General features: G+C 67.8%; 47 protein-coding genes (2 of these 47 running past the window's edge). 15 read left to right on the top strand and 32 right to left on the bottom strand.

Annotated features, from left to right (window positions below; genetic code table 11):
* The 4 genes from ACOGXQ_RS19895 to ACOGXQ_RS19880 form a co-directional block, all read right to left on the bottom strand.
* On the bottom strand, window positions 1–1,261 hold the 5' portion of the coding sequence (locus ACOGXQ_RS19895) for a protein adenylyltransferase SelO (RefSeq protein ID WP_419947433.1). 347 nt of this gene lie to the left of the window's left edge; only the first 1,261 of its 1,608 coding nucleotides appear in the window; it begins with the start codon at window positions 1,259–1,261; the stop codon falls past the left edge of the window.
* Between the two features lie 43 nt (window positions 1,262–1,304).
* Complete coding sequence (locus ACOGXQ_RS19890; RefSeq protein ID WP_419945339.1) at window positions 1,305–2,489, bottom strand: Mrp/NBP35 family ATP-binding protein; 1,185 nt, start codon at window positions 2,487–2,489, stop codon at window positions 1,305–1,307.
* 107 nt (window positions 2,490–2,596) lie between these two features.
* Window positions 2,597–3,799, bottom strand: a complete 1,203-nt coding sequence (locus ACOGXQ_RS19885; RefSeq protein ID WP_419945338.1) for a cytochrome c-type biogenesis protein CcmH — start codon at window positions 3,797–3,799, stop codon at window positions 2,597–2,599.
* Between the two features lie 7 nt (window positions 3,800–3,806).
* Complete coding sequence (locus ACOGXQ_RS19880) at window positions 3,807–4,568, bottom strand: TlpA family protein disulfide reductase (RefSeq protein WP_419945337.1); 762 nt, start codon at window positions 4,566–4,568, stop codon at window positions 3,807–3,809.
* Between the two features lie 219 nt (window positions 4,569–4,787).
* On the opposite strand from ACOGXQ_RS19880, the gene ACOGXQ_RS19875 reads away from it, so the two are divergent.
* Complete coding sequence (locus ACOGXQ_RS19875; protein ID WP_419947432.1) at window positions 4,788–5,012, top strand: hypothetical protein; 225 nt, start codon at window positions 4,788–4,790, stop codon at window positions 5,010–5,012.
* A 193-nt stretch (window positions 5,013–5,205) separates the two neighbouring features.
* On the opposite strand, the gene ACOGXQ_RS19870 is transcribed toward ACOGXQ_RS19875, so the two are convergent.
* The 7 genes from ACOGXQ_RS19870 to ACOGXQ_RS19840 form a co-directional block, all read right to left on the bottom strand.
* Window positions 5,206–7,179 carry a heme lyase CcmF/NrfE family subunit gene (locus ACOGXQ_RS19870; RefSeq protein ID WP_419945336.1) on the bottom strand — a complete coding sequence of 658 codons (1,974 nt, stop codon included), beginning with the start codon at window positions 7,177–7,179 and terminating at the stop codon, window positions 5,206–5,208.
* Window positions 7,176–7,739: a cytochrome c maturation protein CcmE gene (locus tag ACOGXQ_RS19865; protein ID WP_419945335.1), complete on the bottom strand. Its 564-nt coding sequence runs from the start codon at window positions 7,737–7,739 to the stop codon at window positions 7,176–7,178. Before ACOGXQ_RS19865 ends, ACOGXQ_RS19870 begins: the two co-directional genes overlap by 4 nt.
* Window positions 7,736–7,906 carry a hypothetical protein gene (locus ACOGXQ_RS19860; protein WP_419945334.1) on the bottom strand — a complete coding sequence of 57 codons (171 nt, stop codon included), beginning with the start codon at window positions 7,904–7,906 and terminating at the stop codon, window positions 7,736–7,738. Before ACOGXQ_RS19860 ends, ACOGXQ_RS19865 begins: the two co-directional genes overlap by 4 nt.
* A complete protein-coding gene (ccsA, locus tag ACOGXQ_RS19855; protein ID WP_419945333.1) occupies window positions 7,906–8,814 on the bottom strand; it encodes a cytochrome c biogenesis protein CcsA in 909 nt (302 codons plus the stop codon). The genes ACOGXQ_RS19860 and ccsA overlap by 1 nt, the downstream gene beginning before the upstream one ends.
* Before the next feature lie 121 nt (window positions 8,815–8,935).
* Complete coding sequence (locus ACOGXQ_RS19850; protein ID WP_419945332.1) at window positions 8,936–9,604, bottom strand: heme exporter protein CcmB; 669 nt, start codon at window positions 9,602–9,604, stop codon at window positions 8,936–8,938.
* Window positions 9,594–10,274, bottom strand: a complete 681-nt coding sequence (locus tag ACOGXQ_RS19845; RefSeq protein WP_419945331.1) for an ATP-binding cassette domain-containing protein — start codon at window positions 10,272–10,274, stop codon at window positions 9,594–9,596. The genes ACOGXQ_RS19850 and ACOGXQ_RS19845 overlap by 11 nt, the downstream gene beginning before the upstream one ends.
* 36 nt (window positions 10,275–10,310) lie before the next feature.
* A complete protein-coding gene (locus tag ACOGXQ_RS19840; RefSeq protein WP_419945330.1) occupies window positions 10,311–10,790 on the bottom strand; it encodes a hypothetical protein in 480 nt (159 codons plus the stop codon).
* Here ACOGXQ_RS19840 and ACOGXQ_RS19835 point away from each other — a divergent pair.
* From ACOGXQ_RS19835 to valS, 3 genes are all read left to right on the top strand, one after another.
* Window positions 10,780–11,673, top strand: a complete 894-nt coding sequence (locus tag ACOGXQ_RS19835; protein ID WP_419945329.1) for a DUF5317 family protein — start codon at window positions 10,780–10,782, stop codon at window positions 11,671–11,673. The genes ACOGXQ_RS19840 and ACOGXQ_RS19835 overlap by 11 nt on opposite strands.
* A gap of 29 nt (window positions 11,674–11,702) precedes the next feature.
* Complete coding sequence (locus tag ACOGXQ_RS19830) at window positions 11,703–12,026, top strand: hypothetical protein (RefSeq protein WP_419945328.1); 324 nt, start codon at window positions 11,703–11,705, stop codon at window positions 12,024–12,026.
* A gap of 98 nt (window positions 12,027–12,124) precedes the next feature.
* Window positions 12,125–14,818, top strand: coding sequence for a valine--tRNA ligase (gene valS, locus ACOGXQ_RS19825; protein WP_419945327.1), 2,694 nt, complete (start codon window positions 12,125–12,127; stop codon window positions 14,816–14,818).
* A 75-nt stretch (window positions 14,819–14,893) separates the two neighbouring features.
* Here valS and ACOGXQ_RS19820 read toward each other — a convergent pair whose 3' ends face one another.
* Window positions 14,894–16,060 (bottom strand): mechanosensitive ion channel family protein, encoded by a 1,167-nt coding sequence (locus ACOGXQ_RS19820; RefSeq protein ID WP_419945326.1) that lies wholly within the window; start codon window positions 16,058–16,060, stop codon window positions 14,894–14,896.
* Window positions 16,061–16,125: 65 nt separating this feature from the next.
* Between ACOGXQ_RS19820 and ACOGXQ_RS19815 the strand changes: the two genes are divergently transcribed.
* From ACOGXQ_RS19815 to ACOGXQ_RS19805, 3 genes are all read left to right on the top strand, one after another.
* Window positions 16,126–16,944, top strand: coding sequence for an enoyl-CoA hydratase/isomerase family protein (locus ACOGXQ_RS19815; protein WP_419945325.1), 819 nt, complete (start codon window positions 16,126–16,128; stop codon window positions 16,942–16,944).
* 109 nt (window positions 16,945–17,053) lie between these two features.
* The gene (locus tag ACOGXQ_RS19810) at window positions 17,054–17,839 is read left to right on the top strand and encodes an enoyl-CoA hydratase (protein ID WP_419945324.1); all 786 of its coding nucleotides are present in this window, start codon (window positions 17,054–17,056) and stop codon (window positions 17,837–17,839) included.
* Between the two features lie 204 nt (window positions 17,840–18,043).
* A complete protein-coding gene (locus tag ACOGXQ_RS19805; RefSeq protein ID WP_419945323.1) occupies window positions 18,044–21,346 on the top strand; it encodes a cell wall-binding repeat-containing protein in 3,303 nt (1,100 codons plus the stop codon).
* A gap of 165 nt (window positions 21,347–21,511) precedes the next feature.
* Here ACOGXQ_RS19805 and ACOGXQ_RS19800 read toward each other — a convergent pair whose 3' ends face one another.
* From ACOGXQ_RS19800 to ACOGXQ_RS19785, 4 genes are all read right to left on the bottom strand, one after another.
* Window positions 21,512–22,018 carry a YbaK/EbsC family protein gene (locus ACOGXQ_RS19800; protein ID WP_419945322.1) on the bottom strand — a complete coding sequence of 169 codons (507 nt, stop codon included), beginning with the start codon at window positions 22,016–22,018 and terminating at the stop codon, window positions 21,512–21,514.
* Window positions 22,019–22,105: 87 nt separating this feature from the next.
* Window positions 22,106–23,149 carry an LLM class F420-dependent oxidoreductase gene (locus ACOGXQ_RS19795; RefSeq protein WP_419945321.1) on the bottom strand — a complete coding sequence of 348 codons (1,044 nt, stop codon included), beginning with the start codon at window positions 23,147–23,149 and terminating at the stop codon, window positions 22,106–22,108.
* A gap of 86 nt (window positions 23,150–23,235) precedes the next feature.
* Entirely contained in the window at window positions 23,236–23,382 is a 147-nt protein-coding gene (locus ACOGXQ_RS19790) for a hypothetical protein (protein ID WP_419945320.1), read from the bottom strand.
* A 92-nt stretch (window positions 23,383–23,474) separates the two neighbouring features.
* On the bottom strand, window positions 23,475–23,861 hold the full coding sequence (locus ACOGXQ_RS19785) for a hypothetical protein (protein WP_419945319.1): 387 nt from the start codon (window positions 23,859–23,861) through the stop codon (window positions 23,475–23,477).
* A gap of 284 nt (window positions 23,862–24,145) precedes the next feature.
* On the opposite strand from ACOGXQ_RS19785, the gene ACOGXQ_RS19780 reads away from it, so the two are divergent.
* The 4 genes from ACOGXQ_RS19780 to ACOGXQ_RS19765 all read left to right on the top strand — a co-directional run bounded on the left by ACOGXQ_RS19780 (window position 24,146) and on the right by ACOGXQ_RS19765 (window position 30,077).
* The gene (locus ACOGXQ_RS19780; RefSeq protein ID WP_419945318.1) at window positions 24,146–25,333 is read left to right on the top strand and encodes an acyl-CoA dehydrogenase family protein; all 1,188 of its coding nucleotides are present in this window, start codon (window positions 24,146–24,148) and stop codon (window positions 25,331–25,333) included.
* 174 nt (window positions 25,334–25,507) lie between these two features.
* Window positions 25,508–27,109 carry an FAD-binding oxidoreductase gene (locus ACOGXQ_RS19775; protein WP_419945317.1) on the top strand — a complete coding sequence of 534 codons (1,602 nt, stop codon included), beginning with the start codon at window positions 25,508–25,510 and terminating at the stop codon, window positions 27,107–27,109.
* Window positions 27,110–27,128: 19 nt separating this feature from the next.
* Window positions 27,129–28,046 (top strand): LLM class F420-dependent oxidoreductase, encoded by a 918-nt coding sequence (locus ACOGXQ_RS19770; RefSeq protein ID WP_419945316.1) that lies wholly within the window; start codon window positions 27,129–27,131, stop codon window positions 28,044–28,046.
* A 48-nt stretch (window positions 28,047–28,094) separates the two neighbouring features.
* Complete coding sequence (locus ACOGXQ_RS19765) at window positions 28,095–30,077, top strand: ABC-F family ATP-binding cassette domain-containing protein (protein ID WP_419945315.1); 1,983 nt, start codon at window positions 28,095–28,097, stop codon at window positions 30,075–30,077.
* Window positions 30,078–30,100: 23 nt separating this feature from the next.
* Here the strand turns inward: ACOGXQ_RS19765 and ACOGXQ_RS19760 are convergent, their stop codons facing one another.
* Window positions 30,101–30,916, bottom strand: coding sequence for a metallophosphoesterase family protein (locus ACOGXQ_RS19760; protein ID WP_419945314.1), 816 nt, complete (start codon window positions 30,914–30,916; stop codon window positions 30,101–30,103).
* Between the two features lie 152 nt (window positions 30,917–31,068).
* Between ACOGXQ_RS19760 and surE the strand changes: the two genes are divergently transcribed.
* A complete protein-coding gene (gene surE / locus ACOGXQ_RS19755) occupies window positions 31,069–31,884 on the top strand; it encodes a 5'/3'-nucleotidase SurE (RefSeq protein ID WP_419945313.1) in 816 nt (271 codons plus the stop codon).
* Window positions 31,885–31,935: 51 nt separating this feature from the next.
* Here surE and ACOGXQ_RS19750 read toward each other — a convergent pair whose 3' ends face one another.
* Window positions 31,936–33,234, bottom strand: a complete 1,299-nt coding sequence (locus tag ACOGXQ_RS19750; RefSeq protein WP_419945312.1) for an MFS transporter — start codon at window positions 33,232–33,234, stop codon at window positions 31,936–31,938.
* A 102-nt stretch (window positions 33,235–33,336) separates the two neighbouring features.
* Here ACOGXQ_RS19750 and ACOGXQ_RS19745 point away from each other — a divergent pair, with 102 nt between their 5' ends.
* Window positions 33,337–34,062 carry an SDR family oxidoreductase gene (locus tag ACOGXQ_RS19745; protein WP_419945311.1) on the top strand — a complete coding sequence of 242 codons (726 nt, stop codon included), beginning with the start codon at window positions 33,337–33,339 and terminating at the stop codon, window positions 34,060–34,062.
* Window positions 34,063–34,143: 81 nt separating this feature from the next.
* The gene (locus tag ACOGXQ_RS19740; RefSeq protein ID WP_419945310.1) at window positions 34,144–34,818 is read left to right on the top strand and encodes a 5-formyltetrahydrofolate cyclo-ligase; all 675 of its coding nucleotides are present in this window, start codon (window positions 34,144–34,146) and stop codon (window positions 34,816–34,818) included.
* A 211-nt stretch (window positions 34,819–35,029) separates the two neighbouring features.
* Here the strand turns inward: ACOGXQ_RS19740 and ACOGXQ_RS19735 are convergent, their stop codons facing one another.
* The 4 genes from ACOGXQ_RS19735 to ACOGXQ_RS19720 all read right to left on the bottom strand — a co-directional run bounded on the left by ACOGXQ_RS19735 (window position 35,030) and on the right by ACOGXQ_RS19720 (window position 42,816).
* The gene (locus tag ACOGXQ_RS19735) at window positions 35,030–35,674 is read right to left on the bottom strand and encodes a DNA-3-methyladenine glycosylase I (RefSeq protein ID WP_419945309.1); all 645 of its coding nucleotides are present in this window, start codon (window positions 35,672–35,674) and stop codon (window positions 35,030–35,032) included.
* 151 nt (window positions 35,675–35,825) lie between these two features.
* The gene (locus tag ACOGXQ_RS19730) at window positions 35,826–38,441 is read right to left on the bottom strand and encodes a CaiB/BaiF CoA transferase family protein (RefSeq protein ID WP_419945308.1); all 2,616 of its coding nucleotides are present in this window, start codon (window positions 38,439–38,441) and stop codon (window positions 35,826–35,828) included.
* Window positions 38,442–38,708: 267 nt separating this feature from the next.
* Window positions 38,709–41,261, bottom strand: a complete 2,553-nt coding sequence (locus tag ACOGXQ_RS19725) for a CaiB/BaiF CoA transferase family protein (RefSeq protein WP_419945307.1) — start codon at window positions 41,259–41,261, stop codon at window positions 38,709–38,711.
* 199 nt (window positions 41,262–41,460) lie between these two features.
* Window positions 41,461–42,816: an LLM class flavin-dependent oxidoreductase gene (locus tag ACOGXQ_RS19720; RefSeq protein ID WP_419945306.1), complete on the bottom strand. Its 1,356-nt coding sequence runs from the start codon at window positions 42,814–42,816 to the stop codon at window positions 41,461–41,463.
* Window positions 42,817–42,883: 67 nt separating this feature from the next.
* Between ACOGXQ_RS19720 and ACOGXQ_RS19715 the strand changes: the two genes are divergently transcribed.
* Window positions 42,884–43,651 (top strand): NUDIX hydrolase, encoded by a 768-nt coding sequence (locus ACOGXQ_RS19715; RefSeq protein ID WP_419945305.1) that lies wholly within the window; start codon window positions 42,884–42,886, stop codon window positions 43,649–43,651.
* Window positions 43,652–44,015: 364 nt separating this feature from the next.
* Here ACOGXQ_RS19715 and ACOGXQ_RS19710 read toward each other — a convergent pair whose 3' ends face one another.
* The 10 genes from ACOGXQ_RS19710 to ACOGXQ_RS19665 form a co-directional block, all read right to left on the bottom strand.
* Window positions 44,016–45,326 carry an NAD(P)/FAD-dependent oxidoreductase gene (locus tag ACOGXQ_RS19710; RefSeq protein ID WP_419945304.1) on the bottom strand — a complete coding sequence of 437 codons (1,311 nt, stop codon included), beginning with the start codon at window positions 45,324–45,326 and terminating at the stop codon, window positions 44,016–44,018.
* 154 nt (window positions 45,327–45,480) lie between these two features.
* The gene (locus ACOGXQ_RS19705; RefSeq protein WP_419945303.1) at window positions 45,481–46,830 is read right to left on the bottom strand and encodes an aminopeptidase P N-terminal domain-containing protein; all 1,350 of its coding nucleotides are present in this window, start codon (window positions 46,828–46,830) and stop codon (window positions 45,481–45,483) included.
* Window positions 46,831–47,164: 334 nt separating this feature from the next.
* Window positions 47,165–48,394, bottom strand: a complete 1,230-nt coding sequence (locus tag ACOGXQ_RS19700; protein WP_419945302.1) for a hypothetical protein — start codon at window positions 48,392–48,394, stop codon at window positions 47,165–47,167.
* Between the two features lie 1,432 nt (window positions 48,395–49,826).
* Window positions 49,827–51,215, bottom strand: coding sequence for a carotenoid oxygenase family protein (locus ACOGXQ_RS19695; protein WP_419945301.1), 1,389 nt, complete (start codon window positions 51,213–51,215; stop codon window positions 49,827–49,829).
* 5 nt (window positions 51,216–51,220) lie between these two features.
* Window positions 51,221–52,669: a N,N-dimethylformamidase beta subunit family domain-containing protein gene (locus ACOGXQ_RS19690; protein ID WP_419945300.1), complete on the bottom strand. Its 1,449-nt coding sequence runs from the start codon at window positions 52,667–52,669 to the stop codon at window positions 51,221–51,223.
* A 62-nt stretch (window positions 52,670–52,731) separates the two neighbouring features.
* A complete protein-coding gene (locus ACOGXQ_RS19685) occupies window positions 52,732–53,148 on the bottom strand; it encodes a DUF1330 domain-containing protein (protein ID WP_419945299.1) in 417 nt (138 codons plus the stop codon).
* 42 nt (window positions 53,149–53,190) lie between these two features.
* A complete protein-coding gene (locus ACOGXQ_RS19680) occupies window positions 53,191–54,099 on the bottom strand; it encodes a haloalkane dehalogenase (protein ID WP_419945298.1) in 909 nt (302 codons plus the stop codon).
* Window positions 54,096–54,650: a hypothetical protein gene (locus ACOGXQ_RS19675; RefSeq protein WP_419945297.1), complete on the bottom strand. Its 555-nt coding sequence runs from the start codon at window positions 54,648–54,650 to the stop codon at window positions 54,096–54,098. The genes ACOGXQ_RS19680 and ACOGXQ_RS19675 overlap by 4 nt, the downstream gene beginning before the upstream one ends.
* Before the next feature lie 11 nt (window positions 54,651–54,661).
* The gene (locus ACOGXQ_RS19670) at window positions 54,662–56,944 is read right to left on the bottom strand and encodes an arylsulfatase (RefSeq protein ID WP_419945296.1); all 2,283 of its coding nucleotides are present in this window, start codon (window positions 56,942–56,944) and stop codon (window positions 54,662–54,664) included.
* A gap of 82 nt (window positions 56,945–57,026) precedes the next feature.
* Window positions 57,027–57,671, bottom strand: the 3' portion of a protein-coding gene (locus ACOGXQ_RS19665; RefSeq protein WP_419945295.1) for an MBL fold metallo-hydrolase. Its footprint extends 210 nt past the window's final position; only the last 645 of its 855 coding nucleotides appear in the window; its start codon lies beyond the right edge, outside the window — the gene reads right to left on this strand; the stop codon is at window positions 57,027–57,029.

Genomic DNA, 57,671 nt, shown 5'->3' with positions numbered 1-57,671 from the left:
GGGCGATGCGCTCGGCAGGATCGATGCTCTCAGCCGTGGGGACGGAGGCGAGGCGCCGCCAGAACACCGTCATGTCGGTCTCGACCAGTCGCAGCACGTTGAGCGCGGCAACGGTCAGCTCGCGGTCGCCTTGGCCGTCGATCCGCGGCAGGCCGAGCTTGGCCGCCATCATCGTCGACCACTCCTGCTCGTGGTGCGGCGCATAGACGTCGAGTGCTGCTTGCAAACCCTCCGTCTCGCCGACGAGCGGGTAGAGCGCATTCGCGAGCTGCATCAGGTTCCACTGGGCGACTGCCGGCTGGGCGCCGAAGCGATAGCGGCGGTGGGCGGCGTCGGTGGTGTTGGGAGTCCAATCAGGGTCGTAGTCGTCGAGCCAGCCGTAGGGGCCGTAGTCGATGGTGAGGCCCAGGATCGACATGTTGTCGGTGTTCATGACGCCGTGGACGAAGCCCACCCGCATCCATTCGCAGACCATCTCGACGGTCCGCCGCACTACCTCCTCGAAGAACTGCACGTACCGGCCGGGTGTCGCTTCGCGGACGAGGTGCGGGAAGCCAGTGTCGATGACGTAGTCGGCCAGGGTGCGCAGCGTCTCGACGTCGCCGCGTGAAGCGAAGATCTCGAAGTTGCCGAAGCGGACGAACGACGGCGCCACACGGCAGACCACCGCGCCGGGCTCGGGTGCCGGGTTGCCGTCGTAGAGCATGTCGCGGATGACCATGTCGCCGGTTCCGACCAAGCTGAGCGCCCGCGTCGTGGGCACACCCAGGTGTGCCATCGCCTCGCTGCAGAGGAACTCGCGCACCGAGCTGCGCAGCACTGCCAGTCCATCGGCCGTCCGGGAATACGGCGTCGGGCCGGCACCCTTCAGCTGCAGCGTCTGGTGCCGGCCGTCGCGATCCACCATCTCGCCGAGCGCTATAGCCCGGCCGTCACCGAGCTGGCCGGCCCAGTTGCCGAACTGGTGCCCGCCGTAGCAGTGGGCGTGGGGATCCATGCCGTCGAGCACGGCGCTCCCGCCGAAGACGGCAGCGAACTGCGGGTCGTCGACCACTTCGGGCGCCAGGCCGAGCTGTTCCAGCATCTCGACGCTGTGAGCGAGCAGTTGCGGCGCCGTGGTCGCGGTGGGCGCGACCCGCGAGTAGCAGGCGCCGCCGACTTGGCGGCGGAAGTTCTCGCGCTCGGGGTCGGCGGGAAGAACCGCTGTGAAGCGATTGTCGAAGCTGATCTCGCCGAGCGTCGCCCTCGGTGCCTGGTCCATCGCCGGCACCACTGGCGCACTCACCGGCTCCGCCCCGACGCACTCACAGCAGCTTCAGTCCCTCGTTGTAGCGGCGGGTCGGCAGGTGTTCCTCGCACAGCAGCTTCGCCATGTCCCGGAAGACACCGGCGGCCTCGCTGTCAGGATCGGCGGCCGTGATCGGCATGCCTTCGTCTCCCCCCGCTCGCAGCTGCGGCACCAGCGGCACCTGCCCGAGCAGCGGGACCTCCAGCTCGTCCGCAAGCGCCTGCCCGCCGCCCGCGCCGAACAATTCGTAGCGCCTGCCGTCGTCACCGGTGAACCAGCTCATGTTCTCGATCACCGCCCTCACCTGCAGGTTCACCCGTCCCGCCATCTGGGCAGCGCGTTGGGCCACCTTCTGCGCTGCGGGCTGCGGCGTGGTCACCACCAGCATCTCTGAGCGAGGCAGGAACTGCGCCAGCGACAGCGAGATGTCTCCGGTGCCGGGCGGGAGATCGACGAGGAGATGGTCGGGTTCGTCCCAGAAGACATCGGTGAGAAATTGCTCGAGTGCCTTGTGCAGCATCGGGCCGCGCCAGATCACCGGCTGGTCCTCGCGGGCGAAGAAGCCCATCGACATGCAGCGCACGCCGTGCGCCTCGGTGGGCACCACCATCTGGTCGATCACCGTCGGCGGGCGAGCGACACCGAGCATCCGGGGAATGGAGAAGCCCCAGACATCGGCGTCGATGACTGCAGTGCGTGTGCCGCGCTGGGCCAGCGCGATCGCCAGGTTGACGGTCACGCTGGATTTGCCGACGCCGCCCTTGCCGCTGGCCACCAGCAGCACGCGCGTCTTGTTCCCGGCTTGGGCGAAGGGGACGGCGCGTCCCTCAGCGTGGCCGTGTCCGTCGTGGGTGCCCGCCGTGGCAGCCGGGTCGCCGATGAGCTGCGCTCGCAGCGCGGACTGCTCGGCCTCGTCCATGACCGTGAACTCCACGACCACGTCGTCGATGCCGTCGATCGCGCACCCGGCCTCGCTGACAGCGTGTGAGACATGTCCGGCGGCCGGCCAGTCATTTGACGGCAGCGCGACCAGCACCTGGCCGGCGCGACCGGCAACCGCAGCCGCGCGCAGCATCCCCATCTGGCCGATAGGCCGGCGCAGCTCGGGATCGATCACGTCCGCCACCGCGGCGGCCAGTTGCTGATCGGTGACGCTGGCCGGTCCGCCGTTCTTGGCTGGCCTTCGGTTCTTGGACCTCATGGTCGCCCTCGATCAGTTGCGATGGGCTGCCGCAACGAAGCTGCCTCGGTGCCACAGCCTCACCAGCGGCGTGGCTCGAACGCTACTGGCGTCGCCACACCAGCCAGCTATTCGAGTTCTGCGTGCATCTCGGCAATTGCGTTCTCCAAAGCCGCAGCCATGGCGGGGGGCGGGCTGCGTCCCAGCGCGGCGCCGTAGTAGCCGATCGCGGCATTGAGGTCGCGCTCGATGAATCGCGCTGCGTAGCCGCGGAACACCCACGGGTCGAACTCCGCGGGCTCGAGCGCCACGGCCGCATCGAGCGAGGCGATGCCCGCAGCGACCAGCTCATCATCAGGTATGCGAACCAGCAGCCAGCCCCGCAGCGCCAGCGCCTCGGTGTCCCGGGGATCGTCGGCCAGCACCCGGTCCAGGTCCACGAGCGCAGCGGTCGGATCGCAGCCACCAGGGCCAGCGCTGTCGGCGCCTTGTGCGGCGGCTGTTTCGCACGCGCGCAGATGCAAGCGGGCCGACAGCACCAAAGCACCCCGCAGGTCACGGTCGAGCCGGAAGATCTCCTCCAGCGTGGCGCGAGCTTCGTCGAGCTGGTTCGCGGCGAACTGCCGCTGGGCGTCGACCAGCAACGAGCGAGCCGAGCGATCGATGTCTCCCGAGAGGGTCTCGCCCGACAGGCGCAGCCCTGCGGAACGGGCCACCAGCACGCCGGCCACAGCGCCGACGAGCACGAGCGCACCGACGGTGATGACGGTGGCGCTGCGCCAGCCGGTTCTGCGGGCACGCCGGCCCGGCGGAGCCGCGTTATCCCCAGTAGTGGACGCGGCGCCGTCAGACCGAACGCCGTCAGAGTCGAGGGCGCCGGCCCGCGCTCGCCAGCGTCGGGTCGCGGCCCAGAGGCCGGCCGCTGCCGCCGCGAACGCGGCTACCGGGAGCGCCCACACCAGCGTGCCCACGCCTTCGCCGGGCGGCAGCGCATTGACGTCATCGCCGTAGGCAGCGGCGAGGTCTGCGCGAATCTGCGTGTCGGTGCGACCCTCGTCGACCCACAGGTCGATCTGGCGGCGCATGGCCGCCGCCGCAGGTGCGTTCGATTCGAGCACGCTCTGGCCGTCGCAGACTGGGCAGAGGGTGGCCTGCTTCAGCTCATAGGCCCGCTCCGACTCGGTCGCCGGTGGGCGCGAAGCGGTCGCCGCAAGAACGGCGGCGATGATGGCCACCGCGGCGATGGCGAGCCAGCCGACGCGCCGCGCTCGGGAGCCTCCCCAGGCCTGAGCAGCCGGCTGAGCCGGCGAGGTCGTTCCCACGTCGCTCATGGCGGGCTCATGGGCCCGGCGCTGGCGCGGCGTCGCCGCTGGCAGCGCCCAGCAGCAGCGCTATGACATCGTCAGGATCGTCCGCGCTGATCTGGCCCTGCCAGCGTGCCGCCACGATGCCGTCGGGTGTGATCAGGAACGATTCGGGCGGACGCAGCACGCCGAACTCGACCGCCCAGCGGGAATCGAGATCGTCGACGACTGACCAGTCGCCGCCGAGGCGTTCGTAGAACGCGATCGCGTCGGACGTCCGGTCGCCGAACGGCACGGCCACCAGGACACCGTCGCGGGAGTGGCGAGCCGCCCACGTCGCGAGCGCCGGGTGCTCTCGCTCGCACGGCACGCACCACGAGGCGAAGAAGTTGACCAGCACCCAGCGCGGACTCGAAGACATCGGTCCCGCAGCATCGATGTCGAAACGCGCCACCTCATCGGGACCGATCCGCACCGCCGGCAAGGCCTGAGCGCCGCCGGCATCGAGGAACGACTCGGGCGGCCAGATGAGCTCACCGCGCAGTGGCGGAACCAATTCGCCGATGAGCGGGCTGGCCGCGCGGATGCTGCCGCCGTCGGAATCCCTCGTTGCGAGCAGCGCGACAAGGGAGGCCGCCATGAGGCCGACGAGCACCGCGCCGATGCGAACCCACGAGCGCGAGCATCCTTGAGTTTCAGGGTCGACATCGTGGCGAGATAGGCGGGCCTCATCCGCAAAGCCGTCAGCAGCCGACATCACGTCCTGCGTCTGGCAGTACCACGACTGCTTACGCATCTGGCCATCGCGTCCACCCGCTGCCAACCCCGGCCTTCGTCAAGCCCGTTCGGGCATCAAACCGTGGAGCCGACGGAGGCATGCAAGGGCCGGACGCAAAAGGACACGACCACGCGCATGATCTGCAACCTAGCAACGGAAGCAACAACCTCACAAGTCTTCACGCCTCGACAGCCGGGCCAAAGCAACGATGCCTGAGACGACTCCCAACGATGGCAAATTGGCCTGCTCGCAGCCGGCGACCCCCGCGGCGAGGCCCGCGACGCCTGGCACGCCAAGGAAACCCTGCGCGGCATCTACCGGATACCCGACCGCGACCTCGCTCTCGAAGCGCTCGACGAGCCCTCACGCGACCCGCGCGACGAGACGTTCAGCCCGGAGCTGAACAAACTCGGCCGCACCCTGCACGCCTGGCGCACCCAGATCGCCAACCGGCACCGCTAGCGGGTCACCAACGAACCGACCGAGGCAGCCAACAACCCCGCCAAGCTGATCAAACGCGTGCCATTCGAGACCCCCAACTTCGACCACTACAGAACCTGAGTCCTGCTCTATGCCGGCAAACCGAACTGGACCCTGCTCGACGACCTCACCCCACGCCAAAACGCGAAGAGCTCCTTAACCAGCCAAGCCAGCGTCACGGGCGACGCTCCACAGACGCTGCGACATCTCGCTCGTCAGCAGAGCTGCGGCGGCGGATCCGGTCGCGGGCCCCGATCCGGGTGGGGACCAAGGCCGCAGCCACACCGAGGGCCAGCACAGCGCCACCCAGCCACATCCATGCCACGAGCGGCTTGATCAGCACCCGCAGCGCCACCTCGCTGCTGCCCTCGTCGGGAATCGTCGCCAGCGACAGGTAGACGTCGTCGACGAGGCTCGTTGCCACCGACGGCGTCGAGATCGGCTGGCCGAACTCTGCGAAGCGCGTCACGGCGGGTTCGAACACGCCCCGGCCTTCCACCTCGACGCGCACCCGCACGACCCGGTTGCCGTTCTCGATGCCGTCGGTCAGCCCGAGATAGGTGACCTCGTGGCCGGCGACCTCGCCGCTCTCACCGGGTGCCAGCGTGAACTCCCCTTCCGACCCGTAGGCGCTCGATGCGATGAACCCGAAGGCGATCACGGCCACGCCGATGTGGGCGATCATCCCGCCGCCGGTACGCCCGAGCAGGCCGCGCCAGCCGTTGCGCCGAGCGCCCAGCCACAGCAGCCGCGCCGCAGAGCCGATGACGAACCCGCCCAGGCCTAGGGCCAGGACCTGCCACAGACCGTGCGCACCCGCCCAGACCGACAGCACCATCGTCACCGCCCCCGCAGCCGCAGGACCCAGCAGCCGTCGAGAGCGCACCTCCGCGGGGGTGCCGCGCCAGTTCAGTGCAGGCGACAGTGCCATCAGCCCCAGCAGGGCGATGCCGACCGGCGCCAGCATCCGGTCGAAATAGGGGCGGCCGACAGCCAGGCGCTCATTGGAGACCGCCTCAGCCAGGAGCGGGAACACCGTGCCTAACAGCACGATGAAGGCCGCCACGGCGAACAGCAGGTTGTTCCCCAGGAATGCACCCTCCCGGGACCAGACCGACCGCAGGCTGGCGGAGGTGCGCAGGGCTTCGCCTCGCCACGCCACCAGCGCCACGCCGATCGCCACGACCGCGCCGAAGAAGCCCAGCAGGATGGGTCCCAGCGACGACTCGCTGAACTCGTGCACTGACTCGAGCACACCTGAGCGGGTCAAGAACGTGCCGAAGATCGTCAGGGCAAACGTCACGATGAGCAGTGAGAGGTTCCACACCCGCAGCATCTGGCGCCGCTGCTGGGTGATGAGCGAGTGCACGAACGCGGTGGCGGTCAGCCACGGCAGCAGCGAGGCGTTCTCCACTGGATCCCACGCCCAGTACCCGCCCCAGCCCAAGACCTCATAGGACCACCATGCGCCGAGCATGATGCCGGTGCCCAGACAGCCCCAGGCCACGAGCGTCCAGCGGCGGGTGTCAGCCAGCCAGCGGGTGTCGAACTGGCCCGTGATGAGCGCGGCGACAGCGAACCCGAAGGGAACGGTGAAGCCCACGTAGCCCAGGTACAGCATCACCGGATGGATGGCCATGAGGGGATGGTTGCGCAGCAGCGGATTCAAGCCGCCGCCGTCAACCGGCGGGTCAGCGAGGGTGGCGAAGGGATTCGAAGGACCCGCGAGCAGCGCAAAGAAGAAGATGCACACGCCCAGCATGACCGCCAGCGCCCACGCCACGGTCGGCTCGTCGGTACGCGCTCGGAAGCGCCATGCGGCCGCCGCGACGTAGCCGCACAGCACCAGGACCCACAGCAGGATCGAGCCCTCCAGCGCCCCCCAGAGGGTCGCGATCTTGTAGATGAGCGGGGTCGCGATCGTGGAGTTTCGGGCCACATAGGCCAGCGAGAAGTTGTCGCTCAGCAGCGCAATCTCCATGGCAGCCACGGCCAGCACGCAGCCGACCGTCATCGTCGCGATCCACGCCAGCGCTTGGCGGCAGCGCGCCGGCTGCCGCAGGGCCCTCGCTGCGACGAGCGTTGCGGCCCCACCGAGCGCGCTGACGAGGCCGATGGCCACGCCGAGCGTGCCCAGCACCGCAATCACAGCCGGGGCACCTCGAAGGGGCAGTCGTCCAGGAAGCCTTCAGGAGGCTCGTTCGGGTTCCCCAGGCGGTCCTCGTTCGCCGCCACGTACTCGTTGGTGTGCTTCACCAGCATGTTGTCGCTTGAGAAGAAGTGGGTGTCCCGGCCCGCCACCGTCACGACATCGCCCGCCACCCAGCGGCCCTCGAGCACGACGGGGATCCAAGGCGACTCGAACAGGTCGGGCGGATCAACGCTGTGACGCACGGACACCGAAGCGCAGTTGTGGATCACCTCGAAGGCGGTCACTCCCCCGTCCACCGCCACCGACGCCGGCACCACCCGCCCCTGCAGACGGAACCGACGATCGCCCAGCTCGACCCGTTCGGCTATGGCCTCGTCCGCATTGCGGAAGAACAGCGTGGCGTTGCGCAGCCCTGCAACCGTGGCCGCGCCGCCTGCGATCACCAGCAGCACCACAAAGGCACCGATCATGGCCTTGCGGCGACGGCCCAGCACCTGGCGTGCTTCGGTCCGGCCCCCCTCGGCGGATAGGGGATGACGGGGGCTGAGGTCGGTCACTGGCTGGTTTCTGCAGGCCGCCGGCTCGGATCCGGGCTGGCTCCTGCGGGGCCGATGCCGAGGGCGCGGCCGAGGGCGCGACCGCGGCGCACTACCCACGTCGCGTAGGTGAGAACCGCCAGCGTGGTCAGCGCGTAGCCGGAGAACACGTTGGCTGCCCAGGTCATCAGTCCGCCACCGGTTCGTCGTGGCTCGGCTCGCTGCGACGCGCCGAGAGAAGTTCTTCGAGTGCGGCCTCTTCGGCGAGCTCTTCCAAGCGCAGCACCCGGTAGCGGTGGATTCCGATCCACAACGCGATGACGGTGAAGGTGGCCCAAGAGTACATGAGCGTCCAGTACATCTCGCCGCTGTAGTTGCGTTCGCCGCCGATCCCGATTTCCAGGCTGGCTTCCTGGTGCAGCGTGCGCCACCAATCCACCGAGTAGTGGACGATGGGCAGGTTGACCACCGCGATGAGGGCCATCACCGCAGAGCGTCGCGCGCGGGTCCGCGACTCGGTGGGGAGCCGGCGCAATGCCAAGTACCCGAGATAGGTCACAAACAGCAGCACGGTGGTGGTGAGGCGGGCGTCCCACTGCCAATATGTGCCCCAGGTCACCTTGCCCCACAACGACCCGGTCACCAGCGTGAGCGCCGTGAACAGCACCCCGAGTTCTGCGGCGGTGCCCGCCACTCGATCCCAATGGCGCGCCTGCCGGTCGGCGAGGAGTCCTTCCGAGTGGGCGTTGCCGCGCCGGTCGCGGTCTGCAAGCCAGGTGCGCGCCCATCCGACGCGGCCCACAAATCGAGCGGAAGCCCCGCTGCGGGTTCGCCACAGCACCCTGGCACTGGCGAACGCCGTCAGCACGAAGCCGCCGTACGCCACCCAGATGGAGGGCACGTGCACGTACATGAGGCGGACCGCGTCGCCCTGCACCTCGTCGGCAGGCGAGACCCACAACGCCAATACCGCCATCACTGCCACTGCGGCGAGCGCGGTGGCTCCGAGCACCCTCGTCGCGACGCTGCCCGTCATCGACACGGATCCAGCTTGCTGGGCCTGCCGGCGAAGGTCGGACTCCGCAGTCTCGGTCATCGTGAGCCCGAAGCCCCCAACAAGCGCCGTGTCGTCAGCCTCCTCATTGTGATGCCTCTTGTCTCCCGCTCTTGCTCGCTCCGCTCGGGCCACGGCTTCGCCTTCCGGCTCAGCCTCTGGCTCAAGCGTCCTCCAGCAGCGGGCCAGCCGCCACCCACCCCACCGCAACGTAGGTGATGAGCACTACCGCAAGCAGCGCTGTCCAGCTCCAACCTTGATCGGCGCTGGTCCCCAACGCTACGTCGAACGCCCGGGTTCCGGCCAAGAGCACCGGCGCTGCAACTGGTATCAGCAGCAGCGGGAGCAGGGTATCGGCGGACCGCAGCCCAACCGTCATCGCCCCGTACAGGCACCCGCAGATGGCGAACGCTGCCGTGCCGCACACGGCTGCGGTGATGAGCAGAAGCCAATCCTCCACGGTGGCCGAGAACAGCACCACGAGCCCCGCTGCAGTGAAGAGCGCGACCAGCACGAGCTGGACGGCCAGGGCGGCGGCCTTGCCCCACAGGATGGCCGCTGGGGAGAGTCCTCCGAGCCTGAGCGCGTCAAGGTTCCCCTCTTCGGCTTCGATGTCAAAGCTGCGCTTGGCGCCGAGCACTGCTCCAAAGAGAATCGCCACCCAGAACAGGCCGCCCGCGCCGGCACCCAGCAGCGACGGATTCGCATCGAACGCGAAGGCGAACACCACCAAGACGAGGAGCACTGTCGGGGCGATCTGGATGAGCGTGACACGGGCGCGTCGCTCGACCGTCAGGTCCTTGCGGCACACCAGCCAGATCTCACGCCACATCGGCTGAGCTGCCCGTTTCGGGTGCTGAAGCGCTCAGCGAGACTCGGCCGCCGACGAGCGTCACCTGCCGGGCGGCCGCGACCCGGGCGCGGCCCGTCTCGTGGGTCGCGAACATGACGGTGGCTCCGGCCTCGACCGCGTCGCCCAGCAGCATGTCCAGTGCATCCCTGCTGGCGTGATCGAGTCCGGCATGCGGTTCGTCCAAGAGCCACACCCGCGGGCGGGCGACGGTCAGGCAGGCCAGTGCCACGCGTCGTCGCTGGCCTTCCGAGAGCCGCCGAATCGGCACCTCCAGCAGCCGGCCTTCGAGGGAGAACCGATCAGCCGCCGCCGATGTCTCGACACCGGAGGCGTCGTGGAGCGCTGCGCAGTGGCGAAGCTGATCGCCGACCCGCAGGTCGCCGTACAGGGGCGTCCGATGTCCCAGCAACCCGACATGGCGGCGAACCGAGCGCCGATCTGCGATGAGGTCGAAGCCCAGCACCTCGGCCCGCGCGGCGCGCAGGGGCACGAGGCCCGCACAAGCCCGCAGCAGCGTGGTCTTGCCGGCGCCGTTCGGACCTCGCAAGCAGACCATCTCGCCGCTCTCCACGCTGAGATCCACACCCGCCAAGGCGGGAAAGCGGTCCAACAGGGCCACGACGCCCTCGAAGGCAACGGCAGCTCCCACGGAACGCCAAGGCTACGGGCGGCTTCGCTCGTGCCCCTACCCGAACAATCCGGGACTCTCGCTGTGGCGGTCAGTCTTGGGCGAGGATGCGTCGGGCCGCCGTACAGCAGTGTCGGTGCGGGCCTGGCCAGTGACGCGCGTCGGGTGGTGTGGGGCGCGGGACTGTTCGCTTTGGGGGGTTTCGCGGACCGTGCGGGGCTGGCCGCGGCGCTGCCGGCCGTGGTGGCCCCGACGGGTGAGCACGTTCTGGTGCCGGCCCGTGGCGTGGTGCATGACCGTGGCGTGGTGCCGGCCCGTGGGCTGTTGACGGCGGCTGAGGGAGGTGAGGCGTGCAAGGAGGGGGTGCACCGGTCCTCTGACCAGCGCGAACAGCGGGCGGCACCCCGCGAGCAGACCTCGGACATACCACTGGATCGTGGCACCCGCATCGGACAGCACACATCGGGACCCAGGCATCGAGACCATCCCCAAGCCCGCACCGACCGCTCGGTACTGTCGGTGCGCGGTGTTCTTCATCGCACTCTTGGCAAGCGCAGGTCTCGGCGTCGGCTTTTCCGTCTCCTTGCTGAAAGGCGTCGCTCCACGCGATGTCTTCGTGAGACTGCGGATGCTGCGCATCAACCACTGGCCGGTGCTCGTGCTCGGCGCAGTCCTGTCCTTCGCCGTCACGCTGGACACCAACATGCTCGCTGGGCGATTCGCGCTCGGTGTCTCGCTGGCCCTGCTGCTTGGGAGCTGCGTGCTCAATCAGCACGTCACCGGAGCGCTGATTGTCGCGGTGGGGATCTCCGCAAATCTCGCCGTCCTGCTTCTGAACGGCTACCTGCCGGTAAGCGAAGCCGCCGTCGTGGCCGCTGGCATCATCGACGTCGACGGGCTTGACCGGGTGCTGCTGGGCACTGCACGCGGCTGGGCAGACGACGCGACGATCGCTGCGTGGCTGGGAAGTGCAGTACCCCTCGCGCCGCTGCAGGACGTCATCACGCTCGGAGACTTGGTGACGGCCGTCGGCTTGGCCAACGTCGGATTCCGGCTCATCTGGCCCGCTGCCGGGGCGGCTCATCGGCTCGCGGCAGTCTCGCGAGGCGGTCACGACGACTTCGATGACAAAGCGGTCGTGCTCAGGCCGATCGCGCAGCCCACGACTTTGGAGCATCCCCCGCTGATCGGCGACGCCCTGCATGCCCAGCCCGCGATCCAGTCAGAGATCCATCCAGCGGCAGCCGCGCCGACAGCACCCGCTCCGATGCCCGCGCACAGCGAACCCGCTTGGGCGTCACGCGTCGAGCCGGTGCCGTGGCCGGCACCGGCACCGTGGCCCGACGAGGCGACCGATGCCGCAGGCGACCTGCCAAGCGAAGCCGCCGAGACGCTCGAGACGCACCTCTTCAAGGCCTGAACCTCACAGCCTGCCGAGATAATGGAGCGGTGGCCGGCGCCGGGAAGTCTCAGGAATCTCAAGGTGACCTGCCTGGCAGCAGTCGAGGCACTGCGCCGGCGGCAGATCAGCCCTTCGACGATGTTCTCGCCCGGCGGGCACGGCTGAAGCGGATCACCAGTCTCGGCCAGCGAACCGGTTACGGCCTGTATCTCCTGTCGCTCGTGCTGGGCGCCGTCGGCACTCGCTGGGGGTACACGCCTCTGCTGAGCACGCTGATCGCTGTGGCGCTCGTGGTGGGCTCGATGCTGCTGGCGCCCAGCATCGTCATGAGCCACGGCATCAAGGCCGCCGAGCGCGAGGAGCGCGAATGAGAGCGGGGCTTTCGGCAATGAGTGGAGCTGTGGAGGTGAAGATCTGGAAGACCTGACGGGCGCCCTCGAAGGCAGGCACGTCGGTAGCTTTGCCGCACATGACACAGGTGCCCGACAAGCCCACCGTCGACGGGCTCGAGGCGAAATGGTCACAGCGCTGGGAGGATGACGGCGTATATCGCTTCGACCGCACTGCGCCACGCGAGCGGGTGTTCAGCATCGACACGCCGCCGCCGACCGTCAGCGGCTCGCTGCACATGGGGCACGTCTTCAGCTACACCCACACCGACCACATCGCCCGCTACCGGCGCATGGCCGGCGATGAGGTCTTCTACCCGATGGGCTGGGATGACAACGGCCTGCCCACCGAGCGGCGCGTGCAGAACTATTTCGGGGTGCGCTGCGACCCTGCGCTCGGATACGACCCCGACTTCGTGCCGCCACCCGACGGCGGCGATCCCGAGGCGGTGGGTTCACGCGGTGAGATCGCCATCTCGCGGCGCAACTTCATCGAGCTGTGCCATGTGCTGACTGCCGAGGACGAGCTCGCGTTCGAAGCGCTCTGGCGGCAACTGGGGCTGAGTGTGGACTGGTCGATGACCTACGCCACGATCGACGAGCGCTGCCAGCGGGTCGCCCAGCGAGCCTTCCTCGAGAACCTGGCGCGCGGCGAGGCGTACCAGATCGAGGCACCGTCGCTGTGGGACGTCACCTTCGGCACCGCTGTCGCCCAAGCAGAGCTCGAAGACCGGGAACGGCCTGGCGCTTATCACCGCATTGCCTTCGGGCGCGTGGATTCGCAGGGCGCACAGAACGGCCCAAACCTAAGCAGCACAGTCGAGATCGAGACGACCCGGCCTGAGCTGTTGGCGGCCTGCGTGGCGCTGGTCGCACATCCCGGCGACGAGCGCTACCAGCCCCTCTTCGGCACGACGGTCACGACGCCGCTGTTCGGCGTGGAGGTGCCGGTCGTGGCCCACAAGCTCGCCGAACCCGACAAGGGCACCGGCATCGCCATGATCTGCACGTTCGGCGATACCGCTGACGTGACGTGGTGGCGCGAACTGAACCTCCCCGTTCGAGCGATAGTGGACCGGCGCGGTCGCATCGCTGCGGATCCGCCGCCGGGCATCGAGGGGGACGGCCCCCGAGAGGCGTACCGGTATCTCGCGGGTCGCACGGTCGGCGGCGCCCGGAACGCCACCGTGGAACTGCTGCGCGAATCGGGCGACCTCATCGGCGAGCCCCGGCCGATCACCCACGCAGTCAAGTTCTTCGAGAAGGGCGACCGGCCGCTCGAGATCGTCTCGAGCCGGCAGTGGTACATCCGCAACGGCGGGCGCGACCAGGATCTGCGAGACGCGTTGATCGCCCGCGGCTCGGAGATGACCTGGCATCCGCTCTACATGCAGGGCCGTTACACGAACTGGATCGAGGGTCTCACCGGCGACTGGCTGATCAGCCGGCAGCGCTACTTCGGCGTGCCGATCCCGCTGTGGTACCCGCTTGACGATGCGGGCGAGCCGGTGTGGGACCAGCCCATCACCCCCGACGACGGCACCCTTCCCGTCGACCCGAGCGCCGACGTGCCGACGGGATACGACGACACGCAGCGCGGCCGGCCGAACGGCTTCGTGGGCGATCACGACGTGATGGACACGTGGGCGACGTCGTCGCTCACGCCCCAGATCGCGTGCGGCTGGAGCGAGGACCCCGACCTGTGGGAGCGCACGTACCCCATGGACATGCGCCCCCAGGGGCACGACATCATCCGAACCTGGCTGTTCTCCACAGCGGTCCGCAGCCACCTCGGTCATGACTGCGCGCCGTGGCGCCACTGCGCGCTCTCGGGCTGGATCCTCGATCCGGACCGCAAGAAGATGTCCAAGTCCAAGGGCAACGTAGTGACACCGGTCGACCTGCTCGACACCTACGGCGCCGACGCCGTGCGCTACTGGGCAGCCAACGGGCGACCCGGCACCGACACCGCCTTCGACGAAGGCCAGATGAAGATCGGCCGCCGGCTGGCGATCAAGCTGCTGAATGCAGCCAAGTTCGCCTTGGCGTTGGACGGCAGTACAGCCACAGGCGACGAAGCCCGCCGCATGAAGGCCGCCGTGCTCGCGACGCTCAGCACTCGGAACCCTGACGGACTCCTGCTGTTGGGGACCCATGTCCGCAACAGCATCGACACGGCTTTGCTTGTCGAACTGAGCCGGCTGGCGCGCACGGCAACTGAGGCGCTCGAGGGATTCGACTATGCGCGTGCTCTCGAACGCACTGAGCAGTTCTTCTGGCGCTTCACCGACGACTACGTCGAGTTGGCGAAAGGCCGGGCATACGGGAGCCAAGGGCCGGAGGCTGCGGCAGACGCGCATCTCACCTTGACCGTCACGCTCGATGCGCTGCTGCGCCTGTTCGCTCCGTTCCTGCCGTTCGTCACCGAGGAGATCTGGTCATGGTGGCGACGCGGATCGGTGCACAAGGCGCCGTGGCCTTCTGCTGAGCACATTCATTCGCTCGCTGAGCCAGTGCAATCGCATACCGATGCGCTGCATCTGACGGCCGCTGTCCTCGCCGAGGTCCGTCGGGCCAAGACCGAGGCTCGGCTCAGCCTTCGCGTGGAGGCTGAGCAGGTGACGGTGAGCGCCCATCGCTCAGACGTCGAAGTGCTCGAGACGACGCGAGCGGATCTGATCGACGCCGGGCGCATCGCCAATCTGTCGTTGGTCGCCGATGAAGCCCCCGCACATCCTGAGGTCAGCGTGGTACTGGCAGCGGACGCTTGCTGACGGGGCCTCCTCGGCTGGTCTGCGGCGGCCGAGCAGTTCGCTCATGAAGAGAGCGAAGAGGGCTGAGATGAGTCCTCAGCCCTCGCCGTCGTCGCTGTCGTGGGCGGTCTCCGGTTCCGGGCCGACCGATGCGGTCGCAATCGACGCAGTGAGACGGTCGCCTCCTGACGAAGCGCTGTTGTCCTCGCTGCGGACCCACACCGTTCGCTGCGGGAACGGGATCTCGATCCCAGCCTGATCGAACGCCTCCTTGATGCGCTTTCGCATCAATCGGGCGGTCGCCCATTGCTCCGCTGCCTCGGTCTTGAGCATGACGCGAATCGTGATCGAGTCGGCAGCAAAGGCCTGCACGCCCACCACGTTCGGCTCCTCGAGCACGGTCGTGGCCTCGCCCTGCTCGTGCCAGACCTCGTCAGCGGCCCTCTTGATGATTGTCATCGCCTCATCGAGATCTGTGTCATAACTGACGTCGATGTCGAGCGGCACTTGCGCCCACAGCTGCGAATAGTTTCCGACGCGAGTGATGACGCCATTGGGCACATACCAGACGGTGCCTCCGATATCGCGCAGCCGGGTCGTACGCAGGCCAACGGCTTCCACGGTTCCCGAGGCCTCGCCGAGATCAATCCAGTCGCCGACGCCGTACTGGTCTTCGATCAGCATGAACACGCCCGTGAGCAGGTCCCTGACCAAGGTCTGGGCGCCGAACCCGATGGCCACGCCCAAGATGCCCGCTCCCGCGATCAGCGGCCCGAGATTCACGTCGAACTCGCCGAGCAGCATCATCAGCGCGACTGCCCAGATGATCGCTGTGGCGATGCTCTTGAACAGCGTGCCGAGCGTGGTTGCGCGTTGTCTCGCCCGCTCTGTGCGATCGCTCAGTTGCTTCAGCTTGGCCTTGAGACGCTCAGGATCCCAAGCGCGTCCCGCTTCAGCGGTGCGTTCGGCTTCGTCTTGTTCGGCGTGCTTCTTGTCGGATGCGATGCGCTCCACCATGTGGTCGATGGCGCGGCGCACGATGCGTCGGGCAATGACTGACAGCAGCAGGATGATCAGCGCCGTGAGCGGCTTGTCCACGATCCAGACCGAGGCCGAGGCGAAGCCCTCGCTGCCGGTCCAGTCGTAGATGCGCTCGCAGATCCAGCTGGGCTCGGTGCCGCAGACTTCGTCGACGCGGCTGATCTCCAGGAGTGCGTCTATGGCGTCGGTCGCCGATTCAGCCTGTGCGAGAAGCTCTGTCATCTGCGGGAGCCTAGGAGTCGGCTTGAGCGCTGTGCGCTGTCGGCTCGATGCCTAGCATCGCTGCGATGCCACAGGACAACCCTCCGGACAATCGCACCCCGAACGACGATCCCGAAGCCGCCGTGCTCTACGAGGTCGCTGGCGGAGTCGCGACGATCACGCTGAATCGTCCCGACTACCGCAATGCGCTCAGCGTCGAGGTCGTCAACGGCATCGGCGATCGCTTCGAGGCGGCGCTGGCGGATTCCGAGGTACGTGCCGTGCTGTTCACGCATGTCGGAAACACGTTCTGCGCCGGTGCCGACCTGCGGGCTGCGCAGCCTGGCGTGCCTCAGCCCACCCTGCGCCACAGCTTCGTGGAAATCCTCGAGAAGATCATGACCTGCGACAAGCCTGTCGTGGGCCGGCTGGCGGGTCACGTCACCGCCGGCGGCGTCGGGCTGGCGGCCGCCATGGACATCTCGATTGCGGCCGACGACGCGATCATCGGATTCACCGAAGTCCGCATCGGCGTGGCACCCGCGGTGATCTCAGTGGTCTGCCTGCCGAAGCTGCGCCGCGCTGACGCCAGCGAGTTGTTCCTCGAAGGCGAGCGCGTGCCGGCTCCGCGGGCGGCAGCGGCCGGGCTGATCAACCGCGCGGTGCCGCGCGACCAGCTCGACGACGCGGTAGCAACCGCATTGCGGCGGCTGGTGCGCGGCGGCCCCAATGCGCTGGCCAGCACGAAACAGCTCGTGGCCAAGGTGTCCCAGATGCCGCGCCCCGAGGCCTGGAAGTGGACAGCCGAGCTCAGCCAGCGGCTGTTTCAGAGCGACGAGGCCGCCGAGGGCATCGCAGCCTTCCGCGAGCGTCGCGACGCCGGCTGGGTTCCGCCCGAGTCCTGATCCCGCCGACGGCGCCGGAGCGCAGCGAACGAGCCGACTTCCGAGTCCTGGCCCGCCATTGGGCAGCCGTGCCGTCATCGACGCAGCCCCGGCGGTAGCGTCAGCCGCTGTGAGCGGGCAGGTGCATCTTGAACGCGACGGCCACGTCGGCCGTATCGTCCTGGACCATCCGCAGCGGCACAACGCCATCAGCGCGCAGATGTGGGACGGCATCACGGCCGCCGCTGCCGAGATGGAGGACGACCACGACATCCGGGTGGTGGTGATCCGCGGCGCGGGCGAACGCGCTTTCGCCGCAGGCGCAGACATCAGCCAGTTCGGCGAGCAGCGGTCCGACGCGAGCGGCAACCGTGACTACGACGACACCACATCGAGAGCGCAAGCGGCCTTGCTCGGCTTGTCCAAGCCGCTCATCGCCGCCATCGGGGGCTACTGCATCGGCGGCGGGCTGGCAGTGGCGCTGGCAGCCGACCTGCGCGTCGCCGCCGACGATGCCCAGTTCACGATCCCAGCGGCCCGGCTCGGGCTCGGCTACGGAACTGCGGGCATCGGCACGCTGATGCGCTTGATCGGCCCCTCGGCCGCGAAGCGCATCTTCTTTCTGGCTGATCGCTTCGGCGCGCAGGAGGCGCTGCAGATGGGACTCGTCAACCGGGTAGTGCCCAAAGCGCGGCTGGAGGCTTCGGTGGAGGAATGGACCGACCTCATCTGCCAGAACGCTCCGCTCACCATCGCCGCCGCAAAAGCGGCATTGACGCAATGGCAGAAACCGGAATCCCAGCGCGACTTCAGCGAAACCGAGGCGATGATCCGGGCATGCTTCGACAGCGAGGACTACCATGAAGGCGTAGACGCCTTCATGAACAAACGCCAACCCGAGTTCAAGGGCCGCTGATCTCGCCGAGGCGGCGACCCTGATCAGGAACCAGACCGGCCGGGGTCATCGGTCGGCCCGACGAAAGCGATGCTTGGCGGTCTTTCGCTTGAGTCGTGCCTTGATATCTTTCTCAGCGTTCGTGCGCGGCAGCCGTTCAGCCGCTGCTGTGAGAGGAGACAGTCGTGTATGACCCCCCCCCCCCCCCCGTTGAGAGCTGGTGAGATGACGGTGAAGGCAAGTGCGGCGAGCACGGGCAGGCACCGGTCGGCTGCGGCGGCGGTCGCTGCGGCGCTGGTCGCTGCCGTTGTGGGGCTGAGCGGGCCGGTCGGGGCACAGCAGCCGGACAGGCCATGCACTCAGAACACTGTCCTCCTTGCCGAGTGCATTTTCTTGGTCAATACTGCGATGCCGGCGCTCATCGGCGACAGCACTGAGGCGTCGCTGAATTGGGATACCGCCTTGCCGATCAACGAATGGGACGGCGTCACCATCCCGCGCCCAGGTCACGGCGCAACGCGCGTCGTGCGCCTGAATCTGTCGGCCCGCGGCCTGACGGGCACGATTCCGACCGGGTTCGGCACGCACTTCGGCGCACTCGAGCGGCTGGATTTGTCGGGCAATGCTTTGACGGGCTCGATCCCCGACGATCTTGGAAGCCTGCGCAGCCTCACGTCGCTGTCGTTGTCGTTCAATGAGCTGACGGGCTCGATTCCGACGCAGCTGGGCAGCCTGTCCAATCTGGCTTATCTGGATTTGGCGGGCAATAGCTTGTCGGGCTCGATTCCGACGCAGCTGGGCAGCCTGTCCAATCTGACGTCGCTGGATTTGTCGCTCAATGATCTGTCGGGTTCGATTCCGACACAGTTGGGCAGTCTGTCCGATCTGACGTTGTTGTCGTTGTTGTTCAATGAGCTGACGGGCTCGATTCCGACGCAGCTGGGCAGTCTGTCCAATCTGGCTCATCTGGATTTGGCGTTCAATGAGCTGACGGGTTCGATTCCGACGCAGCTGGGCGATCTGAGCAGCCTGACCCGGCTGGACTTGGGCGGCAACGGCCTGACGGGCTCGATCCCCGACGACCTGGGCGATCTGAGCAGCCTGACCCGGCTGGACTTGGGCGGCAACGGCCTGACGGGCTCGATCCCGGCTGACTTGGGCGATCTGAGCAGCCTGACCCGGCTGGACTTGGGCGGCAACGGCCTGACGGGCTCGATCCCGGCTGACTTGGGCGATCTGAGCAGCCTGACCCGGCTGAACTTGGGCGGCAACGGCCTGACGGGCTCGATCCCCGACGAGCTGGGCGATCTGAGCAGCCTGACCCAGCTGTATTTGGGCAACAACGGTCTGTCGGGTCAGATCCCGGCTGAGCTGGGCGGTCTGTCGGGGTTGACGGTGCTGGACTTGGCCAACAACGGCCTGTCGGGTCCGATTCCTGACGAGCTGGGCGATCTGAGCAGCCTGACCCAGCTGGACTTGGGCGGCAACGGCCTGTCGGGTCAGATCCCGGCTGAGCTGGGCGGCCTGTCGGGGTTGACGGTGCTGGACTTGAGCGACAACAGCCTGACCGGACCGATCCCGGCTGAGCTGGGCGGTCTGGGCAGTCTGAGGCGGCTCCGGCTGTCGGGCAACTCTCTGTCGGGGTGCATTCCCGTGGCGCTGGTGGAGTTGCTGAGGGACCAGGACCTCGGCCTGAGCCCGTGCGGCCAAGGCACTACACCGCCGACGACTGTGCCGCCGGTCACTGTGCCGCCGACGACTGTGCCGCCTGACAACATGGGCGGCAGTTCGGGTTCGATGTGCTCTGGCACTGCTGCGGTGTCGAGCTCCGCGACCGACGCTGGTCTCATCGCCGATTGCGAGGTCCTGCTCGACGCTCAGCCGATTCTCATCGGCGCCAGCACCGCAGCGTCGCTGAACTGGAGCACTTCGGTGGCGATGTCCGGTTGGGACGGCGTCACCGTCGCGGGCAGCCCTCCCCGCGTCACCGAGCTCTCGCTGGACGGCAGCCAGCTGTCGGGTTCGGTTCCGCCTGAACTCGGCGGCCTCGCCGGCCTCACCGGGCTCTGGCTGTCCAACAACGATCTGACGGGCCCGATTCCGCCTGAACTCGGCGGCCTCGCCGGCCTCACCGAGCTCGACTTGTCGCAAAACGATCTGACGGGCCCGATTCCGCCTGAACTCGGCGGCCTCGCCGGCCTCACCGAGCTCCGGCTGAACCTGAACAGCCTGTCGGGTCCGATTCCGCCTGAACTCGGCGGCCTCGCCGGCCTCACTAGGCTCATCCTGTCCGACAACGATCTGACGGGCCCGATTCCGCCTGAACTCGGCGGCCTCGCCGGCCTCACCGGGCTCTGGCTGTCCGGCAACAGCCTGTCGGGGTGCATTCCTGTCGCGCTGGTGAGCCTGCTGAGCGGGCAGCAGCTCGGCCTCAGCGCTTGCAGCGCCGTCTCCACGCCTCCCAGCACGGGCAGCGGCGGCAGCACGCCTCCCAGCACAGGCAGCAGCGGCGGCAGCACGCCTCCCAGCACGGGCAGCGGCGGCGGTTCTGGTCTGGAGACCGGCGTGGCGACGCTGGTGCTGGCCAATGGGTGGAGCGCTGCTGATGTGGGTGTGGCGGCGGTGCTGGCGGCCCGTGAGGGCGGCGCGGTGGTGTACGCCGCTGAGGACGAGGAGGAGCTGCCCGCAGAGGTGGAGAGGCTGCTGAGGGATGCGCTGCCGGCTGAGGTGCTGTTGGTGGGCGGCCCGGCGGCGGTGCCTCGGGCGGTGGTGAACGAGATCCGCGCGGCGTCGCGGGACACGTTCGTGTCGCTGGTGTCGGGATCGGATCGTGTCGCGACCGCGGCGGCGGCAGCGCGGCGTGTGCTCGGCGGCGCTGCCGGCGGCGGGGTCACGTTCGTGATAGCGAACGGCTGGTCGCCGCCTGACGTGGGCGTCGCGGCAGCGCTGGCAGCCGCCAGCGGGGACCGCGCGGCGGTGCTGTACACCGGCAGCGGCGCGTTGGCTGAGGAGTCGGCTGCGCTGCTGCGCGAGTACCCCACCGAGGAGGTAGTAGTGATAGGCGGCGAGGCAGCGGTCAGCGCGGCTGCGCAGCAGCAGGCCGCTGACGCGGCGGGCGGGCAGGCAAGCACGTCGCGTGTGTCCGGCGCTGACCGTGTCGCGACCGCGGCAGCGGCAGCGAGGCGTGTGCTCGGCGACCCCGAGGACGCCGCGAGGGTCACCTTGGTGACAGCGAACGGCTGGTCGCCGCCTGACGTGGGCGTCGCGGCAGCGCTGGCGGCCGCCAGCGACAACGCAGCAGTGATCTACACCGAAGCGGCGGCGCTTTCCGATGCCGCGGAGACGCTCATCGACGAGTACGAGCCGGTATCGGTGATCATCGTCGGCGGCCGCTCAGCGGTCAGCGACGAGGTCCGCGACGCTGTCGCCGCAGCCGCGCCCGACCGCACTGACATCGAGCGCATCACCGGCCAGACCCGCACCGACACTGCCGCCCGGGCAGCCCGACGCATCCTCGCCCAAGACTGACCACCACCCGAACCCAGCAGCCCCACCCCACAAGAAACGCAGAAGCTCGAAGACTCAGACGCATCTCAGTCCGAGGGATGCGGCTGCAAGACCTCCGGCTGGGAATCTCTGCCGCGCCCCACCGTTTCACAGCCCCGCCTGCCCGGAGACCGAGATCGCAGGTCCTCAGGCAGCGGCGAAGTCGGCGACCTCGGCGTCGCTTGCCTGCACCAGCTCCCCGGGCGTCAACTCGAAAACTGTCTCGGGCGTTCCCGCTGCGGCCCACACGACGTCGTAGGCCAGCAGCGCAGGATCCACCACAGCCCGGAGAGGCTGCGCATGGCCGAAGGGCGGGGTGCCGCCGATCGCATAGCCGGTGGCCTCGCGCACGCCGTCGGCGTCGGCACGGGTGATCTTGCCGTCGAGCACCGTGCCGAGCCGCTCGGTGTCCACCCGGTTGGCGCCCGACGTGAGCGCCAGAACCGGTTGACCGTCGCACAGGAACACGAGCGACTTCACAATCTGGCCCAGTTCGCAGCCCACCGCAGCGGCCGCCTGTTCGGCAGTTCGGGTTCCCTCGGGAAAGCGCAGGATCTCCGGCGCCAAGCCGAGCTCCTCGGCCCCAGCCAGAAACCGTTCGCGAGCACTCAGGCGACCGCCCGACGCCGCTGCAGGACTGCCCTCTCCACCCATCAGCGGTTGCTGCCGCGATTCTTGGACCGGGCAGGCACAGCCATGCCGCTGCTCAGGGGCACAGCAACCGTCGGCATCGGCTGCCGGCTACTCGGCCCAAGCCTTGACTTGGGAGATGACGTCGAGGGGATTCTCGGTCTCAGGCGGAATGGAGATGTCCAAGCAGGAGACCCCGACCGAGCGGTACACCTCGATGCGCTCCTTCACGCGCTCCGGGTCGCCGGTGAGGCTGGCGCGGTCGATGTAGTCGTCGGGCACCGCGGCGAACGCCTCGTCACGCTTGCCGGTCAGGAACAGATCCTGGATCTTCTCTGCCTCGTCGACGTACCCGTAGCGCTTGAACAGGTCGTTGTAGAAGTTCCTGTCGCGAGCGCCCATGCCGCCGACATAGAAGCCGACGTTGTCGCGCACACCCTTGCGGGCGGCGTCGACGATCGGGCCTGCGCCCATCGCCACCGTGCCGCCCGCCACGATCTGCAGGTCGGCCAGGTCGCCGGAGCGCTTGGCACCACCGGCTGCCAGCGCGTCGCCCCACACGTCGTTGAACTTCTCGGGCAGGAAGTGGATGGGCTGCCAGACCTCGGCCAGCTCGGCGGTCATCTCCACGTTGCGAGGCCCGATCGCCGCCACCGCAATCGGGATGTCCCGCCGCAGCGGCTTGGCCATGAGCTTGAGCGGCTTGCCCAGGCCGGTGCCCCCGTCATAGGGCAGGCTGACCGCGCTGCCCTCATGAACGACCCGGTCGCCCGACCAGACCTTGCGGCAGATCTCGATCACGTCGCGAGTCCGCCCCATCGGCTTGCTGAACGGCACGCCGTGCCAGCCCTCGATCACCTGCGGTCCCGAAGTTCCGAGACCCAAAATGAACCGGCCCTCAGACAGCGTGTCGATGGTCATGGCGGTCTGGGCGATGATCGCGGGGCTGCGCGAGTAGATGGGCAGGATGCCGGTCATCAACTGGATGCGCTCGGTCTTGGCGGCCACGTACGCCAGCGTCGACACCAGATCGAATCCGTAGATCTCGCCACCCCAGATCATGTCCACACCGGCGGCTTCGAGATCGGTCACATGCTGGGTGAGGCGCTGGGGATTCAGGCTCGCACCTGCGCCGATCGCCATGGAAATCTTCATCGTCGTGCTCCTTGATTCGGCGCGAATGCTACGAGCAACTCTGCTGCTCTGGCGGCACGGGCAGCGCCGGTCCAATGACGGCTGGCTCACCAGTCGCCGAAACGGCGAGGATCCCACTGCCGCACGTCCCACTCGGTGTCGCCGTCGACGATCATCTCGGTCAGCACCTTGCCCACGGCTGCCGCGTGAGTGATGCCGATCTGAACACCCACAGCTTGGTAGAAGCCGCGCACCCCCGCCGCAGGGCCGACCAGCGGGTTCGCGTCGGGCGAGTAGGTGATAGGGCCGTTGACGAACTCGGCAATGCCGACATGGTCGCCTTCACTCAGCCGGAACCGAAGGACATGTCGGCTGCGGCTGTGGTGTTTGATGAGCGTGGCGACGAACCCGCCCTGCGCGCTGCCCGAGCGCTCGGCGCGCCGTTCACCAGCACCGTCACGTAACGGCGCCGCTCGCGGACCGAGGTCTCGTCGACCAAAAGAACACGGCAGCGCCGCCGGCGGCGATGCTCGCCGACCACGGCCGCACATGCGGCCAACAGGCCCATCACCACCTCCTGCCAGCCCACCCGATAGCGCTTGGCCACAGCACAGCACGGGCGGCGCACCGTCGACGCCACCCGCACCACCAGCCGCTCAAGCGCGTCAACCACAACCCCCAGCACTCCGATGCGCGGCAACCACAACCGCACAGACATAACATCACAACCCATCGAGGCCCCCTGGGGTTCGACGTCTCCAAACACCGCAAGCTCGCTCCCATGTGTGCTCAAGCAACATCCAAGTGCACGAGAGGCTCCAACGGGGTGAAGTGTGCAGGGGCCATCACGGTCGAACTCGGTACTGGAAACGCGCCGACGGTCACGCCCGAACAGAGCAAGCACGACCAGTTCGTCAGGACGCTGGCGGACCCGCAGTGCCGCTCAATGCAAGCGAGAGGCAACGCGCCATAGCGTCGATGACGGGTCGGTCTGATCCGTCAGTGGGAGGAGGATCGGTGCATCGCCACAACGAAGCCACGGACGAGGCTGCCGACGAGATCATCGACACGCTGCGCCGCTGGGTGGACGATGTCGTCGTCCCGGGTTCTTCGGCGCTGGAGCTGGCGGACGAGTACCCCACCGAAATGGCTGAACAGATGGAGGACTTCGGTCTGTTCGGTGCCACTATCCCCGAACCGCACGGCGGTCTCGACCTCGACCATGTGACCTATGCCCGGGTCATCGAGGAGCTGTCCCGTGGGTGGATGTCGCTGGCGGGCATCGTGAACAGTCATCTCATCTGCGCCAAGCTGATCGACCGGTTCGGGACCGATGCGCAGCGCGATCGATCACTCCCCCAGATGGCCACCGGGAAGCTGCGCGGCTGTTTCTCGCTGTCGGAGCATGACAGCGGCTCCGACGCGGGCGCGCTGCGCTGCCGAGCAGTGCGCGACGGCGACGAGTTCGTCATCAACGGCACCAAGATGTGGGTCACCAACGGCGAACGGGCAGGCATCGTGGCACTGCTGGCCCGGGTTCCCGAAGGCGATGCTTCAGGCAGCTCCGGCATCACCTGCTTCCTGGTCGACAAGACGCCGGGCAAGCACTCGGGCGGCATCACCGTCAGCCGCAAGATCGACAAGATCGGCTACCGCGGCCTCGAGACCGTCGAGATGTCCTACGTGGATCATCGTGTGCCGGCCGACCGGGTGCTGGGCGGCGATGGCCATGATGGCGGCATCGGGAATGGCCTGCGCTGGGCGCTCGCTGCACTGGAACTGGGCCGCATCAACGTAGCAGCCCGGGGAGTGGGCGTTGCTCAGGCTGCCTATGACGCTGCGGTGGCCTACGCGAAGCAGCGCGCAGCCTTCGGCAAGCCCATCGCCAAGCACCAGGCCATCGCGTTCAAGATCGCCGAGATGGCCACCAAGCTGCACGCCGCCCGTCTCATGACCTACGACGCCGCCCGCAAGGCCGACGCGGGCGAGCGGGTCGACCTGGCCGCCGGCATGGCCAAGCTGTTCGCATCGGAGACCGCCGCGGAGCTGTCGCTGGACGCGATGCGCATCCACGGCGGCAACGGCTTCTCCACCGAGTACCCGGTGGAGCGCTACTACCGCGACGCTCCGCTGATGATCATCGGCGAAGGCACCAGCGAGATCCAGAAGCTGGTCATCAGCAGGGCGCTGCTCGCGGACGCCTGACGCTGCTGTACTCGGCGCTGCGCGCCCAAGAAGCTGAGCCGAATGGCGAAGCCGTGGCCCCAACGGCCCGTGAGCGAAGCGAACAAGAGCGGGAGACAGCTGGTGCGACAACGGAAGGGTTTGCCCGCTCGCGCATCCTCTAGCTTGACGGGCGCGCATCTGGAGGTACGAGTCATGGCAGATCGCAAGTCGTTCTGGGCGTGGTGCCTGGAGTCCGAAGAACCCACCGACGCCGACCGGGCTGAACTGGCCAGCAAGCTCTCGGCCCAGTACGGCGCCGAGATCGTGGCCAAGCCGGTGCCGTCGGTCGACGACGCCGACCTGCGTCCGCCACGCATCGCCATTGGTGACGCGGTGGCCGGCTGGTGCTCGACGAGCACCTACGACCGGGCCCGGTACGCCTACGGTGCCCACTTCACCGAACGGGTCCGGGCCTTCAACCTGGACTTCCCGAACCCGCCCGACGTGGTGGCTCACCCACGCAACGAGACAGAGGTCGAGGCCACGCTCGACTGGTGCGACGCCCAGGGTCATATCGCGGTGCCCTATGGCGGCGGATCGTCAGTGGTCTGGGGCCTCACCCCGCCCGAAGACCGCGGACCGACCGTGGTCATCTCGCTGGACCAGCTCGATCAGGTCCTCGAGATCGACGACGTGTCACGGGCCGCTCGCATCCAGGCCGGCGTCTTCGGCCCCCACCTCGAGGATCAACTCCGCCCGAGCGGGCACACGCTGCGCCACTTCCCCCAGTCGTTCCGCTTCTCCACGCTCGGCGGCTGGATCGCGACCCGCTCGGGCGGCCACTACGCCACCAACCACACCCATATCGACGACTTCGTCGAGTCGGCCCGGATGATCACGCCGTCGGGCTGGTGGGAGTCACGCCGGCTGCCGGGTTCGGGCGCCGGCCCCAGCCCCGACCGCATGGTGATCGGCTCGGAAGGCATCTACGGCATCATCACCGAGGCGTGGATGCGCATCCAGAAGCGCCCGACGTTCCGGGCGACGGCGGGCATCACGTTCCCGTCATTCCAGGCGGGCTGCACGGCGGTGCGGCACCTGGTCCAGGCGAAGCTGTGGCCCGCGAACCTGCGCATCCTCGATCCGGTCGAAGCCGGCCGGGCCGCCGGGATGGACGGCGAGCACGCGCTGGTGATCGTGTCGTTCGAATCGGCTGAGCTGACCCAGCGGCACAACATCGCCCAAGCCGTCGAGATCGCACGCGGCTGCGATGGGCACGTCCCCGATGACGAGATCCAGATCGACGACGGGACGGGCACACCGACCGGACGCGGCGGCGCGGTCGGCGCCTGGCGCAACGCGTTCATCGGCATCGGCAACGGAGTCGAGACCTCGCTGGGGCTCATCAACGACACCTTCGAGACAGCGATCACCTGGGACCAGTGGCCCGAATTCGACGCGGTGGTGCGTGAGAAGGTCGGCGCAGTGCTCGCCGAAGTCTTCGGGCCGCACCACTCGCTGTCGTGCCGGTTCACCCACGTGTACACCGACGGCCCGGCGCCGTACTACACGTGGTCGGGCATGGGCACCCAAGGCGGCGAGATCTCCCAGTGGCAGATCGTCAAGGACGCCGCCAACGAAGCACTCGAGGCGGCCGGCGGCACCTGCACGCACCATCACGCAGTGGGGCGGATGCATCGCCCCAACGCGTACGACCGCCAGCGCCCAGAGCTGTTCGCCGAAGCGATCCGAGCCGCCAAGAAGCGGCTCGACCCCAACGGCATCCTCAACCCCGGCGTCCTCATCGACCCCTGACCCCCTAGCGTGTCGCCTCATGGAATGGGGAGTCACTCTGCCGCACTTGGGGCGCGTCGGTACTCGCGACGGGCTCATCGCTTTCTCTGCCGAGGTCGACCGGCTCGGCTTCGCTTCGGGCTGGGCCTCAGATCATGTCTGCTGGCCGGCCGAGCTGGTGTCGCAGTACCCCTACAGCGACGACGGCTCCTTTCCGGCGCCGCCCAAGACGGGCTGGCTGGACCCGATCGGGACGCTGCTGTTCGTTGCGGCCGTCACGGAGAACCTGCGGCTTGGCTTCAGTGTGCTGATCCTGCCGTACCGGCCGCCGGTGGAGACGGCGAAGCGCTTGGCGACCATCGATGTGCTGTCGAACGGCCGGCTGATCCTGGGCGTGGGCGTGGGCTGGATGCGCGAAGAGGCCGAGGTGCTGGGCATGCCATGGGATCGCCGGGGCAAGCGCTCAGACGAGCAGCTCGAGGTGTTCCGCACGCTGTTCACCGAGGACGACCCGAGCTTCGACGGCGAGTTCTACTCGTTCCCCGAAGTGGGCTTTGAGCCCAAGCCGGTGCAGGACCCGGTGCCGATCTGGGTCGGCGGCAACACACCGGCCGCGTACCGGCGGGTGGCCCAGCACGGCCACGGCTTCCACGCGGCGTTCGAGACGCTCGACGACGTGGCCTCCGGCTGGCGCCAGGTGGGCGATGCGTGCGACGCTGCGGGCCGCGACCGCAGCGAGATCACGCTGTCGCTGCGCTGCTACCTCGATCCGGCCGCTGCCATGAAGCCGGCGGTGTCGGTCGCGGGCAGCACCGAGCAGATGATCGACATGATCGGTCGCGTGGCAGCGACGGGTGTGACGCACCTCGTGCTCGACCCGGTGGTGCGAGGCGGCGTCGAGGGCCGTCTGGACGCGCTGCGGGCCTTCATGGCCGACGTGGCGCCTCACTTCGCCTAGAGAATCCCCGCGCCGCTCGATCGGGCGGCGCCGCGGCAGACTCGCGCCGTGCTGTGGGGTTCCGGGCTGTGCAAGTCGTACCCGCCGCGGCGGCTGTTCGCCGGCGTGGATGTGCAGCTCGCGGCTGGGCGGCGCATCGCCCTGGTGGGCGGCAACGGCGTGGGCAAGACGACACTGCTGGAGATCCTGGCCGGCATCGGTGAGCCCGACGAGGGCGACGTGCACCGCCAGAGCGGCCTCACGCTCGGCTACCTGCCCCAGGAGCTCGACGAGATCACCGAGGGCACCGTGCTGGAAGCGACCTTGGCGGGGTCGGGCGACATCACCGCGATGACGGCGGAGCTGCGTTCGCTCGAAGAGCGGCTGGCCGATGTCGACGCAGCAGATCATGACGAGGTGCTTGCCCGTTACGGCGAATTGGAGGCTCGCTTTCGCCAGATCGGCGGGTACGGCTTCGAAGCCGAGGCTCACCGGGTGCTGGCCGGGCTGGGCTTCGCTCCCGACGACGCTCAGCGGCCCGTGGCGCAGCTCTCGGGAGGCTGGCGGATGCGGGTGGCGCTCGCACAGTTGCTGCTGGCCAAGCCCGACGTGCTGCTGGCCGACGAGCCCACGAATCATCTCGACGTGGACTCGGTGGCGTGGCTGGAGGACCAGCTCGCCGCCTGGGAGGGCGGCCTGCTGTTTGTGAGTCATGACCGCGACTTCATCGACACCGTGGCCAATCGCGTCATCGAGATGGACGGCGCCAGCGCGTACACCCACGTCGGCGGCTTCGCCGAGTTCGTTGCCGCTCGCGAAGAGCGAATCGCAGCTGCCGAAGCGGCCGCATCCCACCAAGCGCGCCGCCGGGCGCACACCGAACGATTCATCGAGCGCTTCCGCTACAAGGCCACCAAAGCCCGCCAGGTGCAGAGCCGGATCAAGGCGCTGGCGAAGCTCGAACCGGTCGAGGTCCCGAGCCGCAAGGAGCTGGCCGCACGCTTCGGCTTCGGCACGCCGCGACGATCCTCACGCGTCGTCACCGAGTTGATCGACGCGACGCTGGGGTACCCCGACGGCGACGAGCCAGTGCTCGATGGTGTGAACCTGGTCATCGAACGCGGCACCAAGGTGGGCGTCGTCGGTCCCAACGGCGCCGGCAAGACGACGCTGCTGCGGGTGCTGCAGGGCGATCTCGGCGTGCTCAGCGGCGAGCTGCACCGGGGCCGCAACGTCGACATGGCGACCTTCGAGCAGCATCTCACCGAGGTCATGGACCCCCGCCGCTCGGTGGTGGAGGAATTCACGGCGTCGGTGGGCGATCAGCCGGGGAGGAATATGCGCACGATGCTCGGCGGTTTCGGCTTTGCGGGCGATGCTGCGGACCGCAAGGTGGCCGACCTGTCGGGCGGCGAACGCACCCGGCTGGCGCTCGGCATCACGATGGCCAACCCGGTCAACCTGCTGGTGCTCGACGAACCCACCAACCATCTCGATCTGCCGAGCTGCGACCTGCTCGAGGACGCTCTGTCGGTGTATCCGGGCACGGTGCTGCTGGTGACTCATGACCGCCACCTCATCCGCAGCGTGGCCGACTCGCTGATCGTGGTGCGCGACGGCACCGCAACGCTGCATCCGGGAGTCGACGAGGACTTGCTGCGACCCCCGGGGCTGAGCACGAGACGGACCGCAGGAGGCAGCACCGGCGGCCGGATCGGCGACGGCCGGCCTGGCAGCATCTCTGAGGCGCCGACTTCACGGGCGGTCGCTGCCGAGCGCCGCCGCGAGGGCGCCAGCCGGCGTCAGGCTGCCCACGATGCGACAGCGGACCTGCGTCGAACGCTGGCGGCCGCGGAACGGGAATGGGAGGCCGCCGAACACCGCGTCGCCGAGATGCAGACGCTGCTTGGCGATCCGTCCACCTACGACGACCCCGAACGTGCACGTCAAGTCGCCGAGGACTACGGAGCGGCGAAGTCCGAGGCGATGCGCCACATGAGCGAGTGCGAATCGCTCCAGCGACGCATCGACCGGGTGGCGGCCGATCTGTAGCAGCGCGGCTCAGCCGCTTGGCGTCAGCTCCGCTGGGCGCAGCCGTCGGCGGGGGGTGCGACGGCTACCTGCGAGACGGCGGCTCGCTGGCGGACCCCATCAGCCCGTCGTTCAAGCGTGACGAGTGAAGCAGTCCCGTTCGAGGGCATCCCCATGGGTGCGCCGGGATACCACGCGGTCACCTCGCCCACGGAGACATCGGTGGTGACGTGCCAGTGGCCGAGTGCCACGTAGTCGGCGCCGGTGGCCTCGATCTCGGATGCCGTGATCGGCGACGAGCGATGCTCATCGTCCGCGGTGCGCAGGAAGTGACCATGGCCCGCCGCGATGAACCAGCCGTCAGCCGGGCGGGGCGGCACACCGGCAAGCGGCCGGTAGTCGACATCGTGGGATTCCATGGCCCGGCCCCACAGCGTCAGGTCGTGATCGCCGAAGTGCAGGGTCGCGCCTTCGGGATCGTCGAGGAAGATCACGCCGGAACCGGTGACTTCGAGGCGGTGCTCATGATCGGCATGAGTGCCCCACACCGACCGCTCGTCGTGTACATCGTGATTGCCGGGAATGACGACTACCGAGGCATCGACCCGACCGAGCAGCTCCATGGTGTGCGCGACATCGGTCCTCCGCAAGCGGGCGTGGTCGAACAAGTCGCCCGCTATGAGCAGCACGTCGGCCTCATGCTGCGCAACCGCGTCGGCGAGGGCGTGAATGGGGCACTGGCAGACGTCGCGGTGGGTTCCGTGCGGGCCGCGCACATGCCCGATGTGCACGTCGGAGGTGTGCAGGACGCGCAGCGTGTGCGCTCGGGCAGCCAACCCGGTCTCGACCGTCCCCTTCACAGCGAGAGAGCCTGCCACGACAGCCCGCCCGACACTCAGACCAGCCGCTCCGCGCCGTGCGGGCGTCGAGTCGTTCATATCTCAACGGCAGGGCATCGCGCGTTCGCGGGGCATTCGTACACATGTCGCCATCGCGCAGTACCTTCGACACGGTGCGAATCCTGGTGACCAACGACGACGGAATCGAGTCCGAGGGATTGCACGTGCTGGCGAGCGCGATGACCGCCCACGGTGACGTTGTCGTGGTCGCGCCCGACTCGGAGTACTCGGGCGCCGGCGCCGCGATCGGGCCGCTGCACCTCATCGAGCCGCAGGTGCACAAGGTGAGATTCGATGGCATCGAAGATGCGTGGGCAGTGTCCGGCGCACCGGCGCTCTGCGTGATGTTCGCTCGGCTCGGCGCGTTCGGGCCGATTGATCTCGTCGTGTCGGGCATCAACCCCGGCGCCAACGTGGGGCGATCCGTGTATCACTCCGGCACCGTCGGCGCGGTGCTGACCGGCCGCAACGGCGACATCCCTGGGCTGGCAGTCAGCCAGACCGTCGAGGGCTTCGGCGTGGAGGGCCAAGGCTGGGAGGACGCCATCGCCGGCCAGAAGTGGCACGCCGCAGCCGATGTGGCCAGCGTCGTGCTCAACGGTCTGCTCGCCGACGAGCATCCCGCGGCGTGGGCCGTCAACCTCAACGTGCCCAACTGCGAAGTCGCGGACATGAAGGGCTGGAGATTCACCGAGGTGGGCACCCTGCCGCCCCGATCGATCACGACTGTGAGCCTCGAACCGCATCCCGACAACGAAGACGCCTACCGGGTTGCGATGCAGTGGGGCGACGCGGTCGACATGCCCGTCGATGTCGACACGGGCGCAGTCATGCACGACTTCGTCTCGGTGACGTTCCTGTCGCGCCTCACGGCTCAGCCGGCGTTGGGTGACTCGAAGCTCGCGACCTGCCTCGACGGGCTGTTCTGAACATCCCGGTGACGGGCAGCAGTGACCGCGCCGCAGCGACGCAACTGCTGCTCAGACGGTCAGCCGTCGCGTCATCCTGAAGTTCCGCACCAGCATCGCCACGGCCGCGATGCCCAGCGCCACGGCTACCCACGCGCCCCAGCTCGCCAGATCGGCGTACGACCGATGCTCGACCGCCAATCCCGAGCTCACGCCGGCGGCGGCGCCGAGCGCTGTCATCAGCACATCCGCAGTGGCCTGCACGCTGACGCGACGCTCCACCGTGAACGACGCGGTCAGCAGCGAGCTGGCTGCAACCACGCAGCAGCTCCAGCCGATACCGACCAGGAACAGGCCCCACAGCAGGCCGGTGGCGTGGGAGGCATCGGTGTTGGCCGCGAACGCAGCGCCCGTGGCCAGCACGAGTGCTCCCACCACGATGACCGATTGCCCGCCGACCCGGTCGACCACCCAGCCGACGTACGGCGAGAAGGCGAACATGCCGGCGATGTGCAGCGAGAGCATGATCCCGATGACCAGCGGGTTCTGACCGCCTTGGGACATGTGGATCGGCGAGACGGTCATCACGCCGACCATCACCGCTTGCGAGAGCATCATCCCGATGAGTGCGATAGAGGCCACCGGGTGGGCCAAGATGCGCCCGGCTTCGGCCAGGCTCGGCAGCTTGACGCCTGCTGATCCGGTGTCGGCGGCCACGACGCGCAGCGGATCGGGCCGCAGGCGCCGCCAGATGTTGACGGCGGCGACAGCGAACAGTCCCAGCGTCAGGGCGTAGGGAAGGGCGAAGCCGCTCAGCCCCTCGGTGTCGGCGAACAGGCTCTTGAGGCCGAGCGCCGCCGTGGGTCCGAGCACGGATCCGACGGTGCCGGCCCACAGCACGAGGCTGATCGAGCGGGCCCGGTTCTCATCGGTGGCCAGGTCGGCGCCTGCGTACCGCGCGGCCAAGTTGGCGGCTTGGCCGGTGCCGATCAGCACCATGCCTGCCACGAGCATCGAGTAGCGGCCGGCAAACGCGGAGAGCAGGGCCAGCGTGCCGCCGATCGCACCGACCGAGTAGCCGGCGGCGAGTCCTGCGCGGCGACCGTGCCGAGCCATCAGCGCGGCGAGCGGGATGCCGGCGAGCGTGCCGCCGATGCTGAGGCACACAGCCGCCAGCGACGCTTTCGTCTCGCTGCCCGTCATCTGGTCGGCGAGCAGGGTGGCCGCCGAGAACGACGCCGTCATGGCCAGCCCGCCTGGGATCACGCCAAGCTGCAGCACCCGGATGGTGCGGCGCGCCAGTTCGTTGCGTTCGGGTGAACCGGGAAGATATGAGGCTGCCTCGTCGCCCGCCGACAAGCTCTGCGCCATCGATCCAGCCTCCCGGCCCTATCTTTCCGATCTGGGTCAAGGGCCGCCTGCGAACACTACTGCGAGCCGTGCGGGCACGCCCGGATGAGTCAGAGGTGAGACATGCGAGACATCACTGGATGCGTGGCGATGATCAGCGGCGCGAACCGCGGCATCGGCGAGGCGATCGCTGCGGCGTTGCATGCAGACGGCTGGGCGCTGTCGCTGGGCGCGCGCAGCCTGGCGTCGCTCGAAGCCTCAGTGGCTTCGTACCGCACCGATGATCATGGCCCGGCGATCACCCTGCATCGCCATGACGCCACCGATCCCGAGGCGGCCGCGCGCTGGACTGCGGAGACCGTTGCCGCACACGGACGCATCGACTGCTTGGTGAACAACGCCGGCGTCGCGCACACCGGCGGGATCTTCGACACGCCCGAGGCGGCGCTGGACGAGATGTGGGAAGTCAATGCGAAGGGTCCGCTGAGGATGATCCGCGCCACGCTCGATCACCTGCGCCGCAGCGGCGAGGGCCGCATCGTCAACGTCATCTCGATGTCGGGCAAGCGAGTGCGCGGCACCTTCGCCCCCGGATACGCGATGACCAAGCACGCAGCCACAGCGATGCACCACGCGGTGCGTCATGCGACCTTCGGCGACGGCATCCGCTGTACGGCGGTATGCCCTGGCTTCGTACAGACCGACATGACGGCCGACAGCGGCGTCGACCCGTCGCTCATGATCCAGCCCGAAGACCTGGCCGCCGCGGTCGCCACCATCCTGCGGCTGCCCAACACCGCATCGGTGGCTGAACTGCTGGTGACCATCGAGCCCGAGACGATCGCCTGACTGTTCCGCGGTTCCTCAGCGGACCGCCTGCTGGCGACGGCGCTTGACACTGGCTGGCGCGAGACACCTAGCGTCGATTCAATGAGCGGTGCTCCCGGACCGGAATCATCGAAGGCGGACTGGCGTCGGTGGGTCCGGGATCGCCGGCAGCCGGTCACTGCGGCCTTGACAGCCGCCGTTGTCGCAGAGCTTCAGGTGTTCATCGAGGCGTTCGACGAACGCTCGGCTGCCGTCGCCGGGCGGCCTGGGCCAGCGGGGGCCAGCCTGATCCTCTTCTACCGGGCCATGGCGGACGAGATGTCGCTGGACGGTCTGGCTGATGGACTGGGCTGGCAGCGCTTCGCCGTCACCCGCACTCCGGAAGCCGGTCCGCTCACTCTGCATCCAGCGGCCGGAGCTATGGAGCAGCATCGATACGGCTTTCCCCAGCCGACAGCCGACGCCTTCGAGTTGCAGCCCCGGCACATCTCGCTGGCGCTGGTGCCCGGCGTGGCATTCGACTGGCACGGCACCCGGCTGGGCCACGGCGTCGGCTACTTCGACGAGTTGCTTGCCAGGCTGCCCGAAGACTGCCCTCGTGTCGGCGTGGCCCCCAAGGTGCTCGTCTTCGATCGGCTGCCCGTCGAGTCCCACGACGTGCCGATGACCTATCTGGCCACCCAAGACGGAGTCGTCGCCGTCGGTGCCAGCGGCGAGGAGCAGGCTGCTGAGCAACTGCCGCAGCGGCCAGGCCAATCCCGGCGCATGATCTCATGATCCTCAGCGGTGGAGCGGGGCGGGCAAGATGACCGTGTGACGCAATCACCGCCGCAAGCGCACCGCCGCAAGCGCACCGCCGCAAGCGCATCAGAATCTTCGCCTGCCTGCTGATATCAGCGAGAGCGAGGCGGCGGCGGCGCTGCGGCGCATCGAGGCAGGCGATCCCGATGCGGGCAGAGATGCTCGGCATGTCTTCGAGCGGCACCGCTCACGGTCTTCTCAGTGCCGAGCGCGCGGCTTCGACTGCGGATCGCCGGTGACAGCCCTCGAGGTGATCGTTGACGATGCCTGAGGCCTGCATCAGTGCGTAGCACGTAGTCGGGCCGACAAACCGCCAGCCCAGCTTCCGCAACGCCTTGCAGAGGGCAGCCGATTCGGGCGTCATGGGCATCGAGACCAGCGCCTTGTAGTCGATGACCGTCGGCCGGTCCTCGGGACCCGGTTCGAACGACCAGAAGAATGCTGCCAAGCTGCCGTGCGCCTCGATCGTGTCCAACGCTGCACGGGCGTTGCTGATGGTTGCCTCGATCTTGCCCCGGTGACGCACGATCCCTGTATCGCTCAACAGCCGCTCGACATCGTCGGCGCCGAAGCGGGCCACCGTCTCAAAGTCGAATCCGCCGAATGCCGCCCGGAAGCTCTCCCTCTTGCGCAGGATCGTCAGCCACGAGAGTCCCGACTGGAAGCCCTCCAGGCACATCTTCTCGTACAGGCGCACGTCGTCCGTCACCGGCATGCCCCACTCGGCGTCGTGGTACGCCTCGTAGTCGTCGTGACCTTCGCCCCACCAGCAGGCCAAGGACCCGTCAGCCCGCTGACGCAACCCCTCGGGCAACTCGTCGGCCCGGCTCACGCGCTGCCCGCTGCGGCCGGTGGTGCGTCGCGGGTTTGCATCTGACAAACGCCGAAATAGCGGCTTTCCGACCAGCCTCCTAGGCGTTCACGAGCGGAGACGGCGGTAAATCGCATGAGTGACTGCAACTCAATTCAAGATAGCAAGCCAATTATGTGAGGAGCTCGGCGACGGCGAGTTCGGCTATGCGATCGCTGTCATAGCCAAGCACGTCCGTCAGAATGTCGAAGGTGTGCTCGCCAAGAGTCGGGCCGCCGTAGGCAACGCCTGCGGGAGTGCGCGAGAACTGGAAGCGGGAGGCGTCCACGATGGTGGTGCCCTGCTTGGCGTGGGGCACCTCGACCTGCTGGCCCCGGTGGACGATCTGCGGGTCGGCGGTGTACTCCGGAGAGTTCTGCACGATGTGCGCCGCCACCCCCACGTCCTGCAGGCGGTGCATCAGCGCCACACCGTCCTGGGGTCGCGTCCACGCCGAGATGACCTCGTCCAGTTCGTCATGGCGCTCGCGGCGCTCGGCCAAGGTCAGCTCGCCTAGGTCGCCACGCCCCATCAGGGCCGACAGCGACTGCCACTGGCCCTCGTCGACACACGAGATCGCAATCCAGTCATCGTCTGGGACCACGGAGGAGAACTGCTCGCCGGCCGCCGTCTGGTAGACGCCTTGGGGTGCGATGTGGCTGTCGCGATTGCCCACCCGATGCGCCACCCGGCCGTTCACGGTGCGGTCCAATACTGCCGGGGCCATCAGGTGAAGCGCCGACTCGGCTTGGGACATGTCGATGTACTGGCCCTCACCAGTGCGGCGCCGATGCTCCAGCGCTCCCATCACCGCCGCCACCAGCCAGCGTGGCGAGGTGTAGTCGGTGTAGGCGCCGAACGGGCCGCAGGGCGCCCTGTCGGGCCAGCCCACCGGGTAGAAGAACCCCGAGATCGCAGCGGCCATCGTGCCGAAACCGGCCAGCATCGCCAAGGGTCCGGTCTGTCCCATCAGGCAGCTCGACGCCATGATCACATCGGGCCGCCGAGCGTGAACCTGCTCCCAGCCCATCCCGAAGCCGGCCATGCCCTTGGGCGAGAACGACTCCACGATCACATCGGCCCAGTCGATGAGATCCCAGATGACGTCCAATGCAGCCGACTTGGACATGTCCAGACAGATGCCCCGCTTGCCGGCGTTCATGTTGTTGTAGAGCGCCGAGTACTCGGGGTCGCCGATGTCGTCACGGAACGGCTGCAGCGAACGGGCCACCTCGAGCCGAGTCTCGGACTCCACTCGGATGATGTCCGCTCCGTAGTCGGCCAGCACACGGGCCGCAGCGGGTCCCGCCATCGCCCACATGAAGTCGAGCACCTTGACGTTCTCGAGCGGCCGGGCGGTGGAGGCTGTCTGAGCGCTCACGTCGGCGCCGGTGGCCTCGATGCGAGGCCGCGTGCGGGCCGGCTTGCTTTCGGACTGTGCGTCCAGCTCGGCCAAGACTTCGGCCGTGTGCTCGCCTAGCTTGGGCGGCGGGCCGAGCGGCTGCATCGGCGTCGCGCTGAATCGGGCATAGCGGCCGGGGTAGATCACCTCCAGCACCTCGCCGCTCGCCTGGTCACCCCCACCAGCGTCGACGCCGTCCGCGCCGGTAACGCGGGTGGCATCTTGCGGGGTTCCCGCCGTCTGGGTGACTGTCTCCCAGTACTCGCGGGCTGCGAGCTGGTGCGAGTCCACCACTTCGTCGGCTGTCCACACCGGGGTGATCAGCACTCGGCGGCTCATGGCCGCATCCAGCAGCTCGGCCTTGGTCTTGGTGGCGAAGAAGTCAGCCAGCACCTGCTTCAGCCGCTCGTACTCCGAGATCGGCTCGCGCCCGTCGAGCAGCATCATGGCGTACTCGGTCCAGTTCTTGTCCCGGGTGGCCTCGTCGCAGAAACCCTCCTCGTGCACCCAGTCCATGAGGCTCTGCGTGAATGCCCGGAAGCCCGGCCCGAACAGGAACGTCACCGACGCGTGCCCGTCCTTGCACGGCCACATCAGCTGGACATGCAAGCCCTCCACCAGCACCCCGCCGGCGTGGCGGGTGGGTGGCGTCGCGCCCAGCGGCGTGGACAGCGCGTACGACTGGCAGGCCTGGTTCATGCTCTGCTGCGCCGACATGTCCACGTGCTGGCCGAGACCCGAGACCGTCTGCCGCTCCCACAGGGCGATCAGCGCAGCGCCAGCAGCTTCGGAGGCGGCGTTGTGGAAGGCTTGCGGGAACAGGCCCCCAGTGCGAAGCGGCGCCCGGTCGGAATCGCCGGTCATCGCCATGTTCACGGCCGCGGCTTGCAGCGTCAGGTCCGAGACCGCCCACTCCGCTTTCGGCCCGTTAGATCCGAACGGCGAGATCGACACGTACACCAGCTCGGGGTTGATCTCTGACAGGGCGCCGTAGCCCAGCCCCACAGCATCCATCCGGCCCGGACCGGCAGATTCGATCAGGATGTCCGCCGCCGCGGCCAGCCCTCGCAGCCTGTCGGCGCCCTCGTCGGCGGCCAGGTCCAGCACCACGCTGCGCTTGCCCCGGTTGTAGGCCCAGTGGTGCAACGACCGCTCGGGGTCTTCGATGTCGTCGGCGAATGGCCCCAGCCGCCGCGCCGACGAGCCCTCGGGCGGCTCGACGGCGATCACATCGGCGCCCATCTGGGCGAGGATCGCCCCGCACAGGTGTCCCCGCTCGTCAGTCAAGTCCAGCACCCGGAACGTGCTCAGCATCGAAGTGGTCGCTTGCGTGTCGGCCTCAGGCATCCGCACATTTCAGCACGACTGTCGACACTCCACGTCGCGAACTTGCGTCACGCGCGTGAGAGCCCGCCCAAAAGGGCGGACTCTCGAAGGCTCTCACGTTTAACGTGCGGACCCGCATGGGGCTGGCAGGTTTGCTGCGACGGACTCCAAACCCTCCCGCACCGGGTTCGACTCCCGGCAGATCCACACCCGCAGGTGAGCCGAGGCCCCGCGACGCCAGCAAGCCGGGCTCGATACCGCCTTGTCACCCAGCCCGAACAGCCGCGGCTACTCCAGCATCTCAGCCACGGCCAGTTCGGCGATGCGGTCGCCGTCGTAAGCCAGCGTCTCGGTCAGCACCTCGAAGCTGTGCTCGCCCAGCGTGGGGCCGCCGTAGGCGATCGACGCCGGCGTGCGCGACATCACGAACCTGGTGTTCTCGACGGTCGTCGTGCCCTGCTTGCCGTGCGGCACCTCGATGAGCGCATTGCGATGCAGGGCTTGAGGGTCGATGGTGAACTCCGGGGAGTTCTGCACGATGTGCGCTGCGACGCCTGCCGACTGCAGCTCGGCCATCAGCTCGTAGCCGTCGCGTCCACGCGTCCACGCCGAGATGATCCCGTCCAGCTCGTCGTGGCGGCCATGGCGCTCGCCTGCGCTCAGCGACGCCAAGTCGTCACGTCCCATCAAACCGGCCAACGCAGCCCACTGGCCGTCGTCACCGCACGAGATCGCAATCCAGTTGTCGTCGTAGCCGTCGCCCGCAGGGCCTCCGGCTGCCGTGGGGTAGGCGCCGTTGGGGGCGATCACCAGGTCCCGGTTGCCGGCAGACTCCCAGATGCGCCCGTTGGTGGTGCGTTCGAGCAGCGCCGGCGACATCAGGTGCAGTGCCGCCTCGGCCTGGGACAGGTCGACGTACTGGCCCTGGCCGGTCTGGCGCTTGTGCTCGAGCGCCCCCATCACCGCAGCCACCAGCCAGCGGGGCGAGGTGTAGTCGGTGTAGGCGGCGAAGGGTCCCGCCGGCGCTCGATCGGGCCACCCGACCGGGTAGAAGAACCCCGAGATGGCTGCCGCCATCGTGCCGAAGCCGGCCAGCAGCGCCAGCGGCCCGGTCTGGCCCATCAGGCAGCTCGACGCCATCACCACATCGGGACGGCGCTCGTGGATCTGCTCCCAGCCCATGCCCCACCCCGTCATGGCCTTGGGCGAGAACGACTCCAAAATGACATCGGCCCAGTCGATGAGGTCCCAGATGACCTCGAGCGCCTCGGGCTTGGACATATCCAGCGCCAGGCCCTGCTTGCCGGCGTTCAGGTTGCTGAACAGCCCCGAGCCGTCGGGGTCGCCCACGTCGTCGTGGAACGGCTGGATCGAACGGACCGCGTCGAGCTTGTTGGCCGATTCCACACGGATGATCTCGGCGCCGTAGTCGGCCAAGACCCGGGAGGCGGCCGGCCCGGCCATCGCCCACATGAAGTCGAGCACCTTGACGCCCTCCAGCGGCGGTGAGGTGTGCGCGACCGGTGAGATGGCAGCCGGGACCGAAGGCAGACGTTCTGCGCCCGCGAGCTCGGCCAAAACCTCGCCGGTGTGCTCGCCGAGGCGTGGCGCACGGCCCAGGCTTGCGAGCGGCGTCTCGGTGAACTTCGCGAACGCACCGGGATAGCGCACCGCCGCGGGGTCGAACGAGCCAGCGCCGGCGTCATCGAGAACATCGCTGTGGTCGACGTCCTCCCAGTACTCCCGGAAGGCGAGCTGGTGCGAGTCCACAACCTCGGCGGTGGTCCACACCGGCGTGATGAGCACCCTTCGGGTCATCGCTGCATCCAGCAGCTCGGCCTTGGTCTTGGTCGCAAAGAACTCAGCCAGGACGCCCTTCACCCGTTCGTACTCCGAGACAGGTTCCCGGCCGTCGAGCAGCATCATGGCGTACTCGACCCAGTTCTTGTCCCGAGTGGCCTCGTCGCAGAAGCCCTCCTCGTGCACCCAGTTCATGAGGTTCTGGGTGAATGCCCGGAACCCCGGCCCGAACAGGAAGGTCACCGAGGCGTGCCCGTCGGCGCACGGCCACATGAGCTGGATGTCGATGCCTTGCAGGCTGGCGCCGCCTGCGATCCGCTGGGTGACGGTGGCGTTCAGCGACGTGTTGAGGGTGGACGACATGGATGCCTGGCTCATGGACTGCTGGGCGGACATGTCGATGTGCTGGCCGAGACCCGAGCGGGTCTGCCGTTCCCACAGCGCCATCAGCGCCGCGCCGGCCGCCTCTGAGGCTGCGTTGTGGAAGGCCTGCGGCAGTGTGCCGCCGGCTCGCAGCGGCGCCCGGTCCTTGTCGCCGGTGACCGCCATATTGACTGCCGCGGCCTGCAGTGCCAGATCCGAGTAGGCCCAGTTGGCCTTCGGTCCGTCACTGCCGAAGGCCGTGACGGACACGTGGATGAGCGCTGGGTTGAGCTCCGCGAGCGCGTCGCGGCCGAGCCCGAGCGCTTCGGCTTCGCCGGGTTCGAACGATTCGAACACCACGTCGGCCCCGGCGATGAGCGCCTTGGCGTCCTCCACATCCGCTGAGGTGCCGAGGTCCAGCACAACGCTGCGCTTGCCCCGGTTGTAGCACCAGTGATGCAAGGATCGGTCAGGGTCCTCGACGTCGCCGGCAAACGGCCCGAGCCGCCGTGCCGAAGAACCCTCGGGCGGTTCGATCGCGATGACATCGGCGCCCATCTGGGCCCAGATGTGTCCCGCGAGGTGACCGCGCTCGTCGGTCAAGTCGATCACGCGGTAGTCGCCCAGCATCCCCTGTGCGATGCCCGAGCCGGCATCAGTGTTGTTTTCCGCACTCATGGCCACATTTCAGCACGGCGAGCGAGACGACCGCGAATGCAGCCGCAACGATCGAGATGACGGCCACGTCGCGGAAGCGGCGGCACCCGACGGCAAACCCCGCCTGCAACCCCCCGAATCCGCCGACAACAGCCCGCCCCCGTCCGAGACCAGTTCACACCCATCCAAAGACAGACCGCCCCCAACTGCAGACGTACCTCTAGCCCAGGCGCCAAGAACCTGGCTCGGGCATGCGCAGGCCGAGGTGGTCTCGCAGCGTGGCGCCGGAGTACTCGGTGCGGAACAGTCCCCGGCGCTGCAGCTCGGGTATCACGATCTCGACGAAGTCTTCGAATGCCCCCGGCATGTGCGTGCCGGCGATCACGAACCCGTCGACGGCACGCTCGGTGAACCACTCCTCGAAGTAGTCGGCCAGCTCGACCGGCCCGCCCACGGTCGGATGGGCCAGCCGGCCCCGTCCTGACACCTGCACGAAGTCTCGAACGGTGGGGTTGGCCCGTCCGGTGATCTGCAGCACTTGGTTGCGAATACCCTGGATGCCGGTCATGGCGTCGAGGTCGTCGTCGGACAGCGGCTCGTCGAGTTCGCGGCTCGCGAAGTCGAAGTTCAGTCCCTCTGACAGCAGCGACAGGTCGTCGACGAGGGTCGGCAGCTCGTCGTAGGCGACCCGGCGGTCCTCGGCTTCGGCCATGGTGCGGCCCACCACGGGGAACGTCAGGTTGGTGATCTTCACTTGGTCGGGGTCGCGGCCCAGCGCCTCGATCTGGGATCTCACAGCGGCGTAGTGCTCGACAGCGCTGTCGAGTCGCACATGGCTGACGAACAGCAGCTCGCCCCAGCGGGCAGCGAACGTGGTGCCGCGACCGCTCTGGCCGGCTTGGATCACCACCGGATGGCCTTGGGGTGCGCGCGGCACCGTGAACGGCCCCCGGGAGGTGAACCACTGCCCTTGGTGGTCGAGTCGGTGCACCCGGTCGCCGTGCGCGTACAGCCCCGCCTCGCGGTCAGCGGCAACCGCGTCGGTCTCCCAGGTGTCCCAGTGGCCGTGTACCACCTCCATGAACTCGTCGGCCCGGTCGTAGCGCACGTCGTGGGCAGGTGCCTGAGCCAGACCCATGTTGCGGGCCTCGTTGTCGTTCACCGATGTGACGACATTCCACGCAGCCCGTCCGCCGGTGAGATGGTCGAGCGTGGCGAACACACGGGCCACGTGAAACGGCTCGTAGTAAGTCGTCGAGTAGGTGGCGCCCAGACCGAGCCGGCTGGTGGCCATGCCCATCGCAGTCAGCACGGTGACCGGGTCGAGCTTGACGCAGCGGATGCCCGCCTCGACGGTGTGGCGATGATCGCCGCCGTACATGTCGGGCATCGCCAAGCGGTCGTCGAAGAACCCCAAGTCGAAGCAGCCGGCTTCGAGCACTTGGCCAATGTGGCGGTAGTAGTCGAAGGCGGTGACGTCGTGGCGTGCGTTGGGGTGCCGCCATGCCGCGGGGATGGTGGTGCAGTTCTGGGCCTGCAGGAACCCCACCAGCACTATCTGGCGCTGTGCGTTCACGCCCAGCGATCGTAGAGAGTTGCGCCGACGGGCGGGGCGGGACGGCCAAGTGTCAGACTCGACGCCTATGCCGAGTAGCCCACAGACCGCCGACGTCGCCCACGACGAGGCGCTGAGGGAACAGCTTGCGGCGAACTTGGCCCGCCACGATGTGCGCCGGCACCCGGCTCTGGGCCGCAAGCGCGCCTCTGTCGCCGTCATCGTGCTGGACAGCCACGCCGATCTGCACGGAGCGGACCCCGAGTTCACCGGCCTGGACGCCACCCAGCGACGAGACATGCTGGCCGAGGTCCCCGGCGCGTCCGATGACCCGACGCTGACCGGCCATGTCGAAGGAACCGCCGGCGGTGCAGCCGTGCTGCTGACGAGGCGTGGCTCGAACCTGCGCGGGCACCCACGTCAATGGGCGCTGCCAGGCGGTCGCCTCGACGAAGGCGAGACGGCGCTGCAAGCAGCCATCCGGGAGTGCTCGGAAGAGGTCGGCCTGACGCTGACCGGCGATGACCTGCTCGGGCAGCTTGACGACTACCCGACCCGCTCTGGCTATGTCGTCAGCCCGTTCGTGTTCTGGCTCTCCGACGACCGGGAACCGGTCGCGAATCCGGCCGAAGTCGCCTCGATGCACCGCGTCTCGCTGCGCGAACTGGTCCGGCCCGACTCGCCACGGTTTGTGAGCATTCCCGAGAGCGACCGCCCGGTCGTGCAGGTCCCCATCGGCGGTGACCTCATCCACGCACCCACCGGCGCCGTCCTCTACCAATTCCGAGCGGTCGCCTACGACGGCCTCGACACCCGCGTCGACGAGCTCGAGCAGCCGGTGTTCGCTTGGCGTTAGCCAAGCGAACCATCTCCACCGCGCATTCCCGCGAAATGCCGCATGGAACCGTTCGCGGTCCTCCTGCGTTCTATTGCAAAACTGTTACAGAAATACTGCAATATGAATACATCGCCAATCCATCGCCCTAGCTAGGCACCATCGGCGCCGGTCTCGCACCAGCAGTCCCCATTCGGTGCGAGGCCGGTGCCTCGCGCTTCATCTGCGAAGCAGTCGCCCCAAGACCGTTGCATGCGTGCTCGGTACTAGGAGACTGCTGATCTATTCGGATCCGGGCAAGCCTGCAACGCTCTGACCTGCGGCTTTGTATCCGTGAATCGGCGATTTCGGCAATTGCTCAGCAGCCTCCTAGCCGAGCAGCCTCCTAGCCGAGCACCGACATCGACGAGCCGTGCAGGTCGCGCTTGCGGGAGAACGTGCCCATGTCGATGTCGAAGCCGGTGTGCTCGCCGGTCACCACAACCGGGTCGGCGTCGTGATCGTGGCCGGCCTCGACCTTGCCGATCAGTTCAGCCATGCAGTAGCCGGCGACGGCGGCGTTCTTGAACTGGTTGCCGCTGGTGCCGATCGCCACGTAGAAGCCGTCGAGCGAGGTGCGGTCGTAGATCGGGATCCAGTCGTCGGTCACGTCGTACACACCCACGATGCCTCTCGCCCGGTGCGGCAAGCCCAGATCGGGCATGCGGCGAGCGAACCGCAGCACGTGGGTTTCCCACTGCTCGCGGGTGAGGTCCTGCGAGCAGGCGTCGATCTCATCAGGGCTGAGCCATTCCAAGTCTGCCATGCCCAGTTCGAGCGAGCCGATCAGGATGTTGTTGCCCACCTCGGGTCGTACGTAGCACCCGCAGTCGTCGTCGGCCATCGCCGCGCCGACCTGCTCGAAGTCGACTCCCGCCGGCGAAGGCACGTGATACACCTCCTTGCGCTGCGGCCGGGTACTGACCGTCATGTCGTCGAGCACTCCTGCCAACTCGTTGATGGCACTGCTGTGCGGGCCGGCGACATTCACCACCACCGGCGCTGACAGCACGGCGCCGTCGGCCAGCACCACGCCCTCGGCACGGCCAGAACCAGCAATTCCCACGACGGTCTCGCCGAAGCGGAACTCGGCGCCGGCGGCCTCTGCTGCCAGCCGGAGATTGTGCGCAGCGAGCTGTGGGTCGCCGACATAGCCGGCTTCCGGCGTCCACAGCGCGCCTTCCAGCTGCGAAGTGGGCTCAGCCCAGAAGTCGGGATCTGCGATCTGTCGAGGCGGGCCGAAGCGCGACAGGTCGAAGTGCCCGAGCCGGGCAATCGCCTCATCACGATCCCAGATCTCATAGTCCACGCCGAGCGCCTCGAAGTGCGGCACGGGAAGCAAGTGGGGTCCGTCGCCGCTGATCAGCGTCAGCATCCCGCACTTCGTGAACGTGGCGTAGCCGGCCTCGTCGCAACCGCCGATGTGCTGCGGCCAGTTCAGCCAGTACTGCAATCCCTCATAGGACATCGCGACGCCTGCCCGGGTGGAGTAGGTGAATCGCACGATGGCCGACGACGAACTGGTGGAACCTTGGCCTGCGCCCGGGTTGCGATCTGCGCCCACCACCCGCCATCCGCGTCGAGCCAGCTCGAAGGTGACAGCGCTGCCGATCACACCAGCGCCGATGACGACGGCGTCGTAACTCTGTGCGCTCATCCGATGATGTCCTCGCAGCCGCCGCAAGGTCCTGCTGGCACCGAGCAGGCCGTTCTCTTCTCAGCCAATCGTCTCAGCCAATCGGATCCCCGTGCCGTCGCACCATTCTTCGAGCACTGCGCGGGCGCTTCCAGCTCTATCCAACCCGAATCCTCTATCCAACCCGAATCGGCTTGGCGATGGCGGCGGTGAGCACCTCGGGGCCGCTCTCGGTCACCAGCACATCGTCTTCGATGCGGATACCGCCGAACCCCCGCATCTCGTCGACCCGTTCCCACACCACCGATTCCGCGAACTTCTCTCGTCTCGCCTGGTCGCCCAGCAACGCTTCGATGAAGTAGATGCCCGGCTCGACTGTGGTGACCATGCCGGACTCGAGGACTCGATTCGGTCCCAGCTTCACCAGCACCGGATCGTCGCTGGACCCGCTGCTGTAGGGGACGCTCGTGATGTCATGCACGGACAGACCGAGCAGGTGACCGAGTCCGTGGGGAAAGAACAGCGCCACAGCACCCTCGGGCACCAACTCGGCGGGATCGCCGCGCAGCAGCCCCATCTCGACCAGACCAGCACCCAGAATGCGCGCAGCGGCCAGATGAACTTCGCTCCACACATTGCCCGGCCGACACATGTCGATGGTCTGCTGCTGCGCACTGAGCACGAGGTCCCAGAGAAACCTCTGCTCGTCGGTGGGGTCGGCGCCGACGACCATCGTGCGAGTGACATCGCTGGCGTAGCCGCCGAACTGCGCCCCGGCGTCGATGAGCAGCAGATCGCCGGCCTCGACGGTCCGGGTCGCAGGACGCAGCGGGTCGTCGCCTGCATACACGTAGTGCAAGCAGGCACCGTGGGGGCCAGATGCCACGATGCTGTCGTAAGCCACCCGGGGTGCTCCGGCGGCGAAGAACTGCGCCTCCATGCCGATCTGGATCTCACGCTCCGTCATGCCCGGCGCTGCATTGGCGTACACCCACTCGAATCCGGCGGCGCTGGCCGCGGCAGCACGCCGGATGTCGTCCAATTCGGCCTTGTCTTTGATCATGCGCTCGAGCGCGACTGCGGCGCTCAGCCTCAGGACTCGCTCCTGGCGGGAGACGCCGCCTGGCTGATCGGGCGAATCTCCCGAGGCTGTCTCGGGCATCACTGCGTCGGCGCCCATCTCGATCAGCTCACGGTCGCTGCGCTGCGCCAGCCAATTCTCCAGCTCGTCCAACGGCCTGCCGACCGGTGTCGGCGGCTGTTCCCATACCAACCGCTCCGGGGCGAATCGAGGCCCGAACAGCTCCCATTCATCAGCGGCAGCGTCGTAAGCCAGCGTCGTGCCCGGCGAACCCGCCGCGGTGAGGTACGGCACGTCTGGGTGCGGCAGGAAGGCGAAGTGCTGATCGGTGCCCGACCAGCTGGCCGGCTCGCCTGCCCGCAGAAACACCACCTCATCGGTCAGCCCCCAGCGCTTGGCGACTCGCGCCCGCCGTTCGGCCAACGCCTCGTCAGTCGGCTTCACGCCGCGCACCCTAACGCCACGGTCGGCTCGCGGCTTCCTCAACCAGCATCGTCGAAGAAAGCGGGCGAAAGCGCCGCTGGCGCTGTCCCGAGGGGCCGTGCCCGGTGTGCACGTTCACCGGCCAGGACTCCGCCATAACGCTGTCCAAGGCTCCCATGACCAGTCAGGCGGCTCGGTGAGCGATCCGGCGTCTGCCGATCCGATCAGTGGCTGCCGGCGGCTCGCCCGAGAACACATCGACCGCGAAACCGTCGGGAACGAGAACGTCGTCGAGTTCGTAGTCGCAGCTTCCCGGGCCTCCGGGAACTGGTTGTCGTACGCAGTCACCGCCGGCTCAGATCGAGTCGAGGACGTGCTGCAGCTCGCTGAGGTCCCTCGACAGCAGCGATGCACGGACCTCTTCAGGCCGTCCGGCGAACCGCGGGTCGCATTGGGGGCCATTGAGGTGGTGAACGCCGGATTCCTCCACAGTCGGGCCCCATTGATTCCCGCCATTGTCGCCCAGCTGCCCCGGATCGGTCATGTCGATCGTGTTCGGCCCATAGCTGGCATCCACCCGGTCGCCGTCGCACATGTGCTCATGAACGTGACCGAACGGGTCATGCCAGTAGTCGTAGATCTGCGAGCCGTAGACATGGCGGCCGATGCCCCACGCCAATGCATACGGCGCGCCATCGGCCGCCCGTTCCCGGAAGTGCATGTGACCCCGGAAGACGTCGTCCATGCTGAACACCTCAAACGCCGCGTGGCTGAACTGCGCCTCGGAGGTCCCGTCCATGAGCGGCAGCACGAGCATGCTGTGGTGATCGGTCTCAGCAGCGCCCCGGTCCATTCGCATGAACTGGAACATCACATCGGAACCCGTCGCCTTGATGAGCTCGACGAGCGGCGGCGGGAAGTGCTCTTCTGCCCCAGGCGGGATGATCATCCGGGCTGAGTCGCTGACCAGCATGCCGAAAGTGTCCGCCAGGAACTTCATGAATGCCTGGTGCGCGCCGAGAGGCACAGCTGCGACCACGTGTCCGAGCCGGTACACCTCGGACGGACCCGGGTCCTTCTTGATCGGGTAGCGGTTCCCGACCACGTCCTGCTCGACGCCGATCCGATCATCGACGCCAGCGTGGTTGTAGGTGTGCCGGCCGCGTCGCGGTGCGAGCGGTTCAGCCTGCTGGCCGTGCACGGCCTCGAGCACGAACCCGCTGATGGGCTCGACGAAATGGACTCGCTTGCCGCCGCCAAGCCGGCCTTCGGCACCAGAGATGTCGTGTACCGGCGAGCATTCGGGCACCGAGGCTGCGAGTGCAGCCAGATCGGCCTCGGAGTCGACCTCGAATGCGAAGCCGATGAACTTGGCCGGACCCCGGTGCACGACATGGAGGAACGGCATCGGTTCCAAGCCGCGCGAGAGCAGCACGTCATCATCGCGGTGCGCGACCACGAGGCCGAAATCGGAGACGAATGTCTCCATGGCGTCGAGGTCGGGCGCCGAGAAGCGGATGTACGCGACATCCTTCGCCTTCACGATCGGCGCCGCCGTTTCGGTCAGTGTCGCAGCATCAGTCATGTCGCCTCCCTGTGGTTCCCGCTCGTGTTCGCTGTCGCTCACGAGCCGCTCGGGCCACGGCTTCGCCTGCCGGCTGAGCCTCCCCGGAGTCGGAAGTACCGTAACCCAGCGGCGCAATCGGGTTCCTAGCGATGCCGTACAGGGCGCGGACGCCGAATGGGAGGTGGTCTCAGTGGATCTCGGACTGGCCAGTCGGTCGGCGATCCTGATGGCATCGAGCCGCGGGCTGGGACGTGCGTGTGCGCACAGCGTGGCGCGCGAGGGCGTCAATGTCGTCCCCCGCCACAGCGAAGGTTGCTTGACACGGCACTAGCTTGCGGCACCGCAGAGGACTCATTGAGCCGACCTCACCGAATCGGCGGCGCAGTACGGGGTCTCTCCATCGGCGGAATTCTCAGAGATGCAAGTCGCTCGCCGGCTACTGTCGAACCAAGGCCTCTTCAATGGTGCTGCCAAGTTCGATGACTCGTTCTCGGGCAACTGCTTCTCGAACTGAGCCAGCATCGGCCTCGATTCCATGGAGGTCTCTGATTTGGCCCACGACTTCCGCAGGAGTCAAGGGACGATCACGCTCCAACTGTAGGAAGTGCTCGCGAACCTCATCAGAAATACCCTCACGCGTAATGCCGTACCAAGGACTCCGAGCATGACTCGCGCTCCAACTCAAACCCCGGTCGCTGCGCAATATCAAGCGCGATCCATCGCTCAATTCGACAAATTCAATGAACTTGATAGCCCGGCTTCGGCTCATCGACCGAGGCGACCGTCGCCGGCCGACCGACCACCGACGAATCGGCAGCAAGCGTCGCAACCGCCTAGGTCGCAAGCTCAACGGCGTTTCATCAACCTCTCGGGGCAACTCATAGCGAGGCTGCACTTCATGAAGGCCCTCGCATCCATCGTTGACCTCACAGCACACTCCGAGTGCCACGGCCGTTGCTGTATGCCTATCGTGAGTGTTCAACGCTAGCGTCCAAAGACACATGACCGTCCCGGCCAGAAGCGACTCGTGAGCTACTTTCTCGAGAACGCCGAGCCTTGATTGGGGTGGTCCGCTGACTCACTGTCAGCCTCGTCGTCTGCCGGCACCGGGTCGTTCGACCAGCCGAACACTGGCTCATCACTACTCTTTTCGCTTGGAGACTCGCTTGTCGCAGCTGCAGAAATCGGCAACGCGCCGATCATCATCGCGACAGCAGACAACAGGGCGACAACCCTCAGTCTCATGAATGACTCCTTGCTTTGCGGGTATCTCATGTCCAATACTCCACATCGGTCCAATGCATATAATCATGGAGAACGCTAACATACACCTCTGTATGTCGCGAGCGGAGTGGCATCCACCACCGCCCTCAAGCTCAGATTGCCCGCCCGCAGGCCTACGAATCAGTCTGACGAGGGCCGCTTAGGCGGTCCTGCGGAAACTTGCTGTTCAACTTGGCGCAAGCGGCGCGACTGCGGTGTCGGGCACCCAATTGCCGTGGAAGCCGTAGGGCACGCGTTGAGGCAGCGGCACCCGGGCCACGGGCGGGCGGCTGAGATCGCGGGCATCGAGAATGACCAGCTCGCTGCCGTGCTGAGCCTCGTCGTACACGAACGACATCAACCAGCCGTCGTCCTCGGCGGAACCGTCGGGATCAGCGAGGAAGATCCCTTCTCCGGTTCCCCTGCCCGGACCATGGTCGTGGTAGGCGATTTCTCCTGTGCGATAGTCGATCTTGCAGCTGGCGCCCGGAATCAGGCCATCGCCGACGCTCACCGTGTAGCCGTAGCGGTAGTCGCGGCCGACACGGTCGGCGCTGACCTGCGGGAACTCGTGAAAGCGGTCGTCCACCCGCTCCTCGTTGACCCGGCGGGTGGCGGGATCGATGGTCCAGCGGTCCAGCATCGGCTGGGCGTCGCCTGCCGGCCCCAGCTTGTCGCGCTCGAACATCTTGTCGTAGCGACACAGGTCGAGCACCACACGCCCGTCGCTGTCCTCGTAGGCATTCAGCGAGTGGAACACGTAGCAGAGCCCGACATCGCACCACACGATCTCGTCCGCCGTGCCCTCGCGGGGCAGCAGTCCGACCCGGGCGCCGTAGTCGGGATCCCAGCGGAACGGGAACGACGATTCCCCGCTGAGTGCGATTTCCAGGTCGACGGTGACGGGCAGGTCGTAGATCACTGCGTAGTTCTCCGTCAGCGCCATGTCGTGGATCATCGTCATGCCCGGAAGCGGAACCTTCACCGTCTTGGCAACCCGGCCGTCGGTATCCACCACGACGTACTCGACGTGGTCGAACAGGTCCTGCCACGCGTAACAGATTGCGTGCATCTGACCGTTGACCGGGTCGAACTTGGGATGCGCGGTGAATCCGTTCGGCAGCGTCCCGGAGAAGTCGTTGCGGCACACGGTCGAGAGCTCGTAGTCGAGCTCGGTCGGCAGCACACCGCCCTCGACGAGCGCCCAGGTGGTGCCCGCGAATCCGATGACGCTGGTGTTCGGCGAGAAGTCGAGTTGCCGGGTGGGGCCTGGGACTGCGGGCTCGCCGAGCAGCTCGGTGACGTCGTCGCCGCGGACCCAGCGGTTGCGGTACCACTCGGCCCGACCGCCTCGCAGCCGCACCCCGTGCACCATGCCGGTGCCCATGAACCAATGGCTGCTGGCGGGATCCGGGGGCACGATCGGATTGCCGCCGTTGCGCAGATACCGGCCGTCGAGCGATTCGGGAATCTGCCCGATGACCTCGAGGTCGAATGCCGTCACCTCGCTGGTAACTCGTGCGAAATTCCCTTGGAGGTACGGGTTGGCGGATTCTGCTTCAGCAGTCTCAGTCATGGCGCCTACTGTCGCAGATTGACGTGGCGGCCGATGACGTTGCGGGTCACCGTGGCCACGTCGTCGTGCTCGAGGCCGTAGGCCCAGTCGGTGCAGCCGGTCGTGAAGACCTCGCCGCGGCCCCGTTCGAACCAGCCCATCACCGCCGAGCCGTGCTCGAACCGTGCCCGGTTCTCCGGCGTGTCGCCGCCGCCGAGGCGTTCGGTCACCCAGTTGAGTTCGCCGACGTAGGTGTCGGGCATTCCCGGCGGCGCGTCGGCGGTCTCCCACAAGCGCGCCGGCGCGGTGCCGAGCACTTCGAAGTTCGCGGGCGTGCCCGCTGATCCGACCGCCACCGGTAGACCGTCCACCAGGGCCAGCTCGCAGCCGTCGCACTCGTAGCCCACTACGACCGGTTCGCCGCCGAGCACGTCGCCTGCGATCAGCCGCAGGCCATCGAACGCCCAGTGATCCGGTCGCCAGATGCTGTAGCCGCCAGATCCCTTCGGTGCACGGCGGCAGTGCGCGTAACCGCCGCGGGTGAAGGTGACCCCGGTCATCTCCGACTCAGGACGCCCTGTCAGCGGGTCGCTCCACATGGTCGAGACGGTGTGCTGGGCATCAGTACCCATCACCGGGTCGAGTTCGAAGTCCAGCTTGTAGCCGATCACTCGATCGTCGGCGCCGAATCGGACCTGCCAGAAGGCCGTGTTGCCTGAGAAGAAGGCTGCCGCGCCGCCGGCCTCGATCCAGTTCTCGACCTGGTCGCGCATCGCTTCGGACCAGTACTCGTCATGGCCGACGCTGAGGTAGAGGCGTCGGCCGTCCAGCAGATCGGGGCGGGAGTGCAGGTCGAGGCTGGTGGCGTAGTCGAGCACGACGCCATTGCGCTCGGCCCAGCTCACGAAGAGCCGCTCCCAGTTGGCCCAGCCCGCCGCACCCGACCAGAACGAGTACTTGTCGAAGTACTCATTGACCTCGGGTCGGGGCAGCTGCCGGAAACGGGCTACCCGGTAGCGATGCGGATCGGGCTTGTCCAGGAAGCCGCGTGGCAGCGGTCGATGCTGGGACGACTCGTGTCCGCCGGTGTAGAAGCTGGGTCCGGCCCAGTCGTTGTAGGCCGCCCACGTCGAGGTGGACAGCACCAGCAGCGTCTCGGTGGGCTCGGCGGCACGTACCACGAAGAAGGCTTCGGCAACCTCGCCGTCGCTGGCCGTCAACCGGACGAGGTAGAAGCCAGGCTGCCAAGCAGGGTCGATGTCCAGCGAGAGCGACGGGTTCCAGCCGCAGCCCTCTGTGGCGCAATCTTCTGGGACCGGCTGCTCGCCGACCTGCACGTCCCAGGAACTCATCAACAGCTCGCTCGCACCGGTCCGCAGCACCTCGGCCCGGCAGGATCCGCCGGAGGCGCTGATCATCAGGTCGACGGTGTCACCCGGCGTACCGCTCTGCGGCCAGCAATAGCCCGCGATCATGCGGCGACCGTAGCGGCACCGCCATGCGGCGGGCAGGCGATGCCGCCGTGTGGAAGGTCTGACTAGCGGCCGAGGGCGACGGTCTCGATGTTGAGCTGACCTGCGAGGCCTGCAGTCCGGTGAACTGCGAGCGCCTGCCACTCTTCCGACGACGACATAGCCACAAGGGCACCGCGGTTCGGGTACTGCGCTATGGCGATCTCGTCCCAGAGCTCTTCCACCTGCCCGAGCATCAGGAACGTCACGTCACCAGCGAAAACGATCTTGCCGCTATAGGTCGGCAGCAGCTGACTCACGCCGCGCCCGTAGATCTCGTACGCCTGCCTGCCGGTGAGATCGGTCTCGCGCCCGTCCTCGTAAGCGGCGCGCTCTGTGAACTTGAGCAGATTGACCATGAAGATCGGCCCGTCGGGACCGGGCTCGAGCATCTCGTTGATGCGCTCGGCGCTGGTCGGCATGACTTCGTTCGTGACTTCCATGTGGGACTCCCTCGATTCGTTGGTTGCTGGACCGCTCTGCCGTCAGCTCTCGTTCATGAAGTCGATCAGCACTTGGGCCAATTCGGGGCCCTTGTCTTCCTGCAGGAAGTGAGCTGCGCCCTCGATGGTGACATGCGCCTGGCCCTGTGCACCGGGCACCAGGTTCCGGAACGGCTTGTCGGCGCCGGCAGTCACCGGATCCTGGTCGCTGAAACAGCACAGGAAGGGCTTGTCGAACTGCTGCAGCACTCCCCATGCCTCCCTGTTCGGCTGGGCCTCGGGATCGTCCGGTGAGGTGCAGACATGTGACGGCCAGGCGCGTGCGCCTGCCTTGTAGGAATCGTCCGGGAACGGCGCGTCATACGCGGCCGCCACCTCAGGGTCGAGATCGGTGAGGCAGCCGCCGTTCACGATGTCGCCGATCGGGAACACCGGCGATTCCCGAGCAAACGTCTGCCAGTTCATGAAGGCCTCGCTGGGTCGGCGATCCCCGGTGGGCAGGCCCGTATTGGCGACCGCTGCCCGGGCGAACCGGTCGGGTTGCGCCGTGACGAGCCTCAAGCCGATCAGCCCGCCCCAGTCCTGGCCGAAGAAGGTGATGTTGCGCAGGTCGAGCGCGTCGAAGACCAGGCTGGACATCCACGTCACGTGGCGGGCGTAGCTGTAGTCGGTCTGCTCTGCGGGCTTGTCGCTGCGCCCGAAGCCGACCTGGTCCGGCACGACCACCCGGTGCCCGGCGTCGGCCAGCGGTCGGATCATGTGCCGGTACAGGTAGGCCCATGACGGCTCGCCGTGCAGCAGCAGCACCGGACCGGCATCGGGCGGTCCTTCGTCGATGTAGTGGACGCGCAGCGAACCGCCCTCGCCGTCGGGAATGTCGGTGTAGTGGGGCTCGAAGTCGTACCCCGGAAGATCGGCGAAGCGCTCGTCGGGCGTTCGAAGGGTCTTCATGGCGGTTGCTCCTCTTGGTCGAGTCGAGACTGGTCGAGTTCAGTGAGAACGGCGGCCGGGTCGGCATCGGCTGGCGCAAGCCGGCGCAGTCGCGCGGTGAATCCCAGGTAGTCCCACATGAGGTGCACGCCGTCGCGCCAGCGGCGTACCTCGATCGGCCCCGAGGGTCCCTCCAGACCGTGAGGGCGCAGCACGTGCACGCCGCTCTCGTAGGCAGCGACAACGTGGATCCCGGTCGACTTGTCGAACTCCGCCACGTCGTGAACGCCGTTGCGCAGCGTGCCGTCGCAGCGCATGTCGTGGATGATGCCGGCGCCGGTCACCACCACCCGGTCGGCGGCCTGCTCGATGCGCTGCACATGCCCGATGGCGGGATGGCCGGGCTGCGCAGCGCCGTCCACGTACACCTCGACGGTCTGCCAGAAGCCCCGCATGTCGGGCGCCCCGTCACACAGGGGCTGGGTGCAGCCCGCCAGGATCGGCGGCGGCCACTGCGTCCAGCCCCCCGCCGGGGTGTACGCGACGGGAATCGAGTCGGCAGTCGACGTCATCGCCGTGTCTCCTACTGGCGGGCCATCTCGGCGCGGGCCGCGGTGTCGGCTTCGGCCCGCGACGCGCCGCTGCGGTCGATGTCGACGGCATGCAGGGCGCCGCTGAACGCGAAGGGCGCCACGTAGCGCGGCGACACTGCCTGCCCGTGGTCGAGGCCGACGCTGGAGCCGATCGAGGAGATCATGCGCATCATGCAGGGCAGCTCCGCGCTCCCGCAGGGCTCGCCGTCGATCGCCAGCTCGATGACGCCCTCGGTGCGGCTCGTGCGCTGCAGCCGCGCCGTCAGGGCGCAGTCGCCTGCGGGCACCTCCAACTCGGACTCGACGACCGTGTGCTCGCCGAACGAGTTGTAGTCCACCACCAGGCGGCCGTTCTGCACGAACACCGACATGCCCGAGTTGGCATTGCCCGTGGCCCACAGCACGCCGGCGTCGTCGGCGCCGCGGCTCACCTGCGCGGTGAGCTCCCACGACCGGCCCGACGGCGACGCCGAGGCTGCCGAGGGAATCGGCGACATCGGCGGGCGGTAGCGGTAGCGCCTGCTCGTCGGATGGGGCGAGTGATCGTCGCGCCGGGCGACGAACAGCTCGATCATGCGGTCGTCCAGCGGCAGCACGCCGTGGCGCTCGGCTTCGGCCCACCACAGGCCGATCAGCTCGTCCAGCTTGCCGGGCTGGGTTTCGGCGAGGTCGTTGCACTCGGACCGGTCCGCTGACAATTCGTACAGCTCCCAGCGGTCGTCGTCGAAGGACTCCCCCTTGATATGCCGAGTCACCGCCTTCCAGGTAACGCCGTCCCGCTCGACCACGAGAGCGCGCGAGCCGGACTGCTCGAAGTACTGAAGCGTGTTCGCGGCCGGGGCCGCTGCGTCGGCGAGCACAGGGGCGAACGAGCTCCCGGTGACCGGCAGCTGCGCGCAGCCACGGAAGACGTCGGGCGGCGTGATGCCCAGGAGTTCGTACACCGTCGGCGCCACGTCGGACACGTTCACGAACTGGTCGCGGCGGGTGCCCTGCTGGTCGGCGGCGATGCCGTCTGGCCAGTGCATCACCAGTGGCACGTGCACCCCGCCCTCGTGGGTGTTCTGCTTGTACCACTTGAAGGGGCTGTTGCCGCACTGGGCCCATCCCCACGGGTAGTTGGTATGCGAGTTGGGTCCGCCGATGTCGTCGAGACGGTCCATCACGTCGTCGGGGTCGTCGACGATGCCGTTGAAGTACTTCATCTCGTGCATGACCCCGAACGGTCCGCCCTCCTGGGAGGCGCCGTTGTCGGCCAGCACGATCAGGACCGTGTTGTCGAGCTGGCCCATCCGGCGCAGCCCGTCGACGAGACGGCCGATCTGGTCGTCGGTGTGGTCCAAGAAGGCAGCGAAAGCCTCCTGCAGGCGGCAGGCGAAGCGGCGATGACTGTCGGGCAGCTCCGCCCACGGCTCCACGCCCGGGTTGCGGGGCGCGAGCAGGGTGCCTTCCGGTATGACGCCCTGCGCGAGCTGACGCTCGTACCAACGCTGGCGCATCACGTCCCAGCCCTCGTCGAAACGTCCCCGGTACTTGTCGAGGTACGCCTGCGGAGCCTGATGCGGTGCGTGGGTCGCGCCGAAGGGCAGGTAGGCGAAAAACGGCCGGTCGGGGCGCACGCCCTTGCTGTCGTTGATCATGCGCAACAGCTGATCCACCAAGTCTTCGCTCAGGTGGTAGCCGCCATCGGGCCCGCCGGGCGGGTCGACGTGGTGGTTGTCGACAACCAGCTCGGGGTGGAACTGGTCGGTCTCACCTTCGAGGAAGCCGTAGAAGCGGTCGAAGCCGCGGCCCAGCGGCCACTGATCGAACGGCCCGGCGGCGGAGATGTCCTCGGTCGGCGCCAGATGCCACTTCCCGCAGCAGAACGTGGCGTAACCCTGCGAGCCGAGCACCTCGGCCACGGTCGCCGCGTGATTGGTGATGTGGCCGAGCTGATGCGGGAAGCCGGTCCGGTGATTCGACACCGAGCGCATGCCGACCGCGTGCTGGGACCGTCCCGTCAGCAGCGACGCCCGGGTCGGCGAGCACAGCGGGGTGACATGAAAGTTCGTGAACTGCAGACCGCCTGCGGCCAGCGCGTCGACGTGGGGCGTGTCGATGTCAGAGCCGAAGCAGCCGAACTGGGCAAAACCGGTGTCGTCGAGCAACACGATCACGACATTCGGCGCATCGGGGCCCGGGTGCGGCGACGAGGCGAAGTGCGGCTCGGACTCGGCCAGCGTGCGGCCGATGCGGCCTTCGAACGGGGCGGGCTGGACCGGATGTGTCATCAAGGCTCCGGTATTCGTCGTGCCGCCCATTTGTTTCCCGCTCTTGTTCCCAGTTTCGATTCAATACGGGCTCACGGGCCGCTCAGGCCACGGCTTCGCCTGGCGGCTCAGCCTCTTGCAGCGTGACCGTCGTGAGGTCGTCGCCGATGATCACTTCGCCGTTGAAGTGGGCTGCGGCCAGCTCAATCCACTCCGGATACTGCTCGGGCGTGGGCGCCGGCACCATGTGGGTCAGCACGAGCCGTTTGGCGCCGGCACGAGCCGCCGTCTGGGCTGCCTGCTCAACGTCGGAGTGGTAGTCGAGGATGTCCTGGAACATCTCGTTGGGGGTCAGCTTGACGAGATCGCTCCGGATGACCGTCTGGACGTAGGCATCGGCGCCTGCGGCCAACCGGTCCACGCCGACGCACGGGACCGTGTCCCCCACAATGGCGGCCACCGCACCGTCGTGCTCGAGGCGGTACCCCAGCGTCGGTCGCACCGGCGCGTGATCGGTCGCCGCCGTGCTGACGTGAACGTCATTGATGTCGAACGCATCGCCCGCTTCCAGCTCGGCCACCGCGACCTGCGGCTCGTTGACCAGCACGTCGTGGTGCGAGATCCGGTAGCCGATGTCCGCCTCCAGCGCACCGAGCTGCCGCTCGACGAACCGCGCCGTGCCCGGCGGGCCGTAGACCTGCAGCGTCGCATTGCCCTGGCACATCACCCAATGCGTCGTGATCACATC

Source organism: Candidatus Poriferisodalis sp. (assembly GCF_965208485.1).
Taxonomy (GTDB): domain Bacteria; phylum Actinomycetota; class Acidimicrobiia; order Acidimicrobiales; family Poriferisodalaceae; genus Poriferisodalis.
Note: the sequence above shows the minus strand (reverse complement) of the source record. Positions and strands in the feature narration are given on the sequence as shown.

Coding starts and splice junctions, on each gene's coding strand:
- ACOGXQ_RS19890 (WP_419945339.1), bottom strand. CDS start 2,489: ATGAGGTCCAAGAACCGAAGGCCAGCCAAGAACGGCGGACCGGCCAGC.
- ACOGXQ_RS19885 (WP_419945338.1), bottom strand. CDS start 3,799: ATGAGCGACGTGGGAACGACCTCGCCGGCTCAGCCGGCTGCTCAGGCC.
- ACOGXQ_RS19880 (WP_419945337.1), bottom strand. CDS start 4,568: ATGCGTAAGCAGTCGTGGTACTGCCAGACGCAGGACGTGATGTCGGCT.
- ACOGXQ_RS19860 (WP_419945334.1), bottom strand. CDS start 7,906: ATGACCTGGGCAGCCAACGTGTTCTCCGGCTACGCGCTGACCACGCTG.
- ccsA (WP_419945333.1), bottom strand. CDS start 8,814: ATGACCGAGACTGCGGAGTCCGACCTTCGCCGGCAGGCCCAGCAAGCT.
- ACOGXQ_RS19850 (WP_419945332.1), bottom strand. CDS start 9,604: ATGTGGCGTGAGATCTGGCTGGTGTGCCGCAAGGACCTGACGGTCGAG.
- ACOGXQ_RS19840 (WP_419945330.1), bottom strand. CDS start 10,790: ATGAAGAACACCGCGCACCGACAGTACCGAGCGGTCGGTGCGGGCTTG.
- valS (WP_419945327.1), top strand. CDS start 12,125: ATGACACAGGTGCCCGACAAGCCCACCGTCGACGGGCTCGAGGCGAAA.
- ACOGXQ_RS19820 (WP_419945326.1), bottom strand. CDS start 16,060: ATGACAGAGCTTCTCGCACAGGCTGAATCGGCGACCGACGCCATAGAC.
- ACOGXQ_RS19815 (WP_419945325.1), top strand. CDS start 16,126: ATGCCACAGGACAACCCTCCGGACAATCGCACCCCGAACGACGATCCC.
- ACOGXQ_RS19805 (WP_419945323.1), top strand. CDS start 18,044: ATGACGGTGAAGGCAAGTGCGGCGAGCACGGGCAGGCACCGGTCGGCT.
- ACOGXQ_RS19800 (WP_419945322.1), bottom strand. CDS start 22,018: ATGGGTGGAGAGGGCAGTCCTGCAGCGGCGTCGGGCGGTCGCCTGAGT.
- ACOGXQ_RS19795 (WP_419945321.1), bottom strand. CDS start 23,149: ATGAAGATTTCCATGGCGATCGGCGCAGGTGCGAGCCTGAATCCCCAG.
- ACOGXQ_RS19785 (WP_419945319.1), bottom strand. CDS start 23,861: ATGGGTTGTGATGTTATGTCTGTGCGGTTGTGGTTGCCGCGCATCGGA.
- ACOGXQ_RS19775 (WP_419945317.1), top strand. CDS start 25,508: ATGGCAGATCGCAAGTCGTTCTGGGCGTGGTGCCTGGAGTCCGAAGAA.
- ACOGXQ_RS19770 (WP_419945316.1), top strand. CDS start 27,129: ATGGAATGGGGAGTCACTCTGCCGCACTTGGGGCGCGTCGGTACTCGC.
- ACOGXQ_RS19750 (WP_419945312.1), bottom strand. CDS start 33,234: ATGGCGCAGAGCTTGTCGGCGGGCGACGAGGCAGCCTCATATCTTCCC.
- ACOGXQ_RS19745 (WP_419945311.1), top strand. CDS start 33,337: ATGCGAGACATCACTGGATGCGTGGCGATGATCAGCGGCGCGAACCGC.
- ACOGXQ_RS19740 (WP_419945310.1), top strand. CDS start 34,144: ATGAGCGGTGCTCCCGGACCGGAATCATCGAAGGCGGACTGGCGTCGG.
- ACOGXQ_RS19730 (WP_419945308.1), bottom strand. CDS start 38,441: ATGCCTGAGGCCGACACGCAAGCGACCACTTCGATGCTGAGCACGTTC.
- ACOGXQ_RS19725 (WP_419945307.1), bottom strand. CDS start 41,261: ATGAGTGCGGAAAACAACACTGATGCCGGCTCGGGCATCGCACAGGGG.
- ACOGXQ_RS19715 (WP_419945305.1), top strand. CDS start 42,884: ATGCCGAGTAGCCCACAGACCGCCGACGTCGCCCACGACGAGGCGCTG.
- ACOGXQ_RS19710 (WP_419945304.1), bottom strand. CDS start 45,326: ATGAGCGCACAGAGTTACGACGCCGTCGTCATCGGCGCTGGTGTGATC.
- ACOGXQ_RS19700 (WP_419945302.1), bottom strand. CDS start 48,394: ATGACTGATGCTGCGACACTGACCGAAACGGCGGCGCCGATCGTGAAG.
- ACOGXQ_RS19695 (WP_419945301.1), bottom strand. CDS start 51,215: ATGACTGAGACTGCTGAAGCAGAATCCGCCAACCCGTACCTCCAAGGG.
- ACOGXQ_RS19690 (WP_419945300.1), bottom strand. CDS start 52,669: ATGATCGCGGGCTATTGCTGGCCGCAGAGCGGTACGCCGGGTGACACC.
- ACOGXQ_RS19685 (WP_419945299.1), bottom strand. CDS start 53,148: ATGGAAGTCACGAACGAAGTCATGCCGACCAGCGCCGAGCGCATCAAC.
- ACOGXQ_RS19680 (WP_419945298.1), bottom strand. CDS start 54,099: ATGAAGACCCTTCGAACGCCCGACGAGCGCTTCGCCGATCTTCCGGGG.
- ACOGXQ_RS19675 (WP_419945297.1), bottom strand. CDS start 54,650: ATGACGTCGACTGCCGACTCGATTCCCGTCGCGTACACCCCGGCGGGG.
- ACOGXQ_RS19670 (WP_419945296.1), bottom strand. CDS start 56,944: ATGACACATCCGGTCCAGCCCGCCCCGTTCGAAGGCCGCATCGGCCGC.